Source organism: Paenibacillus tuaregi, assembly GCF_900086655.1.
Lineage (GTDB): Bacteria > Bacillota > Bacilli > Paenibacillales > Paenibacillaceae > Fontibacillus > Fontibacillus tuaregi.
This window is the reverse complement of sequence record NZ_LT575476.1, coordinates 4,535,619-4,593,289: the sequence shown is the minus strand read 5'-3', so window position 1 is coordinate 4,593,289 and position 57,671 is coordinate 4,535,619. Positions and strand designations below refer to the sequence as shown.

Annotated in this window: 54 protein-coding genes, 17 tRNA genes and 1 other annotated feature (2 of these 72 cut by a window edge); of the genes, 63 read left to right on the top strand and 8 right to left on the bottom strand. The window is 49.4% G+C overall.

Annotation, left to right across the window (positions count from 1 at the left end):
• From BN6628_RS20625 to BN6628_RS20595, 6 genes are all read left to right on the top strand, one after another.
• Positions 1-298 carry the end of an alpha/beta fold hydrolase gene (locus BN6628_RS20625; RefSeq protein WP_068620193.1) on the top strand. It extends 488 nt beyond the left edge of the window, so the window shows 298 of its 786 coding nt (coding positions 489-786); its start codon lies off the left edge, out of view; the stop codon is at positions 296-298.
• 274 nt (positions 299-572) lie between these two features.
• Complete coding sequence (locus BN6628_RS26210) at positions 573-728, top strand: hypothetical protein (protein ID WP_157692495.1); 156 nt, start codon at positions 573-575, stop codon at positions 726-728.
• The gene (locus tag BN6628_RS20615; protein WP_068620192.1) at positions 725-940 is read left to right on the top strand and encodes a bacteriocin immunity protein; all 216 of its coding nucleotides are present in this window, start codon (positions 725-727) and stop codon (positions 938-940) included. The genes BN6628_RS26210 and BN6628_RS20615 overlap by 4 nt, the downstream gene beginning before the upstream one ends.
• Positions 941-1,085: 145 nt before the next feature.
• On the top strand, positions 1,086-1,736 hold the full coding sequence (locus BN6628_RS20610; RefSeq protein ID WP_068620191.1) for a DUF6483 family protein: 651 nt from the start codon (positions 1,086-1,088) through the stop codon (positions 1,734-1,736).
• Positions 1,737-1,782: 46 nt separating this feature from the next.
• A complete protein-coding gene (locus BN6628_RS20605) occupies positions 1,783-2,961 on the top strand; it encodes a class I SAM-dependent methyltransferase (RefSeq protein ID WP_068620190.1) in 1,179 nt (392 codons plus the stop codon).
• A gap of 938 nt (positions 2,962-3,899) precedes the next feature.
• Positions 3,900-5,594 (top strand): O-antigen ligase family protein, encoded by a 1,695-nt coding sequence (locus BN6628_RS20595; protein ID WP_157692492.1) that lies wholly within the window; start codon positions 3,900-3,902, stop codon positions 5,592-5,594.
• Positions 5,595-5,979: 385 nt separating this feature from the next.
• Here the strand turns inward: BN6628_RS20595 and BN6628_RS20590 are convergent, their stop codons facing one another.
• Positions 5,980-6,318 (bottom strand): dehydrogenase, encoded by a 339-nt coding sequence (locus tag BN6628_RS20590; RefSeq protein WP_392397650.1) that lies wholly within the window; start codon positions 6,316-6,318, stop codon positions 5,980-5,982.
• Between the two features lie 110 nt (positions 6,319-6,428).
• Here BN6628_RS20590 and BN6628_RS20585 point away from each other — a divergent pair, with 110 nt between their 5' ends.
• The 12 genes from BN6628_RS20585 to BN6628_RS20530 all read left to right on the top strand — a co-directional run bounded on the left by BN6628_RS20585 (position 6,429) and on the right by BN6628_RS20530 (position 17,482).
• Positions 6,429-7,046 carry an undecaprenyl phosphate transporter UptA gene (locus BN6628_RS20585; RefSeq protein WP_068620186.1) on the top strand — a complete coding sequence of 206 codons (618 nt, stop codon included), beginning with the start codon at positions 6,429-6,431 and terminating at the stop codon, positions 7,044-7,046.
• Complete coding sequence (locus BN6628_RS20580) at positions 7,043-7,615, top strand: thioredoxin family protein (RefSeq protein WP_068620185.1); 573 nt, start codon at positions 7,043-7,045, stop codon at positions 7,613-7,615. Before BN6628_RS20585 ends, BN6628_RS20580 begins: the two co-directional genes overlap by 4 nt.
• A gap of 3 nt (positions 7,616-7,618) precedes the next feature.
• A complete protein-coding gene (locus tag BN6628_RS20575) occupies positions 7,619-8,245 on the top strand; it encodes an MBL fold metallo-hydrolase (RefSeq protein ID WP_068620184.1) in 627 nt (208 codons plus the stop codon).
• Between the two features lie 200 nt (positions 8,246-8,445).
• Positions 8,446-8,640, top strand: a complete 195-nt coding sequence (locus BN6628_RS26200) for a hypothetical protein (RefSeq protein WP_148449299.1) — start codon at positions 8,446-8,448, stop codon at positions 8,638-8,640.
• Positions 8,641-8,753: 113 nt separating this feature from the next.
• The gene (locus tag BN6628_RS20565) at positions 8,754-9,137 is read left to right on the top strand and encodes an ATPase (RefSeq protein WP_068620182.1); all 384 of its coding nucleotides are present in this window, start codon (positions 8,754-8,756) and stop codon (positions 9,135-9,137) included.
• A 313-nt stretch (positions 9,138-9,450) separates the two neighbouring features.
• On the top strand, positions 9,451-9,738 hold the full coding sequence (gene gatC / locus BN6628_RS20560; RefSeq protein WP_068620181.1) for an Asp-tRNA(Asn)/Glu-tRNA(Gln) amidotransferase subunit GatC: 288 nt from the start codon (positions 9,451-9,453) through the stop codon (positions 9,736-9,738).
• 25 nt (positions 9,739-9,763) lie between these two features.
• A complete protein-coding gene (gene gatA, locus BN6628_RS20555; RefSeq protein ID WP_068620180.1) occupies positions 9,764-11,218 on the top strand; it encodes an Asp-tRNA(Asn)/Glu-tRNA(Gln) amidotransferase subunit GatA in 1,455 nt (484 codons plus the stop codon).
• Positions 11,219-11,242: 24 nt separating this feature from the next.
• On the top strand, positions 11,243-12,682 hold the full coding sequence (gene gatB, locus BN6628_RS20550; protein WP_068620179.1) for an Asp-tRNA(Asn)/Glu-tRNA(Gln) amidotransferase subunit GatB: 1,440 nt from the start codon (positions 11,243-11,245) through the stop codon (positions 12,680-12,682).
• A 67-nt stretch (positions 12,683-12,749) separates the two neighbouring features.
• A complete protein-coding gene (locus tag BN6628_RS20545) occupies positions 12,750-13,145 on the top strand; it encodes a GNAT family N-acetyltransferase (protein WP_316245813.1) in 396 nt (131 codons plus the stop codon).
• Between the two features lie 162 nt (positions 13,146-13,307).
• Positions 13,308-15,119, top strand: coding sequence for a DUF4097 family beta strand repeat-containing protein (locus BN6628_RS20540; protein ID WP_235847676.1), 1,812 nt, complete (start codon positions 13,308-13,310; stop codon positions 15,117-15,119).
• 120 nt (positions 15,120-15,239) lie between these two features.
• Positions 15,240-15,665, top strand: a complete 426-nt coding sequence (gene perR / locus BN6628_RS20535) for a peroxide-responsive transcriptional repressor PerR (protein ID WP_068620177.1) — start codon at positions 15,240-15,242, stop codon at positions 15,663-15,665.
• Between the two features lie 95 nt (positions 15,666-15,760).
• Positions 15,761-17,482, top strand: coding sequence for a glycosyl hydrolase family 18 protein (locus BN6628_RS20530; RefSeq protein ID WP_316245812.1), 1,722 nt, complete (start codon positions 15,761-15,763; stop codon positions 17,480-17,482).
• A gap of 117 nt (positions 17,483-17,599) precedes the next feature.
• Here BN6628_RS20530 and BN6628_RS20525 read toward each other — a convergent pair whose 3' ends face one another.
• Positions 17,600-17,980, bottom strand: coding sequence for a DUF2614 family zinc ribbon-containing protein (locus BN6628_RS20525; RefSeq protein WP_068620176.1), 381 nt, complete (start codon positions 17,978-17,980; stop codon positions 17,600-17,602).
• A gap of 122 nt (positions 17,981-18,102) precedes the next feature.
• On the opposite strand from BN6628_RS20525, the gene BN6628_RS20520 reads away from it, so the two are divergent.
• The 20 genes from BN6628_RS20520 to BN6628_RS20425 all read left to right on the top strand — a co-directional run bounded on the left by BN6628_RS20520 (position 18,103) and on the right by BN6628_RS20425 (position 24,451).
• Complete coding sequence (locus tag BN6628_RS20520; RefSeq protein WP_068620175.1) at positions 18,103-18,981, top strand: nucleotidyltransferase-like protein; 879 nt, start codon at positions 18,103-18,105, stop codon at positions 18,979-18,981.
• A gap of 255 nt (positions 18,982-19,236) precedes the next feature.
• Positions 19,237-20,097, top strand: a sequence feature (23S ribosomal RNA rRNA prediction is too short).
• Positions 20,098-20,196: 99 nt separating this feature from the next.
• Positions 20,197-20,272 (top strand) — tRNA-Asn (locus BN6628_RS20515).
• 3 nt (positions 20,273-20,275) lie between these two features.
• Positions 20,276-20,367 (top strand) — tRNA-Ser (locus BN6628_RS20510).
• A 13-nt stretch (positions 20,368-20,380) separates the two neighbouring features.
• A tRNA-Glu gene (locus BN6628_RS20505) sits at positions 20,381-20,452 on the top strand.
• A 195-nt stretch (positions 20,453-20,647) separates the two neighbouring features.
• Positions 20,648-20,723: transfer RNA gene (locus BN6628_RS20500), tRNA-Val, on the top strand.
• A gap of 17 nt (positions 20,724-20,740) precedes the next feature.
• Positions 20,741-20,814, top strand: a tRNA-Met gene (locus BN6628_RS20495).
• Between the two features lie 15 nt (positions 20,815-20,829).
• Positions 20,830-20,906 (top strand) — tRNA-Asp (locus BN6628_RS20490).
• A 70-nt stretch (positions 20,907-20,976) separates the two neighbouring features.
• Positions 20,977-21,052, top strand: a tRNA-Phe gene (locus BN6628_RS20485).
• Positions 21,053-21,068: 16 nt separating this feature from the next.
• Positions 21,069-21,144, top strand: a tRNA-Thr gene (locus BN6628_RS20480).
• A 7-nt stretch (positions 21,145-21,151) separates the two neighbouring features.
• Positions 21,152-21,236, top strand: a tRNA-Tyr gene (locus BN6628_RS20475).
• 5 nt (positions 21,237-21,241) lie between these two features.
• Positions 21,242-21,315 (top strand) — tRNA-Trp (locus BN6628_RS20470).
• 25 nt (positions 21,316-21,340) lie between these two features.
• Positions 21,341-21,416 (top strand) — tRNA-His (locus tag BN6628_RS20465).
• An 11-nt stretch (positions 21,417-21,427) separates the two neighbouring features.
• Positions 21,428-21,502, top strand: a tRNA-Gln gene (locus tag BN6628_RS20460).
• A 10-nt stretch (positions 21,503-21,512) separates the two neighbouring features.
• Positions 21,513-21,587: transfer RNA gene (locus BN6628_RS20455), tRNA-Gly, on the top strand.
• Positions 21,588-21,593: 6 nt separating this feature from the next.
• A tRNA-Cys gene (locus BN6628_RS20450) sits at positions 21,594-21,667 on the top strand.
• A 35-nt stretch (positions 21,668-21,702) separates the two neighbouring features.
• Positions 21,703-21,779: transfer RNA gene (locus BN6628_RS20445), tRNA-Arg, on the top strand.
• A 28-nt stretch (positions 21,780-21,807) separates the two neighbouring features.
• Positions 21,808-21,887 (top strand) — tRNA-Leu (locus BN6628_RS20440).
• A 608-nt stretch (positions 21,888-22,495) separates the two neighbouring features.
• A tRNA-Lys gene (locus BN6628_RS20435) sits at positions 22,496-22,568 on the top strand.
• A 258-nt stretch (positions 22,569-22,826) separates the two neighbouring features.
• Positions 22,827-23,630 carry a DeoR/GlpR family DNA-binding transcription regulator gene (locus tag BN6628_RS20430; protein WP_082926998.1) on the top strand — a complete coding sequence of 268 codons (804 nt, stop codon included), beginning with the start codon at positions 22,827-22,829 and terminating at the stop codon, positions 23,628-23,630.
• Positions 23,627-24,451: a Cof-type HAD-IIB family hydrolase gene (locus tag BN6628_RS20425; RefSeq protein WP_068620174.1), complete on the top strand. Its 825-nt coding sequence runs from the start codon at positions 23,627-23,629 to the stop codon at positions 24,449-24,451. The genes BN6628_RS20430 and BN6628_RS20425 overlap by 4 nt, the downstream gene beginning before the upstream one ends.
• Positions 24,452-24,549: 98 nt before the next feature.
• Here BN6628_RS20425 and rpoN read toward each other — a convergent pair whose 3' ends face one another.
• On the bottom strand, positions 24,550-25,869 hold the full coding sequence (gene rpoN, locus BN6628_RS20420; protein WP_068620173.1) for an RNA polymerase factor sigma-54: 1,320 nt from the start codon (positions 25,867-25,869) through the stop codon (positions 24,550-24,552).
• Between the two features lie 256 nt (positions 25,870-26,125).
• Here rpoN and BN6628_RS20415 point away from each other — a divergent pair, with 256 nt between their 5' ends.
• The 16 genes from BN6628_RS20415 (at position 26,126) to BN6628_RS20340 (ending at position 44,252) form a co-directional block, all read left to right on the top strand.
• The gene (locus tag BN6628_RS20415; protein WP_068620172.1) at positions 26,126-28,912 is read left to right on the top strand and encodes a sigma-54-dependent transcriptional regulator; all 2,787 of its coding nucleotides are present in this window, start codon (positions 26,126-26,128) and stop codon (positions 28,910-28,912) included.
• 195 nt (positions 28,913-29,107) lie between these two features.
• Positions 29,108-29,527, top strand: a complete 420-nt coding sequence (locus BN6628_RS20410) for a PTS sugar transporter subunit IIA (protein WP_068620171.1) — start codon at positions 29,108-29,110, stop codon at positions 29,525-29,527.
• 1 nt (position 29,528) lies between these two features.
• The gene (locus tag BN6628_RS20405; protein ID WP_068620170.1) at positions 29,529-30,011 is read left to right on the top strand and encodes a mannose/fructose/sorbose PTS transporter subunit IIB; all 483 of its coding nucleotides are present in this window, start codon (positions 29,529-29,531) and stop codon (positions 30,009-30,011) included.
• 26 nt (positions 30,012-30,037) lie between these two features.
• A complete protein-coding gene (locus tag BN6628_RS20400; protein ID WP_068620169.1) occupies positions 30,038-30,808 on the top strand; it encodes a PTS mannose/fructose/sorbose transporter subunit IIC in 771 nt (256 codons plus the stop codon).
• A gap of 30 nt (positions 30,809-30,838) precedes the next feature.
• Entirely contained in the window at positions 30,839-31,663 is an 825-nt protein-coding gene (manZ, locus tag BN6628_RS20395; RefSeq protein ID WP_068620168.1) for a PTS mannose transporter subunit IID, read from the top strand.
• Positions 31,664-32,238: 575 nt separating this feature from the next.
• Positions 32,239-34,650, top strand: a complete 2,412-nt coding sequence (locus BN6628_RS20390) for a YcdB/YcdC domain-containing protein (protein ID WP_068620167.1) — start codon at positions 32,239-32,241, stop codon at positions 34,648-34,650.
• 340 nt (positions 34,651-34,990) lie between these two features.
• Positions 34,991-35,287, top strand: a complete 297-nt coding sequence (locus BN6628_RS20385; RefSeq protein ID WP_068620166.1) for a LiaF transmembrane domain-containing protein — start codon at positions 34,991-34,993, stop codon at positions 35,285-35,287.
• A 38-nt stretch (positions 35,288-35,325) separates the two neighbouring features.
• Positions 35,326-36,000 carry a PspA/IM30 family protein gene (locus BN6628_RS20380; RefSeq protein WP_068620165.1) on the top strand — a complete coding sequence of 225 codons (675 nt, stop codon included), beginning with the start codon at positions 35,326-35,328 and terminating at the stop codon, positions 35,998-36,000.
• 5 nt (positions 36,001-36,005) lie between these two features.
• Positions 36,006-36,533 carry a PspC domain-containing protein gene (locus BN6628_RS20375; protein WP_068620164.1) on the top strand — a complete coding sequence of 176 codons (528 nt, stop codon included), beginning with the start codon at positions 36,006-36,008 and terminating at the stop codon, positions 36,531-36,533.
• A 1-nt stretch (position 36,534) separates the two neighbouring features.
• Positions 36,535-37,242: a PspA/IM30 family protein gene (locus tag BN6628_RS20370; RefSeq protein ID WP_068620163.1), complete on the top strand. Its 708-nt coding sequence runs from the start codon at positions 36,535-36,537 to the stop codon at positions 37,240-37,242.
• Positions 37,243-37,393: 151 nt separating this feature from the next.
• Positions 37,394-38,044: a cell wall-active antibiotics response protein LiaF gene (gene liaF / locus BN6628_RS20365; RefSeq protein WP_068620162.1), complete on the top strand. Its 651-nt coding sequence runs from the start codon at positions 37,394-37,396 to the stop codon at positions 38,042-38,044.
• An 18-nt stretch (positions 38,045-38,062) separates the two neighbouring features.
• Positions 38,063-39,142 (top strand): sensor histidine kinase, encoded by a 1,080-nt coding sequence (locus BN6628_RS20360; RefSeq protein WP_068620161.1) that lies wholly within the window; start codon positions 38,063-38,065, stop codon positions 39,140-39,142.
• Entirely contained in the window at positions 39,120-39,770 is a 651-nt protein-coding gene (locus tag BN6628_RS20355) for a response regulator (RefSeq protein ID WP_068620160.1), read from the top strand. The genes BN6628_RS20360 and BN6628_RS20355 overlap by 23 nt, the downstream gene beginning before the upstream one ends.
• 187 nt (positions 39,771-39,957) lie before the next feature.
• Complete coding sequence (locus tag BN6628_RS20350; RefSeq protein WP_204249265.1) at positions 39,958-40,707, top strand: YwmB family TATA-box binding protein; 750 nt, start codon at positions 39,958-39,960, stop codon at positions 40,705-40,707.
• Positions 40,708-40,890: 183 nt separating this feature from the next.
• Entirely contained in the window at positions 40,891-42,441 is a 1,551-nt protein-coding gene (gene zwf / locus BN6628_RS20345; protein WP_068620158.1) for a glucose-6-phosphate dehydrogenase, read from the top strand.
• A 227-nt stretch (positions 42,442-42,668) separates the two neighbouring features.
• Entirely contained in the window at positions 42,669-44,252 is a 1,584-nt protein-coding gene (locus BN6628_RS20340) for a peptide chain release factor 3 (protein WP_068620157.1), read from the top strand.
• Positions 44,253-44,361: 109 nt separating this feature from the next.
• On the opposite strand, the gene sspI is transcribed toward BN6628_RS20340, so the two are convergent.
• On the bottom strand, positions 44,362-44,595 hold the full coding sequence (gene sspI / locus BN6628_RS20335) for a small acid-soluble spore protein SspI (protein WP_082926996.1): 234 nt from the start codon (positions 44,593-44,595) through the stop codon (positions 44,362-44,364).
• A gap of 137 nt (positions 44,596-44,732) precedes the next feature.
• Here sspI and BN6628_RS20330 point away from each other — a divergent pair, with 137 nt between their 5' ends.
• Together BN6628_RS20330 and BN6628_RS20325 are read left to right on the top strand one after the other, a co-directional pair.
• Positions 44,733-45,398, top strand: coding sequence for a potassium channel family protein (locus tag BN6628_RS20330; RefSeq protein ID WP_068620156.1), 666 nt, complete (start codon positions 44,733-44,735; stop codon positions 45,396-45,398).
• A 19-nt stretch (positions 45,399-45,417) separates the two neighbouring features.
• Positions 45,418-46,212 (top strand): TrmH family RNA methyltransferase, encoded by a 795-nt coding sequence (locus BN6628_RS20325; RefSeq protein ID WP_068620155.1) that lies wholly within the window; start codon positions 45,418-45,420, stop codon positions 46,210-46,212.
• Between the two features lie 209 nt (positions 46,213-46,421).
• On the opposite strand, the gene BN6628_RS20320 is transcribed toward BN6628_RS20325, so the two are convergent.
• Positions 46,422-46,976, bottom strand: coding sequence for a helix-turn-helix domain-containing protein (locus BN6628_RS20320; protein WP_068620154.1), 555 nt, complete (start codon positions 46,974-46,976; stop codon positions 46,422-46,424).
• A 228-nt stretch (positions 46,977-47,204) separates the two neighbouring features.
• Between BN6628_RS20320 and tdh the strand changes: the two genes are divergently transcribed.
• The 5 genes from tdh (at position 47,205) to yunB (ending at position 52,245) form a co-directional block, all read left to right on the top strand.
• Positions 47,205-48,251, top strand: coding sequence for an L-threonine 3-dehydrogenase (gene tdh, locus BN6628_RS20315; protein WP_068620153.1), 1,047 nt, complete (start codon positions 47,205-47,207; stop codon positions 48,249-48,251).
• Between the two features lie 35 nt (positions 48,252-48,286).
• Positions 48,287-49,462: a glycine C-acetyltransferase gene (locus BN6628_RS20310; RefSeq protein WP_068620152.1), complete on the top strand. Its 1,176-nt coding sequence runs from the start codon at positions 48,287-48,289 to the stop codon at positions 49,460-49,462.
• 343 nt (positions 49,463-49,805) lie between these two features.
• On the top strand, positions 49,806-50,486 hold the full coding sequence (gene sdaAB / locus BN6628_RS20305) for an L-serine ammonia-lyase, iron-sulfur-dependent subunit beta (protein ID WP_068620151.1): 681 nt from the start codon (positions 49,806-49,808) through the stop codon (positions 50,484-50,486).
• 23 nt (positions 50,487-50,509) lie between these two features.
• Complete coding sequence (gene sdaAA, locus BN6628_RS20300) at positions 50,510-51,388, top strand: L-serine ammonia-lyase, iron-sulfur-dependent, subunit alpha (RefSeq protein WP_068620150.1); 879 nt, start codon at positions 50,510-50,512, stop codon at positions 51,386-51,388.
• Positions 51,389-51,495: 107 nt separating this feature from the next.
• Complete coding sequence (gene yunB / locus BN6628_RS20295; RefSeq protein ID WP_068620149.1) at positions 51,496-52,245, top strand: sporulation protein YunB; 750 nt, start codon at positions 51,496-51,498, stop codon at positions 52,243-52,245.
• A 34-nt stretch (positions 52,246-52,279) separates the two neighbouring features.
• Here the strand turns inward: yunB and BN6628_RS20290 are convergent, their stop codons facing one another.
• A complete protein-coding gene (locus BN6628_RS20290) occupies positions 52,280-53,344 on the bottom strand; it encodes a M23 family metallopeptidase (protein WP_068620148.1) in 1,065 nt (354 codons plus the stop codon).
• Positions 53,345-53,605: 261 nt separating this feature from the next.
• Between BN6628_RS20290 and lipA the strand changes: the two genes are divergently transcribed.
• Together lipA and BN6628_RS25755 are read left to right on the top strand one after the other, a co-directional pair.
• Positions 53,606-54,505, top strand: a complete 900-nt coding sequence (lipA, locus tag BN6628_RS20285) for a lipoyl synthase (protein ID WP_068620147.1) — start codon at positions 53,606-53,608, stop codon at positions 54,503-54,505.
• A gap of 23 nt (positions 54,506-54,528) precedes the next feature.
• Positions 54,529-55,041 (top strand): YutD family protein, encoded by a 513-nt coding sequence (locus BN6628_RS25755; RefSeq protein WP_082926995.1) that lies wholly within the window; start codon positions 54,529-54,531, stop codon positions 55,039-55,041.
• Between the two features lie 186 nt (positions 55,042-55,227).
• On the opposite strand, the gene BN6628_RS20275 is transcribed toward BN6628_RS25755, so the two are convergent.
• Positions 55,228-56,685 carry a S41 family peptidase gene (locus BN6628_RS20275; RefSeq protein WP_068620146.1) on the bottom strand — a complete coding sequence of 486 codons (1,458 nt, stop codon included), beginning with the start codon at positions 56,683-56,685 and terminating at the stop codon, positions 55,228-55,230.
• A 3-nt stretch (positions 56,686-56,688) separates the two neighbouring features.
• On the bottom strand, positions 56,689-57,671 hold the 3' portion of the coding sequence (locus BN6628_RS20270; protein WP_068620145.1) for a copper amine oxidase N-terminal domain-containing protein. It continues 214 nt past the right edge of the window; only the last 983 of its 1,197 coding nucleotides appear in the window; its start codon lies beyond the right edge, outside the window; the stop codon is at positions 56,689-56,691.

Genomic DNA, 57,671 nt, shown 5'->3' with positions numbered 1-57,671 from the left:
TGCTTCTGAAGTGACGAGAGTGAAGGAGATCGGGTACCGGACACCTCCGCAAGGAGCCGCGGGAGTGGCAATGGCTATGCGTGAGCGGCCGGACCGCACGGATGTGATGTCCGCAGCAGCTTTGCCGTTGCTGTTGATTGCAGGCGAGAATGATGCCGTCATTCCGGCTGAGAAGACATTTACCGCTAAAGGCAGCCATGTGACAGAGGCGGTTATTCCGGGGGCAGGGCACATGAGCATGTATGAGGCTCCAGAGAAGCTTACCGAAGTGATTACTGCCTTCATGAAGCAGCTTTAATTGCTGACCATAGACGCTTGATACGCTTAGCATTTGGGACTGCGTATTGGAACATGTCTCCATCGAACCCGACTTTGAAAATATTATGATTGACGTGGCGATCGTTCGTGTCCATCAGCATGGAGCGGGTGCAAAAGGGGAGACCTTAAGCAAGCCATTGGGCGATCCAGAGGGGGGTAACAACCAAAATTCATGCGGTTGCTGACGCCCTCGGCAACCCGCTTCGTTTTGTGCTGAACGGAGGTCAAAGCCACGACTTGGCAGCCGGATACGAATGGTTAAAAGTCAGTTGGACGTAACCCAAAAGCAAGTGCTGGCCGACCGGCCCTACGACATCAACTGGATACGTCAATTAGAGGAACAAGCTGCAATTTCCGCCATTCCAAGTAAGAAAAACCGCCGAGAAATTCATTTTAGAGGTAAAGAATGAACAAACAATTAAGTAGAGATGAATTGATTATTCTCGTAAGAAAAATTATGAATTGTGAAGGAACAGAGCACGAAATAGATGAGATGATGAATTTGCTTGTCAGAAATGTTCCGGATCCAAATGTCTCAAATTTAATATTCTGGAGTGATATAGAATATAGTCCAGAAGAGATAGTTGATAAAGCAATGAGCTACAAACCTATTATTTTGTAAAGAGAATTGCCGGGGGTCCCAGGGCCCCTGGCTTTATTTATGTCATGAACCCGGCGAGTAAACTGGCAATCTTCATGAAAATCACTTACAATTTCAATCATAAATCGCCAGGGGGGCGTGCACCGGGAATAGAGGAGGGATGCGGATGTTAAGGAAAGATTATCTGCTTCGAATGGTCGAGGAGATGTTGGAGGCTGTAGCCACCGTGCTGGGAGCAAGACAGCAGAAGAAGCATACGGAGGCGCTGTGGCAGTTGGATGAACAGTTTAAGCGGCACTTCCGGCTCAGCAGTGATATGCTGAATACGCTGTCCACCCGTGATCTTATCGAGCTGTTCCGCACCGGCGGCGTGGTTGAAGTGGACAAGCTTCAGAGTGCAGCGAGACTCATGAAGGAAGAAGGTCTCATATATCTGGATAACCGGCAGGAAGAAGCGGGAATTATCCGTTCCATCAAATCTCTCCATTTGTTCCTGTATGCCGCTTTGAATGGAGCAGACCGTTCACTGTGGGATCTGGATACGCAGGTCCGGGAGCTTCAGACAATGTTGAAGGGCTATGTGCTTCCATTAGAAACGGAGTCTCTGCTGTTTGAATATGAAGAGAACCAGGGACGTTATGATTTGGCCGAGAATTCGTTATACCGGCTGCTTGAACAGAGAGCCATAACCCCAGCCCAAGCCGAACAATTCTATGATCGTCTGCTCGCGTTAAACCCACAGCAGCTTGAAGAGGGCGGACTGCCGGCAACTGAGATCGAGGAAGGCAGGGCAGGGTTGAGACGGTATCAGGTTTGAGCAGCTGAAGACATAAATGATTACGGAAAGAGAGCTGTCAATACAAATGGATGCTTTACGCAAACTAATACATCAAATCGCTGAGAATGCTTCATTAATTACCGCAACGCTTAGCCAGCGGCGCAAAGCCGGGGAAGTGGCCTATACCAAGGTGGTCATCAAGCCGGTTGAACTGAAGAAGGCCCTACACTACCAACTCGCATTCTATTATGAGAACAAGGTGACCCACGAGAACATCCCGGCTGTAGAACTTGAGGAGCGGGTTATGGACATGTTCGGGGAGACCTTTCGTCAGGGACTGATCTGTACGGAAGAGGCAGATTACCAGGTGCTGATCAGCAAGAAATTTAAGGTGTCCATTCTGACCAAGTCTCCGACGAAGAAGAGCACTTCACTGACGCATAACCGGAAGAAGCAGTATATTCTGGAGGAAGGCCAGCCTGTACCTTTTCTGGTCGAGCTTGGGATTATGAATGACGAAGGAAAGGTTCTTGCGAGAAAGTACGACAAGTTCAAGCAGATTAACCGCTTCCTAGAGATGGTTCAGGATGTCACCGCCCATCTGCCGGAAGACCGGCCGCTCACGATCGTGGATTTTGGATGCGGCAAATCATATCTGACTTTTGCTCTTTACCATTACCTGTCCATCGAGCGGCGCAGAACCTTAAATGTGGTTGGACTTGATCTTAAAGCGGATGTGATTGCACACTGCAGTGCGCTTGCGACCCGTCTGGGTTATTCGAACCTGCGCTTCCTGGTTGGCGATATCGCCGAATACGATGAGTTGTCCCAGGTGGACATGGTGGTCACGCTGCATGCCTGTGATACCGCTACGGATGCGGCCTTGGAAAAGGCGGTCCGCTGGAATGCCTCCGTAATTCTATCCGTTCCATGCTGCCAGCATGAGCTGTTCGCCCAAGTGGATGCACCCGTAATGAACCCGCTGTTGTCCCACGGAATCTTGAAGGAACGCTTCTCGGCGTTAGCTACGGACGCGATCCGGGCGAAGCTTCTGGATATTATGGGATACAAGACGCAGCTGCTGGAGTTTATTGATATGGAGCATACGCCCAAAAATATTTTAATCCGCGCGGTGAAGGGTTCCTCCGGCAGCTTGCCGAAGCTGTGGGCTGAATATACCGCTTTCCGGGATTTCCTTCACGCGGAGCCATACCTGGAGAACGCCTGCCGTGACCTGCTTCCGGCAGAGGCAGGAGAGGCTTAAGCGAGCTTAAGGCATTTAGTCCGGTTGCTGGTGGGAACGAATTTGCATTTTAGAAATCTTATAAAAACAAGCTTGTGCAAACAAGTGAAGTAAGACAATGCTGTGTAAGAAGTTTGGGATGTCTGATCGTTAAAAGCTGGTCTTTTCCTGTGGGGCAGAAAGGCGTTTTCACCTCACGGGAGCTGGTCTGCTTTGAATTACCGGCAGCATCCGTAAGTTTATTAAGCAGCGTTTCATCTAGTAAATGATAGGGCGAGATATCGTTTTCTAAAGCGATTGCCCTCGCCTTTAAGTTTGCGGGAGTTATAGAAAGTCAACACTGGGAACAGGGTTGGCTTTTTTTGTTGCTCATTAATAAGGCATGAAGCCATGTCTAATAAGCTTAACGGTGTTCAGACTATTTTTAGGTGGAGGATGTACCATGGAAGATAGAGCGAGCAGGCTTGCTGCCTGGCTTGCCGTATTGCTTACAGTATCCTGCTTTTTCACCGGATTCTATGAGGGGAGGGGCATGTATCCGTTCATGGCTGGGGGGTTCGCAGCAGCCGCGGCGGCGGTCATCTGGAGGGTGCTGAGAACCTGGAGGTCCGGCAGGAAGACAAGGCAATCAGTTGGTGATCTTGATGCATCGGATCAAAAGAACCTGCTGGACTCCCGGCTTCTGCATGCCAGCGGGCCGTCACTGTCCGCGGAATATCTTGCGCATTGGACTGGCAGGAAGACAGAGCAATCAGCTGGCGAACTTGATGCATCAGATCAAAAGAACCTGCTGCGCTCACCGTTTCTGTATGCCATCCCGGCGTTTGTCCTGTCCGCCTTGTATCTCGCGCATCTCCCGGCTTCGCCGCTGTCCATGCAGGACACGCTGGACCAGGCGCTGCGCTGGGCCTTCTGCGGTGTGGTCACCGCAGCGCTTGCCGCCGCNCGCAGGTGGGGCCGTGCTGCTTGCGCTGGCCGGCGGCACAGCCCGGCGGCAGCTGCTGCTTCAGACCGCCGCCATCCTGGCCGGCGGTCTGTGGCTGTACCGCCAGCTGGCCGAAGCGGATCTGGCCCCGGAGCCGGGGTCAGGGCTGCTGCAGCTGGCGGGCACTGGCGCGGCCGTGCTGGGCCTGTCCAGCATGGCCTTCCGTGCCGGGGCGCCGGAGGGACGGCGCCTGCACCGCTGCGCGGTGGCCTTGGCCTGCGCAGGCTGGGCGGCGTGGGCTGTGCTGCCGTCTCAGATTATGACGGCCGGGTCGGGTGAGCTTGTCCTTCGTACGGGGACAAGCACGGTATCGGCGCGTCTGTTGATGTACCGCGACGCGCTGTGGCAGATTGGAACGAACCCCTGGTGGGGCGGGGGAGGCGGGGTATGGAGATCTGTGTACAGGAGCATACAGACAGAGCCTTATGTAGGTGCGCAGGTACACAGCGGTTACCTGGATATGCTGCTTAACCTGGGAATTCCGGGACTGCTTGTTTTGGTCCTGTGGTTTACCATAGTGGGATTCCTCCTGCTGAAACGGAGAAGCCTTTTGCTTGCCCCATACTTGGTGCTCGTTCTCCATGCGGGAGTGGACTTTGACATGAGCTACGGCCTGATTTGGCTTCTTCTCCTGTGGCTTGGAGTGCTCGGGCTGGCGGAGATGGGCGCTGTGCAGGGGCGTCCTTGGAAAACAGCAGGAAAAGAGAGGACGATCCGCCTGACGAACTTCTCTAAGCTCAGGAAGGCAGTTGTATCTAACCAGGGATACAATAAGTCTCTTCGGCATTTTTCCTGGTTTAGACGAAACAACCAATCAGGGAGCGGAAGCCAGGCGGATCTTGAACGTTTTTTTCCCAGTTTGCCGCCTACCCGTTTAGCACTTGCCCTTGGGACATACATGTCTTCCCAGCCATGTCCAGCCTTGCGTTCAATATGGAACACCTGGATTAAGCGGGTGTTCGGTGGGTCAGTGCCAGCTGCGAAAGCTGCCCGCAGGGGGGGAGGGAGCAGCAGGGACATACATGGCCTGTTCCGGGGAATAACAGCCCTGACCATAGCAGGTGTTCTTGCTTTTATGAGCCTGGTCAGCCTGCGCATGCTGGCCGGTGATCGGCTGGCTGCGGAAGCAGCGGTGCTTTTGTCCAGGGGAAAGGCTCAGCAGGCAAGGGTGCTCTTCGAGAAGGCCCTTGATCTGAATCCCTACCGGACAGGGCCAAGAATTGCTCTTGCGGCTGAACTGCCTCCTCTGTCAGCAGAGCATATTCTTCGGCGCGGGATACGCTTTAGCCCGCAGATGAGTGAGCTCTGGTGGGAACTGGCCAAGGCCCAGTTCAAGCTGGGCAGGCCCGAGGCGGCGAAGGCTGCCGAGTTAGCGGTCAGACTGGACCGCTATCACAGCCGCCGGATCACAGCCGCTCTCCACGAGCTCGGCAGGCTTGGCCTGCGTTTAAGCCAGGCCGGAAGAATGAAAGAGTCCCGCACCGCCGTGCTGACGGGACTCCGGCTGTATGACGGCTTCCGCAAGGCGGCGGAATGGGCAGCCGGGAAGGGAATTCGCAATGACCGTAAATTTACGGTCACAGACGAGGCCCGGCGTGAGGCTGAACGCCTTTGGGGTTTGCTGGGCTTCCCCTTCCCGCCATACGTAGCTTTCAGCGGACGGAGCTAGCTATCACATAATTTATATAGATGCACATGCAGCTCAATTGGCAGCCCAGCTGGCCCCGTACATTTGCGGCATTTACCAAGGCAGCGTTTGGGGAAACGCTCTAACGATTTCCCTCGGGGTAATGTTCTGGGCCGGATACCCCTGTTCTTTTCGAATGAAGGGTTACAGGATTACCTCAGATACGGGGGAATGGAACTTGCCGTGCAGGAGGGTGTCGTATTCAGATCTTATATGGGGGGGGATTACCGGATCTGCGGGTACGTTAAAAGTCAGGAGATATTTTCCTCCCCAAGATGTTAGACTTTTTCCAGGGTTTGCGAGCACCTGCATTGTCTTTCAGCTCTTGCTGCCTCGGAGAGCCCTTGGCTGCTTCGGACAGCAAGCTCTAACCTCCGAAGGCATCCCTGAATGCCTCTGAGAGCTTAGCGCGGTCAACTTCCCAGAGCTCTGCAAGCTCTCCGCTGACCGCCTCATCCCACCAGTCCGAGAGGACTTTGCGGTTGCTGCTGTTCTCATGGATCCAGAGGAGGTTGCCGATGACCTTCCGGTAATAGAGGTCTTCGCCCTCCTTAACTTTGCCTTCGGGTATATAAACTTTCATCCGTTTTACCGTGCGGTACAGTTCTTTGCTGCAGCCGCGCCGGATCCTCCGCGGGGAAGGCAGAGAGGATTTGTGTTTGTCCTGGAATGCGGGCATCATACCAACTCCTTTTCCAATCAGCATATGCGCCCGGAATTCCCGTGGATACTTCAGCCATTCATAAAGTAGAATGCATGTACCACGCTATGATAGAATAGACTTCAAATAGAAATTATGGAGAGAGTGGGTCGAGAGTGGAAATCCTATCTAATGTAATTGGGCAATTATTTGAATTGATCCGGGGCCTTGGTTATTTCGGAATTGTGCTGGGATTGGCTTTAGAAGTTATCCCCAGCGAGATTGTTCTGGCCTACGGCGGTTTTTTAGTCTACAAAGGTGATCTTAACTTCTATTGGGCCGTATTCTTCGGTACGGTCGGGGCACTGGTCCAGCAGTGGATTCTGTATGCGATCGGCCGCTTCGGCGGGCGTCCCTTCCTTGACAAATTCGGTAAATACATCAAGATTAAACCACATCATATGGATATAGCGGAGAACTGGTTCAACAAGTATGGGTCGGGAATTGTCTTTACTGCCCGGTTTGTCCCAGTGATGCGGCAGGTCATCTCCATTCCTGCGGGAATTGCGAAGATGTCGCTGCTCCGCTTCTCCCTGTTGACGGTGCTTGCATCTATTCCGTGGTCTTTTCTGTTCGTATATTTGGGCAGAGCTCTCGGCAATCAATGGGAGCACATTCATGAGAAGGCCGCTCCGTACGTCACGCCATTCCTGCTCGTGGCTCTTGCCATTCTCATTGTATATGTCCTTTATAAATGGTACAGTTCGAAGAAAAAGAAAGGGGCATCCGTATGAGCACGAAGACAAATGTAAGCTACAAATTTCGTACAGGCTTAACCCCGAAACAGTTCATGGACAGCATGACACGCAACCAGGAAGCTTTCCAATCTGGGTATGAGCAGTTTCAGTGGGCAAGCGATGAGGATCGTGAGTTTTTTGAAAGTCTGAACCATCGGGATGATATTCGGGTACTGATTCTGGCTGCGGACTGGTGCGGCGACGTGGTTCGCAATATTCCTGTTGTATTCCGGGCTCTTGAAGTATCCGGGTTCCCGGTTGAGGTGCTGATCCTGGAAGACAATCTGGATTTGATGGATCAATTCCTGACGATGGGCGGCCGATCTGTTCCGATCGTCATCTTCGCGGATACAGGTGGCCATGTGCTTGGCCAGTGGGGCCCCCGTCCTAAGCATGTGCAGGAGGTTATGGTGCGCTTCAAGCAGGAGAATCCGGACCGGGAGGCTCCAGACTATGAAGAGAAGCTGGCTGAGACCCGCAAGCTGTTGATTGAGAAATACGGAGAAGGGAACGAGGTGCACGCCGTGATTATTTCCGAGCTGCGTGACCTGATTTCAGGACTGTAAACCATGCTGAAAATTGAAACTTTTGCACTTGGACCGCTTCAGACCAATGCCTACCTGATTCGGGGGGATGAGGAAGGCAAGGCGATTATTATTGATCCCGGAATGAATCCTGCTGCCTTGATCCGGCGGATCGAGCATCTTGAGATCGAAGCCATTCTGCTTACTCATGCCCATTTTGATCACATTGGCGGGGTTGACGAAATCCGCAAAATGAAAAAATGCCCCGTGTACGTGCATCCTTTGGAGGCAGAATGGCTGACAAGTCCCAAGCTTAACGGCTCACTGCTCTGGACTGAGGTGAGCGGGCCTTATGCCACCGATCCGGCTGAGTACGACTTGGCCGAAGGGCAGAAGCTGCAATTTGTGGGACATGAATTTACTGTGTACCACACTCCCGGCCATTCTCCGGGCAGTGTGAGTTTCCTGTGTGGTCAGGACTTGTTCTCAGGAGATGTCTTGTTCAAAATGAGTGTAGGGCGCACTGACCTGCCTGGCGGACGGGAGCGTGATCTGTACGATTCGATCCGAAGCAAATTGTTCCGTATGCCGGACGAAGTGAAGGTGTACCCAGGTCATGGTCCCAAAACGTCCATTGGATATGAGAAAGCAAACAACCCGTACGTTTCCTAGTTTTCATAGGGAGAGATGACAAGAAACGCTTTCATTTGTCAAATTTGGGTAAAAACTATGGACAAACTGAACACTCTTTGTTAGAATGTATATTAATTGAATGTTATTACTTACGCGAAGCACGCAAGCTGTGGATTATCCCGGTTTGCGTTCTTTTTTTTGTCCTTTTTTAGATGAGATCAATAATGGGGGATTCTGGCATGGAATTTTTGAGATCGCGTTCATTGGATTCTGGCAGGGGGAACAAGGTTGTACGGAAGGATCGCGGCTTGGAGGAACGAGAAGAGTCCTCCGATAGTCTCTTTCCTGGATGGAGGCACATTAAGCGGAATGGGGCTGGAGTTCATGAGCCTTGGCACAAGAAACTTGAGCAGCACCGGAACTCCACCAGCTGATACATCAGGTTTCATAAAATTGTCCGACAACTTTCTCCCTTTTTCGTGGACATTCCTATTGATTTTTAGTAGGATATTAGAATAGCACGAACAACATATGGGGGAGGTAGACGATGCTGCGTTTAGGAGAGAGAATTGTTATCGTCGCGGACGCCTTTGAGCAGAATCTTCCTATTGGAGGATACGGCTACATTATTGCTTACGATCGTAACCCGGACAATGCTTTTGATTATGTCGTCCGTTCTCCGAAGACTAACCGGAACTATTTTGTTCCGTCAAGTGATATCGAATCTGAAGAAGTCCTGATTCAGCAGGAAGTGGATCGCGTTGAACGCGAAGCGCTGATCGATTTTGCTCTAAGCACACATAATGAGCAGCTCTTTTTTCAGGTGATGAACGGAGAGTCGGAACAGTCGAAAGAAGATGAGGGAGCAGTACAGGAAGCTATGTCTCAGGCGGAATTTATCAAGCAAGTGAATTTACGTGCCTGGATTTAATTAGGAAGGGTCGGCGGATGCCGGCTCTTTTTTTGTTGTGAAAAGAAAGAGGCTGTCCCAATGAAACCAAGAGAGTCTGGAGAAAGGACATCTTTGGGAAACTTCTAGTCTGCCGGACACCCCATTTTAGGCTGCAGGTTCGGGCGGGTATCCTCTAAGCGGGCAAGAAACAGGATTATGGACTGGATCTTTGGCTGCCCAATTGAATTATGGGCTTATCTACAATATAATTATACGGATTATAGGAATAGGCGAAGATCCGCCCTACTGGGCTTAAGCTGATCATAAATCATTTTAGGAGGGAACGACCGAAATGAGTATTACGACCAAAGACGTGGAACATGTGGCCAGGCTGGCAAGATTGAATCTGACTCCAGAGGAGAAAGAGACTTTTACGGATCAGCTCAGCGCTATTTTACAATATGCGGAGAAATTGAATGAACTGGACACGGATGGCGTGGAGCCTACCACTCACGTTCTGCATTTGAGCAATGTGATGCGGGATGATGTTGTGAAAGAGAGCCTGCCTGCGGAGAAGGTATTCCTAAATGCGCCGGATGAGGAAGATGGGCAGTTCAAAGTGCCGGCTGTGCTTGAATAAGACGAATTGAAGGGAGGAAGCTAGAGTGTCATTATTTGATTTGCGTTTACAAGAGATACATAACAAGCTTCATGCCAAGGAGTTGTCAGTATCTGATCTTGTGGGAGAGGCTTTTGAGGCGATCCGTCAGAAGGACGAGCGTATTCAGGCGTATCTGACTCTGGATGAGGCGGGAGCACGCGCTGCGGCTGCACGCCTTGACAACAAGCTGGTGTCAGGTGAGGAGAAGGGACTTCTGTTCGGTCTTCCTGTGGGCATCAAGGATAATATGGTGACTGAAGGGCTTCGCACCACGTGCGCCAGCCAGTTCCTGTCCAATTATAATCCGATTTATGACGGTACCGCGGTGACCAAGCTTAAGCAGGCTGATTCGGTTACCATCGGCAAGCTGAACATGGACGAGTTCGCTATGGGCGGCTCCAATGAGAACTCGAGCTACCATCCTACCCGCAACCCGTGGGACCTCAGCCGTGTGCCTGGAGGCTCCAGCGGGGGTTCGGCGGCAGCGGTTGCCGCAGGCGAGGCTTATTTTACTCTGGGCTCTGATACCGGAGGTTCTATCCGCCAGCCAGCTTCCTACTGCGGTGTTGTTGGTCTGAAGCCAACTTACGGGCGTGTGTCCCGGTATGGATTGGTTGCTTTTGCTTCCTCACTGGATCAGATTGGTCCTGTAACTAAGAACGTGGAGGACGCGGCATATGTGCTGCAGGCTATAGCAGGTTATGACGCCAAAGATTCTACTTCGGCCAACGTAGAGGTCGATGATTATGTCAGCGCTCTGACTGGGGACATCAAGGGCCTTCGCATTGCTGTTCCGAAGGAATATCTTGAAGGTATTGATCCGAAGGTGAAGGAAGCGGTGCTTGAAGCGCTTCGTGTGCTGGAGAGTCTTGGAGCCGTATGGGAAGAGGTTTCTCTCCCTCATACTGAATATGCTGTTGCGGCGTACTATCTCCTGGCTTCCTCCGAGGCCTCTTCCAACCTGTCCAGATTTGACGGGGTAAGATATGGGGTGCGTGCGGATCATGGCGGCGGCCTGCTTGACCTCTATCATGAATCTAGAAGCCAAGGCTTTGGCCCGGAAGTGAAGCGCCGGATCATGCTGGGTACCTATGCGCTTAGCTCCGGTTACTATGATGCGTATTATTTGAAAGCACAGAAAGTGCGCACATTGATCAAGCGGGATTTTGACCAGACCTTTGAGAAATATGATGTCATTATCGGACCGACGGCTCCTACCACGGCGTTCCAGTTGGGATCTCAGGTGGATGATCCGCTCACGATGTACTTGAACGACATTCTGACCATACCTGTCAGCCTTGCAGGGGTTCCGGCATTAAGCGTTCCATGCGGTTTCGCGGATGGGCTGCCGGTCGGACTGCAGATTATCGGCAAGGCTTTTGATGAGAGCACCATTCTCCGCACAGCTCATGCTTATGAAGTACACACCGAGCATCACAAGCAACGCCCGGTTCTATAATAGAGAAGTATTAGGAGGTATCCCATGTCAACATCGAAATATGAAACGGTGATCGGACTGGAGGTGCACGTGGAGCTGCATACGAAGTCCAAAATATTCTGCGGCTGCTCCACCGAATTCGGTGCGCCCCCTAACTCCCACACTTGTCCTGTGTGCCTCGGCCACCCAGGCGTGCTGCCTGTACTCAACCGCCAGGCGGTGGAATATGCCATCAAAGCGGCGATGGCGCTGAATTGCGAAATCGGCGATGTCAGCAAGTTCGACCGGAAGAACTATTTCTACCCGGACTCTCCGAAGGCTTATCAGATCTCCCAATATGACCAGCCAATCGGTCTGAACGGTTATATTGATATCGAAGTGAACGGGACCACGAAACGCATCGGTATCAACCGTCTTCATCTTGAGGAAGATGCCGGTAAGCTGACACATATCGACGGAGGGTATGCTTCCCTGGTTGACTTCAACCGTGTAGGCACTCCGCTGATTGAGATCGTCTCCGAGCCTGAGATTTCTTCCCCTGAGGAAGCCCGGGCTTACCTGGAGAAGATGCGTGCCATTATGCAGTACTGTGATGTATCGGATGTCAAAATGGAAGAGGGCTCGCTCCGCTGTGACGCCAACATCAGCCTTCGCCCGCACGGGCAGAAGGAGCTTGGCACCAAGGCCGAGCTGAAGAATATGAACTCCTTCCGCGGTGTACAGCGCGGACTTGAATATGAGCAGTACCGACAAGCTGAGCTGTTGGATGAGGGAGAGAAAATTATTCAAGAGACCCGCCGCTGGGACGAGGCTCAAGGCAAGACGCTGTCCATGCGTGGCAAGGAGCAGGCTCACGATTACCGCTACTTCCCGGACCCAGATCTCGTAACAGTGCATATTGACCAGGAATGGAAGGACCGCATCCGCGCGACGATTCCAGAGCTGCCGGATGCCCGCAAAGCCCGCTATACGTCGGAACTGGGATTGCCGAGCTATGATGCTGAGGTCATTACCTCATCCAAACCTGTTGCGGACTTGTTTGAAGAGAGCTTGAAGTATACCTCGGATGCGAAGTCTGTATCCAACTGGATTATGGGCGATCTGCTGGGACACTTGAACAGCACCGGGCAGGAGCTTTCAGAAGTGAAGCTTACCGGGCAGGGACTGGGCGAAATGATCGGTCTGATTGAGAAAGGCACGATCAGCTCGAAGATCGCCAAGACAGTATTTAAAGAAATGCTCAGCAGCGGCAAGCTTCCTCAGGCCATTGTCGAGGAGCAGGGATTGGTCCAAATCAGCGATGAAGGGGCTATCCTGGCTATTGTTAACGAAGTGATTGCAGAGAATCCGGCTTCGGTTGAGGATTATAAGGCTGGTAAGGACAAAGCAATAGGCTTCCTGGTTGGACAAGTCATGAAGCGCAGCAAGGGCAAAGCGAACCCTGGACTTGTCAATAAACTGTTGGTCGATGTTTTGAAGCAATAAAGCGATGATTGGGCAGCTTTCACTGCAGGACCCGGATATTGTCCAGCAAATCTGGAGGCTCCAGCATATGGCTTTCCGCCTGGAGGCCAGCATGCTTGGGCTTCGTCATACCCCTGTTCTCCCGGAGACCTTTGACTCGTTGTCTGCTTCCTCTGAAGCTTTCTACGGCGAAATTTCAGAGGATGGCGATCTGCTTGGAGCTATTGCTGTAACTGAGGAACAGCCTGGGAATATGATGATTACAAGATTAATGGTTGAGCTCTCTCATCTCAGGCAGGGCATCGGGTCCCGTCTCTTGGAGCATGTGCTGATACACAATCCGCATATTCAAAGGTTCAGCGTATACGCAGGTACACTAAACACACCCGCCGTGGAGTTGTATCGGAAATTCGGCTTCATTCCTGTTGGAGCCCGGACGGTTGATTATGGAGTAGAGCTCACTTTGATGCAGCGGGAGATGTGACCGATAGTCTCTGCCTAATGGTTCAGAAGCTGATCCCCCCATTCATAGTTATGGGGGGATTTTTGCTTTCCACCCACTACCAAGTTACGCTATAGGAGCGGATCGGGTATGATCTAAATGAGAAGTGCATAGAGAATTAAAGACCGGAGAGGAGTCACGGGAATGTCCTTGAATCTTCCACCTGAGTCTGGGGGAGAAGCCGAGGTTCCGGCTGCCAAGCGTGGCGCGGGATTTAAGCCGAGACGGCGAAAACGCAAGTTTATTGCGGGTTTGCTGGCTGCACTGTTCCCTGGATTAGGCCATTTATATTTACGTTTGTTTCGCAAAGGAATATTTCTAATTTATCTGATCGTGCTGGATGTGTCCGCCATTCTTTATTTTTCCTCCGCCAAACTGGGGGTTAATGTTCCCTGGCTTATTCTGCTTGGCCTGCTGATTCCGATCGTCTACTTCTACAGTGTCTATGATGTCCTGCAAAATACAGATACGCTGAATGGAAGAAGGCTGAGCGGGGAAATAGATGCCTCACGAGCAGGTGTATTTAGTCAGGTGGGTTACGGACTGCTGTTAATCGCTGGCGGCGTGCTGGTGTTCTTGTTCCATGTGAAGCCGCCTTGGCTGGCCTGGGTCATTCAATATGGCGCGGGTTACATTGCAGCGGCTGTCCTTATAGCATGCGGCATAGGGATGGCCGTTCATGAGGCGCGGCGCAGACTTGTAAGGACAGGACGCTTTACAGCTTCAGCGGTAATGGCCGTGCTTGGAGTTCTGATTCTGCTTGATCAATGGGCGAAGCAGGACTACATTATTTTTCTGCTGAACTGGTGGCCGGTTATTCTAATTTTGCTGGGGATTGAATATATCATTCTCTTTTTGTGGAAGAGGTGGAAGCGTTCCAAGCTGGAGCGGAGATTCCGGCTGGATATCAAAGGATTGATAGTCTCTGCATTTATAGGGTTTTCCGTATTTGCGGTTACGCAGCAGGACCACTATCTTCATTTATGGAATCGGGTAAGCTTGGACCTCACCGCAGCAGGGACGGAATTCAGTGATGAGAAGGGCTATAGTGAAACACGCGAACCTATAAAGGTGCCGGTGGATCTGAAGACGTCAGAAGTGATGATAGACGGAATCAATGGCAAAATCGAGGTGGAGCGGGGCGCGGTTGAGGAGATCGTTGTGAAGTCCAAGGTGTGGATTGACGGCGTTGAAGCATCGGAGGCTGAGAAGATTGCTAAAGATCTCAGTGTCCAGGTAACCGAAGGCGCCCGTGTGGGAATATCGGTAAAGGATCGGACGTATGGGACATCTGGCAGCCGGCACCCGAGGGTGAACTTAACCATCATCGTTCCGGAGAACCGGAAGTTCGATTTTAATATCAGTACCACAAGCGGCGGAATTTCGCTGGCGAATTTGCAGGCGGTCACAGATATTTCACTTCAGACGGGCAGAGGAAATATATATATGAGCAACGTGACTGGGGATGTGACGGCCAAGACACTCAGCGGCCGGGTGGAACTGCACAACGTTATAGGTAAGGTGGATGCGGAATCCCTGGGGGGCAAGATGATTGGGATGGATATTTTCGGTCCTCTAAAATTGAATACGATGATCGGAGATATAACTGTTATCCGCGCTGATGATGATATAACCGCCAATACCCGCAATGGCAACGTATCGGTGGATGGAGTGTATTATAAGCTGCAGGCGGAATCGCTCAATGGACAAATCTCAGTCCGGTCGTCCGTTATCGGCGGAGACTGGTCGGTGTACAGCGCCGTCGGGGAGATTGATCTCCAAATTCCGGAGCTGGGAGACTACGCCTTAAACGGATCAAGCGGTTATGGTGAGATTAAGACCAACCTGCCTTTTGAAATTGATAACAAAACGATCAAGGGTACTCTCTTAACTGGAAAATATAAAATTAATGTGGAGGGCAACAGTGATCTAATTGTCAGAAGATATTCTAATTAGGATTCCAAAAGCCCCGGTGTGCCATGCTCCGTTGACAAACGAATTCTTGTAAACGTACAATAATGTTATCAATGTTAAAGCTGTGTAAGTGAGAGCAGCGAACTAAAGGCGGTGGACCTATTGACTACGCGCGTACAGAATGCGTTAGACCAACTGAAAACTAACGGTGTCCGCATCACGCCGCAGCGTCACGCCATTTTGACTTATTTGATGGAGTCCATGGGGCATCCGACCGCGGATGAGATATACCGGGCACTTGAGCCACGGTTTCCAAGCATGAGTGTGGCTACCGTATATAATAACTTAAAGATGTTTTTGGAGGCCGGTATGGTCCGGGAACTCACCTACGGGGACAATTCCAGCCGCTTTGATGCGGATGTGTCGGATCATTACCATGTCATCTGCCAATCCTGCGGTAAGATCAGAGATTTTAATTATGAACCCTTGACAGAAGTAGAACGTAAGGCGGAGCAAAGCACCGGTTTTCGGGTGTTCGGACACCGGATGGAGTTCTATGGCGTTTGTAACGATTGCCGAGGCCACTAAGGGCTGGAGAGCCAATATTACGTGCGGAATTCCGACTGGAATTCTTCACGTTTTTTTATTTTTCTAGCCGAAGTAAATCATGGAGGTACAGGATATTGAGAAATTCGAAGCACCGGCAGGGATATCGGATGGGGAAAAAGAAATCCACGGGCAAAGTATGGTTGACCCTGATCCTGTTAGCTGCAGCCGCTCTGGGAGCGGTATATTTGTGGCTGCCGAATTGGCAGCACGTGGATCCTGAGTGGAAGTCGATGAAGAAACCGATCTTTGTGGAGGGCAAGGCGATGAAGTACTCAGCCTCCGGTACAGGGGACAGCCTGAAGCTGCCGCTTCCCGTGATCCGGGAGATGATTGATCCTAACATCCGTTACGAGAAGGAAACGGAATCGGTCATTATTACAACTCCCAAAGAACTTGTTCATCTTAAGATCGATCATAAGGATGCGAAGATGAATAACAGACCGCTCAAGCTGCTGTTCGCTCCTACAACGGTAAAGGGAGTTCAATATCTGCCTGTCTCGCTGCTTAAGAAGCTCTATGGGTTGGAGTTCAAAGAGGACAAAACCACAGGAGCGGTTGTGCTGATGAAGGCGGGGGAAAAAGTCCAGTCCGCCAAGATCATCAGCAGCTCCTCGGATACGGTGCCTTTAAGGAGAGAAGACAGCATTCATGCGCCCATCCTTTACGATATTCCGCCGGGAGCCCCTGTCAGGCTGATCCGGAATGCGGGCGATTGGGCATTCGTTCAAATGGACAGCGGTTATGCTGGCTATGTAAAGCGGAAAGACGTTGCTTTGAAGGAGCTAAGAACTGTTCCAGAAGTTCAGGAGCTCCCGAATACTGCTCAGCAAAAATGGAATTCTAAGAAGGTCAACCTTACTTGGGAGGCGGTGTATCAGAAGCCTGCAGACCCTAAGGTGATCGGTACGCTGCCCGGAGTAAATGTGGTTAGTCCAACCTGGTTTCAAATCATGGATGACAGCGGGAATGTTCAGAGCAAGGCCGATGACGTTTATGTGACCTGGGCGCATAACAACAAGATGCAGGTATGGGCCCTTTTCAGCAACGCTTTCGACGCGGACAGAACAACGAAGGCCTTATCCAGCTTTGAGAACCGTCTCCGTTCGATAGTTCAAATTCTCCATTATGCCAAGCTGTATCGGCTGGACGGAATCAATATTGATTTTGAGAATGTACGGACAGAGGACGGAGAGAATGTAACCCAGTTTGTGCGCGAGCTCATGCCGCTAGCTAAGGAACAGGGACTTGTGATTTCGGTTGACGTTACCCCCAAGTCTAACAGTGAGATGTGGTCCAAGTTTCTCGACAGAGAGTCCCTTGGCGGACTGGTTGATTATATCATGCTAATGGCCTACGATGAGCACTGGGCGGCAAGTCCTGTTGCAGGCTCGGTAGCCTCCCTGCCTTGGACGAAGGCAGCTGTGAATCGTCTCTTGGAGGAGGATCGTGTTCCTTCGGACAAGCTGATTCTGAGTGTGCCGTTGTATACCAGGGTCTGGAGTGAGGAAATCAAGAATGGAAAGACGAAGGTCAGTTCCAAAGCGATCGGTATGAAGAAGGCTCAGGATATTATAAAGAGTTTTAAGTTGACCCCTACAGTTGATGAGAATGCAGGACAGCATTATGTGGAGTATGAGGAGAATGGGATCAAGAAAAAAATATGGCTTGAGGATGCCTACTCCATCAGACAGCGTGTAGAGCTTGCCGAAGAGCTTAATTTGGCTGGAGTCGCCTCATGGACCCGTGGGTTTGCTTCCCCGGAGGCTTGGCAGGAATTGAAGGCAATCGCCGAATAATATATAGAACTCATTTATTTTTAGATATAAAAAGAGGGTCTGCGTCTTTGGGTTGCAGGCCCTCTTGTAGTATCCAGCTACTTAAGGCTGGGAAGCCGAACTATATTCATACGTTGTTTATTTTGACTCTGCCCCGGAAATGGCCTGCTGCTTCTCAAGCTCATCTGCTGTAATGTTGGCTTTTTCGGGATCGAGGGTGAGTATGGTTTTGCAGAACATGCACCGGTCTGTCTTGCCCAGCATTTTGGTCAGCTTATGGCATTCTGGGCATTCTAATTGAACGGCCGTTGTGGACAACATCCCCGCCCAGAAGTAGATACCAAGGCTGCCCATCATGCTGATAAGGCCGATAACCAGCCCGATCGCCGCAATGATTTTTCCCGATTGACCCCAGAATACAATGCCTGCCGTACCAAGAACCATTAGCCCCATTCCCAGCATCGTAAGGAGCAGTCCCCATAGCCGGAACTCATTAATTTTACTGGATTTAAACAACATAGATTATACCCTCAATTCTGAATAGATTAGGATTGACTACAGATTAGAAGAAGGAAACTTGAATGCTGTGTAGAACTATATTATATCGAATCGGCGAGAACTCGCCAAGGTTGGAGGTTGCTGTGGAATCTACTCTTTTTTCTTTGGTGAATGATCACACGGTAGAACACCATGCGGTAGGCGCCATCGGTTACCGGCATTCCGGCGGAGGATTTCATGGCTCGCTTCTGCATGATTTTGAGCTTCTGGTCTTAATCATTTGCGACAATTGTGATTTGAGTCTGCAGATCGAACACTGTGTTAAAGGAAACTTGCAGTATCAGGTTTTATATGTCTCCCAACAGGATATGATTCAGTGGACACTCTCTGGGGAGCATAGGGAGATCATGCATTGTTTTATGAAAGGCGAAATTATATGGGAAACTCAAGGGAGAGTGGTTGATCTGCGTTCTCAGATTATGGAGTTGGAACAGACATTGAAGGAGCAAAGCCTGTTCAGAGAGTTCTCCAGATTTCTTCGCAGATATCTAGAAGCAAAGAGATACAGTGAAGACAGATATTTCATGGATGCTTATCACAGCGTTCTTGAAGCACTTCATCACTATGCCCGATTAGAATTATTGGAGCAGGGAATACAGCCTGGCGGATGTGTATGGGAGCAAATCAGCCACAGGGGATCTGTAGTGTTCAAGCTGTATGAGGAAATTACGGAGAGCAGCGAGACGCTTGAACAGCGGATACAGCTTGTTTTGCTGGCTTGTGAGTTCTCGGTAATGTCCAAAATGGCTCATTGCTGCAAATTCCTGCTGAATATATTAAGCAGCAGACACGAGCCTTGGAGTATACAGGAGTTATGTATGCATCCGGATTTGGTGCCGGTACGCGAGGAACTGCCCATGCTTCTGCGGAAACTGGTATACCGTTCTCTCGTTAGAGAGACGTCATTGGGGCATCAGGGAGGCGGTCCGACCTCACGTCACATCCGTTATTGGGCTAATTAGAAGGTCTGGGGGAAATAGGAATTCCAGATGGGTTGACGCATCTGGTAGATGTATGATAAATTATAACTCGCTGCTAAAAAGGTTGTAGAACTTTCGCGAAATTGAATCAAATAATTTTTCAAAAAAAGTTCTTGACTATTAGATGGCGAACNATAACGGTCCTAAGGTAGCGAAATTCCTTGTCAGGTAAATTCTGACCCGCACGAATGGCGTAACGACTTGGGCGCTGTCTCAACGAGAGATCCGGTGAAATTTTAATACCTGTGAAGATGCAGGTTACCCGCGACAAGACGGAAAGACCCCATGGAGCTTTACTGCAGCTTGATATTGGACTTTGATACGATTTGTACAGGATAGGTGGGAGCCTAGGAAGCCGGAGCGCCAGCTTCGGTGGAGGCACCGTTGGGATACCACCCTGATCGTATCGGAGTTCTAACCTAGTACCGTGACCCGGTACGGGGACCGTGTCAGGTGGGCAGTTTGACTGGGGCGGTCGCCTCCTAAAGAGTAACGGAGGCGCCCCAAGGTTCCCTCAGAATGGTTGGAAATCATTCGAAGAGTGCAAAGGCATAAGGGAGCTTGACTGCGAGACTGACAAGTCGAGCAGGGACGAAAGTCGGGCTTAGTGATCCGGTGGTACCGCATGGAAGGGCCATCGCTCAACGGATAAAAGCTACCCTGGGGATAACAGGCTTATCTCCCCCAAGAGTCCACATCGACGGGGAGGTTTGGCACCTCGATGTCGGCTCATCGCATCCTGGGGCTGAAGTAGGTCCCAAGGGTTGGGCTGTTCGCCCATTAAAGCGGTACGCGAGCTGGGTTCAGAACGTCGTGAGACAGTTCGGTCCCTATCTGTCGTGGGCGTAGGAAATTTGAGAGGAGCTGTCCTTAGTACGAGAGGACCGGGATGGACGCACCGCTGGTGCACCAGTTGTTCCGCCAGGAGCACAGCTGGGTAGCTAAGTGCGGAAGGGATAAGCGCTGAAAGCATCTAAGCGTGAAGCCCCCCTCAAGATGAGATTTCCCAGTATGTAAGACCCCTTGAAGACGACGAGGTAGATAGGCTGGGGGTGGAAGTGCAGTAATGCATGGAGCTGACCAGTACTAATCGGTCGAGGGCTTATCCAAAAATACCCGAAGGACGCAGTTCCTAGAAGGGTGCGCAAGTTCGTTTCGTATCTAGTTTTCAGGTGATCAAGCCTGAAATAATGATATTCCCTGATAGCTCAGTTGGTAGAGCACTCGACTGTTAATCGAGTTGTCACAGGTTCGAGTCCTGTTCGGGGAGCCATATGGAGAGGTGTCCGAGTTGGCCGAAGGAGCACGATTGGAAATCGTGTAGGCGTCACAAGCGTCTCGAGGGTTCGAATCCCTCTCTCTCCGCCATAATATTTTGTAAGGCCCGTTGGTCAAGGGGTTAAGACACCTCCCTTTCACGGAGGTAACAGGGGTTCGAATCCCCTACGGGTCATCACTTTCTTTAACAGCTTCAAGTGGGGATGAGAACCCATCAGGGTTCGTCGGAGCATAAACTTCGTTAGCATCCACTTCGTAGTCTCATTCGAAGAATGAGTATCCCCTACGGGTTATCACTTTCATTAAAAGTGATTTTACACTTGATTTACAGAAGGTTCATCTGGTAACATAAAGATTATGTTCAACCTATGGAGGCTTAGCTCAGCTGGGAGAGCATCTGCCTTACAAGCAGAGGGTCGGGGGTTCGATCCCCTCAGCCTCCACCATAATATACTTTTACTGACGCGGGGTGGAGCAGCCCGGTAGCTCGTCGGGCTCATAACCCGAAGGCCGCAGGTTCAAATCCTGCCCCCGCAATTGTTTTACTAGTGTGGAGCCGTGGTGTAGAGGCCTAACATGCCTGCCTGTCACGCAGGAGACCGCGGGTTCGAATCCCGTCGGCTCCGCCATTAACATCCTTGTGTATCGGGATGAGAATCTACTACGATTCACTGAGATACAATCAAATATTAAAATTATGGCTCGGTAGCTCAGTCGGTAGAGCAGAGGACTGAAAATCCTCGTGTCGGCGGTTCGATTCCGTCCCGAGCCACCATAATTCTTTACACCGTGCCGGTGTAGCTCAACTGGTAGAGCAACTGACTTGTAATCAGTAGGTTGGGGGTTCAAGTCCTCTCGCCGGCACCATTTATATGGAGGCTTAGTGAAGTGGCTAAACACGGCAGACTGTAAATCTGCTCTCTACGAGTTCGGTGGTTCGAATCCATCAGCCTCCACCATTTATAGGGGCATAGTTTAAAGGTAGAACAACGGTCTCCAAAACCGTTGGTGTGGGTTCAATTCCTGCTGCCCCTGCCATTTCTTATTTCAACTGAATCTTATGGCGGTCGTGGCGAAGGGGTTAACGCACCGGATTGTGGCTCCGGCATTCGTGGGTTCAAGTCCCATCGATCGCCCCATTTAATTTTAATGGGGATTAGCCAAGCGGTAAGGCAACGGACTTTGACTCCGTCATGCATAGGTTCGAATCCTATATCCCCAGCCATTTTAAATATGCGGACGTGGCTCAGCGGTAGAGCATCGCCTTGCCAAGGCGAGGGTCGCGGGTTCGATTCCCGTCGTCCGCTCCATTACATGGCGCCATAGCCAAGTGGTAAGGCACAGCTCTGCAAAAGCTTTATCCCCAGTTCAAATCTGGGTGGCGCCTCCATTTTATTTTATCTGGTATAACAACATCATGAGCATGCGCCCTTAGCTCAGCTGGATAGAGCGTTTGACTACGAATCAAAAGGTCAGGAGTTCGAATCTCTTAGGGCGCGCCATTTTCTCTAAATGAGAAATCTATGATGTGCCGGTGTGGCGGAATTGGCAGACGCGCGCGACTCAAAATCGTGAGGGAAACCGTGGGGGTTCGAGTCCCTTCACCGGCATCTCTAAAACAGACTTATAAAATTGCTTTAGGCAATTTTATAAGTCTGTTTTTATATTTTTAAGCAACTGCTCATGGCTTTACCATCCAACAAAGCGGCAGTCACTGTATGGCGGATTGTGATGGATTTGTTAAATTCATAAAGAATTCAAATGAGAATTATTCTCGATTAATTAGGTGAAATGATGAAAGCCGTTAGAGCAGATTTGTATGCTATTGAAAGCCTGCATCCTAGACACAGCACCCTTGTGGAAAGTCTAAACGGTTTGTACCGTCCAGAGTCGGCCGACTCTAATAGGCTGCAGGTACCAGAACAGTTCAGGCAGGATTCTGGGAAAGGTTCAAAGTAAGCTCTGCAGTAGAAATTGCGGTGTGTGATATGTGCTTTCATGCGAATATCGAGATGCGCAGTTACGAGCAGAACGGTTCTATCAAGTGGGGATATTGTCTAGGCGCTCCTATTGAATGGAAAGTCAACATGACGAAGCGGTCATACCGGCTTAAATCTGGGGGGATGTGGTATTATCAGGCTGAAACAGGGGAGAGTGCATCGCTGGCAGCGATGAGGCCAGGGGTGTGATCCCCCTTGGCTCCACCAAACATCAATATGGACTCTTAGCATAGTTGGTAGAGCAGTTGACTCTTAATCAATGGGTCCGGGGTTCGAGTCGCTGAGAGTTCATCACAGAAGAAACGTCAGAGATGCCGTTTTTTTGTTGTTTGCGTATCCAGATAAGCACGCATTTTCTAGCCAGTGAAAGCCCGGTCGATGTTGCAGGGTTTAATGATGCAATGGTCTCCAAAGGAAGAGCGAGTAAAGATACTGGTGAATGAGTTATACCAAAGATATCCGCAGGATCTAAAAGTTAAGCTGGTCATAGACAAGTCCAACGAAAAAAACACTTAAAAACGCTTAACAAAACGTGCGTAATCACTTATAATGGTAGAAGCGAGGGAGGGAATTCTTATTTATCAGGAGGAACGCTTAGTCAAGATCCTGGAATACCTTAAAAGTTATGATAAGGCTTCAAATCAGGAAATTTCCAAATTGTTAAATATTTCCAGAGATACAGTGCGAAGAGATTTCATCAAGCTGGTTGAAGAAGGGACTGCTATACGGACTCATGGAGGAATTGCCCTGCCTCATTTCAAAGTAGCCATAAAAGCGTACAAAGAACGGCTGAATACAGCTTCGAAGCAGAAGTTTATGGTGGGAAGAGCAGCCTCGAAATACATCGTTGACGGAGACCTTTGTTTTATAGATGTCTCAACGACCAATAAATTTTTATGTGAGCAAATCAAGAAGAATATCACCGTGTATACCCATTCGCTGGACAATGCAGTGGTCTTGTCAACTCAAAAAGAAATAGAGGTACACTTACTCGGGGGCAAGTTTAATCATGAGAATCGTTTCTTTTATGATCTTGCTCTTGCCTCCCAGTTAAATGATGTCTATTTTGATAAAGCGTTTTTCGGTGCCGCAGCCATTTTGGAGGACGGGATATACTTCGCAAACCAAGAAGATGCTTATATGAAGCAAATGGTAGCAAAGCGCGCTAAACAAGTATATCTTTTAACGGATTCCCATAAATTCAATCTGGTCAGTTCATATAAGGGACTTTCTTTCCAGGACATTCATATCTTGATAACCAATGAAGAACCCCCGGATAAATATATGAGGATTCTAAAAGAGTATAGAATAAAGATTGAAATTGCTCAGGAAGAAGGAGATGAACTGACTTGACGGTAAAAGCGGTTTTTAGTGACGTAGACGGAACATTATTAAATTCTGACCATCAAATTACTCCTCAGACAAAGCAAACGATACAAAAGACAGTAAAAAGTGGGGTCCCTTTTGTGCTTGTTACTGCAAGAATGCCTGGAGGAGTAGTTTCCCTTCAAGAGGAATTGGCCATCCATTCTCCTATTATTTGTTATAGCGGGGCACTTGTTTTAGAGGAAAACAGCGAAGGGAACATGGCACCTATTCACAGTACAAGTTTATCACGGGAAGAAACCAGAAAAATTCTCGAAATTGCAAAAGACAGATACCCGACCATTAGTATCAGTCTATATAGCTATAATGAGTGGTTGGTTAGTGATACCCAGAATTATTGGGTGACTCAAGAACAAGAAATCATCCATACCGACCCCAAGAAGGCGGATTTCGCCGCTTATCTAGAGAACAATCAGGAAACGCATAAAATTTTATGCATGGGAAATTCTCGGGAAATTAACGATCTTGAAAAAACATTAAAGAATGAAACCACAGGTGTTTCAATCTATAAGTCAAAGGAAACCTATTTAGAAATCATGGATAGCTCTGCATCCAAATCACAAGCCATTCAAATCATTCTGCAAAGGCTAGGCTTATCAAGAGAAGAAATCATGACGATTGGTGATAATTTCAACGATATCGATATGTTATCATTTGCCGGATTAGGAATCGCTATGGCTAATGCGCCTGATGAGGTCAAACGCTATGCGGATGATGTAACACTAAGCAATGACAAAGATGGGCTGAAGTATAGCTTGGAAAAGTACGTGATTGCATCGGAACAGTAGCAAGTATCGGTTGAATTTTTATCGAAAGCAGGAAGCGTCTGACGCGAAAAAGGCCCTATTACGCGTCGTGACTGCTTCCGGGCTTGGTATTATGAAATTCAAAACCGCTTTCTTTTGGCAGAAGAGAGATACCGCATTTCCTCTCGGTATTTGGCTACGGTTCTCCGGGAAATTTCTAGCCCTTCCTTGGCCAGCATTTCCGCAATCGTTTGATCGGCCAGCGGTTTACGCTTATCCTCTTCATCGATTACCTGCCGAATGCGTTTTTTGGCGCTCTCCGAGGAAGAGGTTTCGCCGTTCGCCGTTGCAAGAGCGGAAGTGAAGAAGTATTTCAACTCGAACAAACCACGGGGCGTCTGCATGTATTTGTTGTTGACCGCCCGGCTAATCGTGGATTCATGCAGCCCGGTGCTTTCCGCAATCTCTTTTTGGGTGAGCGGTTTCAGTCCGTGAATGCCGCCGTCAAAAAAATCATGCTGCATCGCAACGATAGCCTCGGCGACACGTGTCAAAGTCTGCCTGCGTTGCTCCAGACTTTTAATTAGCCAGCAAGCGTTGCTGTACTTGGCATGAATAAATTGCCGGGCTTCCTCCTGCTTGGGAAGAGCCTGAAGCATCTGCCGGTAATACGGATTGACCGAGACCTGCGGCGAACCGATATCGCTCAGCCGCACCCGATACTCGCCGCTGCTGGATCGCTCCACCGTAATATCCGCGATAATGTATCGGTACTCGTCCTGGGTAAACGCAGCGCCCGGAAACGGATTCAGCCTGCGTATCCGGTCGGATATCTGCTGAACCTCAGATATGTCGGCTCCGAGCGCATCCGCGATTCTCTGCAGCCGGTTGGCCGCCAGATCCGCCAGATGACGTTGCGCCATTGCAATAGCAAGCTCATCGACCGTGCCGGAGCGCTGGAGCTGTAAAAGAATGCATTCCTCCAGGTTGCGGGCAGCAATGCCTGCCGGTTCGAAGCTCTGCACCAGGGCAAGCATAGCCAGAACCTCTGCCAGATTGACGCCTATCAGTCCGGCAACCTCCAGGGGGTCCGTCGCTAAATAGCCTTTTTCATCCAGGTTGCCGATCAGATATAACGCCGTCTTCCGCTGTATGCATGTTAGACCGCAGACCAGTCCAAGCTGTGACTTCAGATGCTCATAGAGGGTATTGGACGGTTTGGCAACCCAGTCTAGCATTTCCTTCGTGTTCGCCCTTTTGGGTTTCAAATTCCCCCAGCTCTCTCCGTCGATATATATATAATATTCCTGCAGATCGATAACCGGATTCTCATTCGTCTGTTCCCGCAGATAGGATATCAGTTCTTCCGAAGAATACTGCAGGATTTGGATAGCCTGCCGTAATTCGGGCGTCATGGTCAGTTTCAATTTCTGTTCTTGCTTCAAACTGAATTGGTTCATGGATTTTCAGCACTCCTTTCGGGTAACCCGACGGCAGCAATTCATCCGTATCAGATATTTATAGAAGAGCATTTCGTGAAGTATGACCAACTCTCCTGCTCAAATGAAGAGTTTTTTGTGCATTTTTTTGTTACCATTTGCATATTGAGTTTGTTATATTTAGCTTGAGGAATTTCAACATGATTATATTGAACTGCAATAGTAGTTCAGGAAGGAAACGCTTACTTCAAAGAGAACTCAGGCTGGAGGAATGCAGTTGAAGAGAATCGACAGGATTTTGGAATACATTGCAGAGCAGACGGGCAGCATGGCCGAAGAAGATTTGCGGCACGGTGGCGGGATTACCGCGGCGGAGATTGCCGATCATGAGAATATGCTGAGAAATAATGTGAGCAAAGAGCTGAATGAGCTGTTGCGAGCAGACCATATTATCAAAATTAAGGGAAGACCCGTCAAGTTTCTGCACAAGGAAACCGTCGAGCACATTCTTCGGACTAAGCTTAAAGAGAAGCAGATTGAGGTTGGGAGCCTGGATGAGATTCTGCATCCAGTTGAACAGGTTGACCCTTTTCGCTCCTTGATCGGTTTCAAGGATAGTATGCGTAACCAGGTGGAGCAGGGGAAGGCTGCGATTCTTTACCCGCCAAGAGGATTGCATACACTGATTGTAGGGCAGACCGGAGTAGGTAAAACGCTGTTTGCCAAGCTGATGTACAACTACGGCAAACATATGAAGCGGTTCTCCGACGATTCGCCCTTTATCGTGTTCAACTGCGCGGATTATTACAACAATCCCCAGTTGCTGCTTTCACATATCTTCGGACATGTCAAAGGCGCATTTACCGGGGCCGATTCGGAAAAAAAGGGGCTTGTGGAGAAAGCGGACGGGGGCATCTTGTTTCTGGACGAAATTCACCGCCTGCCGCCGGAAGGCCAGGAAATGATTTTTTATTTCATGGATACCCATACTTACAACAAATTAGGTGAATCGGAGCGGGGTCGCAGTGCGAATGTGCTACTCGTTGCGGCCACCACGGAAGATCCCGCCTCTTCTATGCTCAAGACCTTTATCCGGCGTATTCCGATTACAATCAATATTCCCCCCTTTCAGGAGCGAACGCCTGGGGAGCAGCTTCAGATTCTCAAGCATTTGCTGGAGAGTGAAGGCCTTCGCGTCAACAAACCGATCAAAGTCGAGCTGGAGGTTGTCAAAGCGCTTATCGGCAGTGTCACTTATGGAAATATCGGGCAGCTCAAATCGAATATCCAACTCGTTTGCGCTAAAGGGTTCTTGAACAGCATTCGCGAGAATAGGGAGGAGATTATACTCGATTTCAAACTACTTCCGGGTAATATCAGGGAAGGGTTGTTCAATCTTGGAAAGAACCGCAGGGAGATTGAAGAATTCGGTGCAATTGTATCCCCACTATATATTACACCCGAAGGAAGCCATTTGCTGGAGGAGGATGTTCTTGAGCCTCCATTCAACCTATATAAGCTGATTGAGGACAAAATAAGCCTGCTTAAGGATGAAGGGTTTGACGACAGTTACATCAACAGATTTATAACTACGGACGTCAATATCCATATTAAAAGCTTTTATAACCGTTTCAATAACCTGAAAGGAAGCAGAGAACGAATTCTCAAAATTGTGGATAATGAAATTCTCGAATTTTCTGATGAGGTTAAAGAACTGGTTGAGCGGGAGCTTAATCGGAATTACAGTGAGCGTTTCGTCTATGCCTTCAGTCTTCATTTGAGCGCCTTTCTCAAGCGGATCAGAGAGAAGAAATACGGTGGCAAACTGGTCTATGATCCCGTCGACGAACATGATGAAGAATACAGAGTGGCTTTGACCATTAAGGACATGATAGAGTATCGGTTCGGGATTGACGTGCCGGGGGCTGAAATAACGTACATGGCAATCCTGCTCAAATCGGTGGAGGAGGAGCGGCAGGGCAAGGTCGGGATTATTGTGGCCACGCACGGTAACAGCACCGCAAGCAGCATTGTCGGTGTTGTTAACAGTCTCCTCGGCAGCTCCAATATTTGCGCGGTTGACATGCCGCTCGATGTCAGTCCGAGAGAAATTTTAGAAATTATTGTTGACAAGGTTAAGAGCATTGACTGTGGCAGAGGCGTACTGATGCTGGTGGATATGGGGTCCCTGATCAGTTTTGAAGCGATCATTATGGAACGGGTCGGGGTCAAGGTCAAGACAATCGACATGGTTTCCACACCGCTTACGCTTGAGGCTGTCCGTAAGGCCAGCATTCTCGATATGGAGCTTGAGGACATCCACCGGTCGCTCATGGATTTCAGAGGCTACAACAACATGGAAGCTTCGTTAACAGCGACATTGGACAACAAGGTGATCATCACAGTCTGCTCCTCAGGCAAAGGCGCCGCGGTCAAGGTAAAGGAATTCGTCGAGAAAATCGTTTACGATCTGACGGAAAAGAAAATTACCGTTATTCCGGCAAAAATCAGGGAGCTTGACAAGGTGGTTAAAAAGTTTCAAGTCAAACAAAGCGTTCTCGCCGTAATAGGCGTAAAACGGCCGAGCGACCACAGTGTTCCGTTCATTCCTTTGGAACTGCTGATTGACGCAAGAGGTCAGGAACTGCTAAGAGAACTGCTGATGCATCATGAGCTGCCCGTTACACAGGCCAATCAAAACGTGGTCATTAAGGGTTTGTGTGAAGACAGCTTAAAGGAATTTTTGACGTATCTGAATCCTCACAAAATACTGGGAACCCTGATGAAATTTGTCGAGGAGCTTGAACGGGAGCTGCGGACAGATTTCGAATATGCCACGAAGGTCCAGATTGCTATTCATACTGCTCACGCCCTGGAGCGGATGGTCATACACGATGGGCTGGTTTACCGCGGAGAGACGGGCATTCTGGATTCACATGTTCTGAATGCGGTAAACCAGGCTTGTGGTATATTTGCCGATGGTATAAATTTGACCCTCACGGAAGATGAGAAATATTATATTTGCGAAATTCTGTGTGATGTATATAAAACGACCCCATTATAGTAACAAAGAGTATGAAGCGTTTATATTTGTGTATGAAAGATGTAATTTAGAACAAAAAAGAGCGTTTTCTCACGAACGAAAATCCCTGTAGCAGCGGGGATTTTTTGGTTTCAAGGAAAATTTATGGATGATACAGGAGTTTGGCATGGATATTGCATATCTAAGGGCATAGAGAGCTAAGGGGGTGAAAATAAAATGATTGGAGTCATTGTGGGTACCCATGGAAGATTTTCCGAAGAACTGCTGAGGTCTTCGTCGATGATTTATGGTCAATTGGAGAACGTGGTGGGAGTTACGTTTGAACCGGGTGAAAGCGTTAACGGACTTGTAGATAAATTCAAAATAGCACTTGGTACGATTGATTGGAGCGACGGTGTTATATTTCTAGTTGATTTGTTCGGCGGCAGCCCGTACAACGCAGCCAGCCGGATCGCATCTGGTAATGAGAATATGGATATTGTATCTGGAGTTAACCTCCCCATGGTCGTTGACGTTCTGGTCAACAGATCGACGGAGCAATTGGGAGATCTGGTAAAGCTGGCGATTCGTGCAGGGCAGGATTCGATGAAATCGTTCCGCACCGTTAGAGAAATTCAAACAGAGGAGGAATTATAGTATGGAAATTTCATTTGTTCGTATTGATGACAGACTAATTCACGGCCAAGTAGCAACGGTATGGGTGAAAGAAACAAAATGCAACAAGATTATCGCCGTGAGCGATGAAGTGGCAGCGGATACATTGCGGAAAACCTTGCTGCTCCAAGTATCTCCGCCAGGAATCAATGCTTACGTCGTTTCTATTGATAAAGCGATTGAGGCGTATAACAATCCGAAATACGCTGATTTCAAAACGTTGTTTCTGTTTACCAATCCATCGGATGTGCTTCGCGTAGTGGAAGGTGGAGTCCCGATCAAGTCGGTGAATGTCGGCGGCATGTGCTACAAGGAAGGCAAGAAACAGATTACGGGAGCAGTATCCGTCGACAAACAGGATGTTGAGGCTTTCCGCAAGCTCCATGAAAAGGGCATCGAGTTGGAAATCAGAAAAGTTGCCAGCGATCCGAAGGTGAATCTGATTTCCAAAATTCAAGGTTTATAGTCAAGGTAATAAGAGGGGGTTATTACATGAGTACTTTTGAAATAGTGATGGTAGCGATAGTTGCAGCCATTTGCGGCATGGGCAGCGTGCTGGACGAAGGGCAGACGCATCGGCCGCTGATTGCCTGTACGCTGATCGGTCTGGTCCTTGGCGATGTCAAGACGGGGATTATTCTTGGCGGTACGTTGGAACTGATGGCGCTTGGCTGGATGAACGTCGGCGCATCCATGGCTCCCGACGCGGCGCTTGCCAGTGTAGTATCAACTATTCTTGTTATTGTAGGGCATCAGTCAATAGGTGCGGGAATTGCCGTCGCCATACCGATTGCTGCCGCGGGTCAGGTACTTACGATTTTTGTCCGGACGATCACTGTTTTCTTCCAGCATCTGGCAGACAAATATGCGGAATCGTCAAATTTCAAGGGAATTGAGCTATGTCACTTTATTGCGCTGCTGTTGCAAGGTCTGCGTGTTGCTCTGCCGGCTGTTTTGGTAGCGATAGCCGCCGAGACGGGATTGGTCACGGATCTGCTGAATGCGATTCCGGATGTCGTAACGAGAGGACTGCAAATCGCGGGCGGATTTATCGTCGTCGTCGGTTATGCGATGGTTATCAACATGATGTCCGCCAAGTATCTGATGCCTTTCTTCTTCCTTGGCTTCGTCGTTGCCGCCTTTACGGGTATTAACCTTGTAGGTTTTGGTATTGTGGGCGCGGTGCTGGCCATTCTGTACATCCAGTTGAATCCGAAATATAACGCGAAGAGTGTGGCGGTAGAAGAAATTGATGAACTGTAGCAAGTTTCCAAAGAAAGAGGGGATTATAAAATGGAAGATAAGAAATTAACGAAAAGAGATTTGAACAGCATGTTTTTCCGGTCCTGGTTCCTGCTCGGGTCCTTCAACTTCGAACGGATGCAGTCGATCGGCTTCTGCGTCACTTTGATCCCGGCGATCAAACGGCTATACAGCAAGAAAGAAGATCAAAGAGAAGCTTTAAAGAGGCATCTCGAGTTCTTCAATACACAGCCCTTTATCTCGGCCCCGATTATGGGTGTCACTGCCGCCATGGAAGAGCAGAAGGCTAACGGACAACCTATTGATGACGCTACCATCAGCGGGGTCAAAGTCGGCTTGATGGGTCCGCTCGCCGGGGTAGGGGACCCGATTTACTGGGGAACCTTGCGTCCGGTTCTTGCAGCGCTCGGTGCTTCCATTGCTCTGACCGGCAGTATTGTTGGACCACTGCTGTTCTTCATTCTCTTCAACGTCTGCCGGCTGGCGACCAAGTGGTACGGTCTGAAATACGGGTATGAAAAAGGAACGGAGATCGTGTCCGACATGTCAGGCAATCGGTTGCGTAAGCTTACGGAATCGGCTTCCATATTAGGACTATTCGTCATGGGCGCGCTCGTATCCAAATGGACCAGCATCAATGTGCCGCTCGTCGTGTCCAAATATACGGGAACGGACGGTAAAGAGGTAATCACAACGGTCCAAATGATTCTGGACCAGTTGCTGCCGGGACTGCTGCCTCTGCTTCTAACATTCCTCTGCATGAAACTGCTCAAAAAGAAAGTGAATGCCATTGCTCTCATCTTTGCTTTATTCGCGGTAGGCATTATCGGATACGCGCTGGGCGTACTGGCATAGGGGGCAAGCAGGGTTTCCGCTTGGGCTCTATGACTTCCAGGATATAATCAATGATTCCACTTCTTCGGGGTCCACAGGTCCGGCAAGCTGTGTCGGGGAAGACGGAGTTTGCGCAAAGGCGGTTCCCCTCATAGTGAAGACAAACAGGACTACCGCAGTCAGTGCCAGTTTACACATTACATTTAAGCGAATAGCTTTCAAGCTTTTTCTTCTTCCTTGGTATAAAGAAATATTAAGTCAAGTTCACTATACTTGAAGCCTGACCGCAAGAAGCCCAACCTGATCATAGTTTTTTTCATACAAATAACTCGACTTTAGTCGGGGAAAAGAGGCTTCACGCAGCGAAACGAGCAGCCCCAGCTCGAATCCTTCGCGACAGCGAATCTGCGTCTTGACCATTGAACATGGCATTTTATATCAAGTAAACCATGAACTAAAGTTCATGGTTTTTTTATTTGTTTTCACAATATTCTGATCTTATATGAAGTGATTTTACATTTCGTACAACTTTTTACCTGATTGTGCTGTTCTTAATAAGACAGTACATATTTCAGCCGGTGAAAGGGGAAGACGTTATGAACGAAGGACAGCATCAATTTTCAAAAAGAAAAGGCAGAAGGCTTAGCCATAGTCATAAAGCACTGTCTATTGCGGCGGGAACGTTAACGCTTGTACTATTACTGACTCCAGCCGCTGTATGGGCGGATTCAAGTTTTACAACCAAGATAGATAGCGCAAGCAGCGCATCAGGCAGCACAACTGTAAGGGGGTCAGCATCAGGCAGCACAGCTAATTCACCGTCTGTTGTCAGTGACAAGGTTCCCGCTGGAGCGAAGATTTCCTCTGCTCAGGCCGAAAAGCTGGTTCTAGAGATGTTCCCGCTCTTGTCCAAAGCAAAGCTAACCTCAGTTTCTTTTGGCGATACGAACAGATACCCTGTCGATTATGATAAGAAGTGGAATTTGGAGTACAGCTATCAGTATGGCAACGGGAGCAGTGGTTTCGATGCTCGGGTTGACGGGGTGACTGGGGAAGTTCTTTCTGTCAATCTTCCAGAGCGTCTTATTCAAACGTACAGTAGGCCGGATGCGACGAAGGTGGATGAGGCCGCTGCTAAGAAAATAGCGTTGGAATGGATCGCCAAGAAGGTTAAAGGTCTGGATACCACAAAGTTGAAGGAAGATGCTCCATTTTACATGGGGAATAACTCTCTGTTTGGATCACAAAGCTATTATTTTTCTTTTGATGTGCCTGTAAATGGCATAATTTCTAATTATGAGAAACTTCAGGTCACTGTGAATTACAACGGTGAAGTAACCGGTTATTATAGAAATAAATCTTTTTCTGCATATCCACCATCTAAACCGGCTATTTCCTTGGAAGCAGCGGAGAAAACTTTCAGAGAAGGACTGGAGATTGAACTTGCATATGTTCCAGATCAAATGTTCAGTAGACAACCAGCCAAATATTTCTTAGGGTATGTTCCTTCCCAGAATTCAGCTAACAGCATTGATGCACATACAGGAAAGAAAACGGTATTTCCGCCTACGGATCAACAAGAGCCTGAGTTTAAGCCAGAATCAATTCCGGTTGGTAAAGGTGCTGTCTATGCACCCTCAAAAACGCCTATTCTAGACGATGATGCAGCTGCAGAGCGGCTTCATGCTTTGGTGGAAGTCCCTAAGAGCTATGCGATAGTGAATAAGCAGCTTTCTAAATCGGGAAGAGACAACCAGAAAGTCTGGAATTTATCATTAAATCAAAAGCAAGATAATAACGGTTTCACCAATGATAGTATTTTTGCTACGATTGATGCGGAGAATGGACGACTGGTTTCGTTTCATTACAATGACTACGGTCCAAAGCGGAAGGAGTATAAACCTTCAGGTAAAATTATTACCCCAGCAGAGGCCAAGGCCAGAGCACTTGAGATTGTGCAGAAGCTGGTTCCAAATGCGAGTGCTGAGTTCAAGCTGACAAGTGTAACCAACCGGGATCCGAAGGACCCTTCAAGCACTTATGTATACAGTTTCAAGCGTTATCTTAACGGAATTTTGGTGTTCAATGATTTCGTGAATTTGAGTCTCAGCTCAGATGGGGCTGTTCGGGACTTCTCCACATCAATTAATGCGGATACTTCATCCCTGCCTGCTTCAAAGCCAGCCATCTCCAAAGAAGAAGCCAAAAAACGTTATCTGGATGATACAAAGCTGGAGTTAAGATACGAGTCTACTGGCGGATCATATCAATTGAATGGAAACGTAATTCCTGAAAGCAATAAACTGGTGTACGCCCCGATCCCTGTTAACGGGGAGGACACTTACTATTCCTTTGCTCCTATTAACGCAACTACAGGCGCAAGACAGGAGATATACTCATCTACCGGGGAAACCAAGCTGAAGGAAGCCAAGGACATTCAAGGTCATCCTTTGGAAAAGGCATTGACTGAACTGGTGAAGTATCGGGTTCTTGTTCCAGATCAGGATGGCAAGGTTAAGCCAAATGAACCGATTGCTCAAGGAGACTGGATGATCATGGCTTCTAGAGCGTACTATCCTGATTTGGAGAACTACTATGGAAGCGAGGACGGGCAGCCTATAGGCGGAATTGAGTTTGGAACGGAATATTACAAGGCAATCCAAACATATATAAGTAATAATTGGATCACCATTAATCCGGATATTCCCCTGAACCTGACTAACAAGTTAACCCGTGAGCGGTTGGCTGAATATTTGGTGGAGATGCTTCATTATAAGAAGCTGGCCGGTTTCTACAGTCAGCCATCAGATCTTGCAGGTGTCTCCGATGCGGCAAGTATCTCCAATAAGGGAGCTGTCTCTATAGCTTTGAGGCTCAAGCTCCTGGATGTGAAGGATGGCAAGTTCGAGCCGGATCGTATTGTCACACGGGCGGAGGCAGCCGATGTATTAATCCGGTTAAAAGCTCTAATCGGAAAAACCGACAGCTTCCTGGAGCAGTTCAGATAAGAGAACAAGCGTGATTATAACTGAAGATTAATGATCAGCCAGCTCCGGTAATCTTAGGATTCCGGGGCTGGTTGTGTTTATAGGAGCGATGGGATAGTTATAGGTGGTGAACTTTAGGGGACTTGTGATTCTAATGTTCATCAAGCGACTGGACACGCCGAAATGTATAGAGCGCTTGGCGCTCGGGGATAAACCAGGCCAGGGAGCTCTCTATCTAAGGCCCCGGGGTATACTCGACCTTAGTCCAGTATAAAAAACCGTCCTCGGTCCGTTTTGGAAAAATACGATAAGGCCTAGAATAAAGACATAAGGTTGATATAAAAGAGAGGCGGTGAATGAAATGAGAACTAACAAACCAAACGGATTTGCTATCGTACTTATTGCACTCGGGGTGCTGATTCTGTTAGGAAAGCTAACGCCTTTCTTCGGTAACTTGTTCGGCATTCTGATTGCTGTTGTAATGATCGGACTGGGTTACTACGGAATCCGCAGAGGCAACGCATTCTTCGGCTGGATTGTTCTTGTCATCGGTGTGTTCTCCCTGATCGCAAAGCTGGCTTGGATTATCGTGCCGGTTCTTGGTATCGGTTTGATTGTATACGGTATTTCCTCGCTCAGTAATAAACGGAGTTACTAATACACAGGACAATAAGGTTAGGAGGGAATAGAACGATCATGAGTGTGTTTAGACGTGTAAGAGATATAACTGTTGCGACATTGAATGAACGTTTGGAGCAATCACAAGATCCGGTTCAACTTATCGATCAGTTTCTGGTCGAGACCCGGCATGAAATAGCTGAAGCTGAGAAGCTGCATCATCAATATTCGGGTCATACCCGGCAGTTGAAGCAGCAGGTCGATCATGCGTCCTCTATGCTTAGCAAGAGAGAAGAGCAGGCGCTGCTGGCACTGAAAGCTGGCGAAGAGCATCTGGCCAAGCTGGCGCTGCAAGAGAAGCTGTTGTATGAGGAGAAGCTCGAGCAGTACTCCGAGCTCTATACTCAAAGCCTAGAAGCGCTGCAGCAGCTGGAAGCCCAGTTGAATGAGCTTAAAACAGAGTACCAGGCTGTTTATAACAAACGTCAATATTATTACGCGAGAATGGAAACACTTCGACTTCAGCAGAGAATGAATCAACGTATGGGCAGCTATGGAACACAGGATGTGCCTAAGATGTTCAACCGCCTCGAAGATCGGGTATCTGATATGGAATGGGAAGCCCGGAGCCTGCGTGACCTGCGCAAGGCCGGACAGGATCTCTTCAATCAGGCTGGAAGCGCGATTCAATCTACTCTGGAACAGGAGCTGTCGCGTCTTAAACAGAAGCTGAACAAGCGAGGAGAGGAGTAGTTAACATGGGCACTTTATACCGTTCCCGGCGGGACCGGTGGATTACCGGTCTATGTGGGGGGCTTGCAGAGTCCTTTGGTGTCAATGTCGGCGTGCTTCGGCTGCTGACGGCCATAAGTATTCCTTTTTCTGGCGGGACTACGATCTTGATTTACCTCATCGCCTCACTGGTGATTTCCAAAGAGCCATATGTTCCATATGATCCTTACCAGCATGGTGGATGGCAGGGCGGAGGTTATGGTCCAGGACCAGGACCAGGAGGTTATGATCCAAGAGATCCGCGGTACAACCAGCGGCCTCCTTATGGAAACAATCCGTTTGGCGGGAATTCTTATAACGGCAACCCGTTTGGTGGGAATCCGTTCCAAGGAGGGCCAACAAGTGGTGCCAGACCGGCGGGATCATCTTTTAGAAGTCAGGAAGAGGCCTCTAATTTGGACTCCATGATGGAAGACATTGAGAAGAAAGCCATGAAAAAAGAATTGGATGAGCTTCGCCGTAAGCTGTCCAAATATGAGAAGGGAGATTTATAAAATGGGAGTATTTAAAAGAATCAAAGATATCACGAAAGCGTCGGTAAACGAGCTGCTCGATAAGGTTGAAGATCCAATTGTAATGCTGAACCAGTATCTTCGTGATATGGAAGCCGAAATCCGGGATGCGGAAGTTACCGTAGCCAAACAAATTGCCAACGAGCGCCGCATGAAACAACGCCTGGAGGAAGCATACCGTGTATCCTCACAGCGTGAGGCTCAAGCCGAAGCCGCACTGAAGAACGGCCAAGAAGAAATTGCACGCCGTCTGCTTGAAGAGAAAATTCATTTTGATCAAAAACAAACGGAATTTAGAGATCTTCATGCTCAAGCGGAGATTCATGCCGCTGACCTGCAGCAGCAGCTCCATGACATGAAGGACGAATTCTACAAGCTGCGCAATAAACGTAATGAGCTGGTGGCCCGTGCTCAAATGGCCAAAGCTAAGAAGCAGCTGGCTCAAGCTAGCCCGCTCAGTACAATTGAAAGCGGCGGAGCAGCTCTTGGATTCAGCCGAATGGAGGAGAAGATTCTTCAGATGGAAGCTGAAGCCGATGTGCTTGGAACTCCATACCGCCCTAGTGCGGCAGCAGGCTCTTATATCAGCCCTGCTGACGCTGAAAAGCAGCTTCGGGTCGAAGAGCAGCTGAATGCGCTCAAGTCCAAGCTGAACCCTACGGCGACAAAGGAAACTGCGACTAAAGAATAACTATCCGTTTTTAAGGGGAATATGGTATTCTAATTGAGGTGAAGCCATACGGTACATAATACCGTTATGGCTTTTCCGAGCTTTATGGATTAATGGGATCAGGCCTATTCTTATGAGTGGCAATCTTTTATACTAAGACAGGGGGTGCAGCATGGATAAGAGGAAATCATTTTTGGCCATCTTGCTAATTGGCTTCGGGATACTACTGTTCTTTGGTCAAGGTATAAACTTCCTTACCCTTGTAGCCCTTCTGTTTCTTATACTCGGTGTCTATAAAATCCGTCAGGGTGAGGATACGCGTACCGGATATGTGCTGCTTGTGGTAGGCAGTGGGCTGATCCTGCTTGAGCATCTGATGCTCGTTGTGGCGATCGTTCTGATCTCGCTTGGTCTGTTCTATGCCAAGGTGAAGAAGATGCTTCCGCGGGGGGATCATGTCCAGAAGCAGAACTTCATTGCCGGAGTACATTGGGACAGGGATCCTTGGAACCTTCGCAGTATCAGCATGTGGCATGTGTTTGGGGAGCACGATATTGACCTGTCCCTGGCAATCGCTGAAGAGCGGGAGAACATTATTATGTTCCAAGGTGTAGTAGGGGATATAGATTTGGTTATTTCGGACGACTATGGTGTGGAGATCGAGGCATTTGTCATGTTCGGGCAGATTGAGTTCGGTCCTGACAAGGAAACAGGCATGGTAAACAGATTATACTGGCGTTCTCCCAATTATGAGGCCCAGGATAAAAAAGTGAAAATTATGATCTCCTACCTGGTAGGCGATATTGATATAAGGTTATCCTAGAGAGGAGGGGAGTCCCTGATGAGAAGAAGAAAACCGGTAAATATGATATCACGCAGCATGCGTGACGGGATTCTCCTGTCCTTCTTTTTGTTCGGTGCCATTATTTATTTGCTGGATACATACGGATATTTAAGTCCCACAGCCAAATGGACAAAAGTGGTTCAGGCTTCCATAACGGCAGGCCTGCTCTTGATTGGTGTTGGAGCAGTTTACGGGTTCTATCAGGCCTATAATATAAAACGGAGGATGGACTTGTTAAGAGATTCGCTTCTGCAATGGGAGAAGGGAAATCTGGCAGGCTCCGTGCCCGAGCTTGGCGAGGATGAGTTCGGAAGATTGGGTGAACAGCTGGATCGTATCAGCAAAAGGTGGGAGGAGCAGGTAAGCTCTCTGCAGCGTCTCTCCACCAATAATGCCCAGCTCGCTGAACAGGCCCGTATTTCCGCGATTGTAGAGGAGCGGCAGAGGCTTGCCCGTGAGCTGCACGATGCGGTCTCCCAGCAATTGTTTGCCATATCGATGACTGCTACCGCGGTGGGCCGGACGCTGGAGAAGGACTTCGATAAGGCTCAGAGACAGGTGGAGCTGATTGAGGAAATGTCATCGGTCGCCCAGTCTGAAATGCGTGCCCTTCTGCTCCATCTGCGGCCCGTCTATCTGGAGGGCAAGGCGCTCTCGGAAGGTGTGGCAGAGCTTATCAGGGAGCTTAAGAGCAAGGTGCCCATGGATATTACACTGGAGATGGACAGCGATATCAAGCTTGTAAAGGGAATTGAGAATCACTTGTTCCGGATTATCCAAGAAGCCTTGTCCAACACACTCCGCCATTCCAAAGCGGATAAGATGGAAATTAGGATTCAGCAGCGTCCAGAGGCTGTCCGTGTGATTCTGCGGGATAACGGAGTGGGCTTCCAGATGGATGAGAAGAAGCAGACCTCTTACGGTCTGTCCAACATGCAGGAACGGGTGCATGAAATTGGGGGCTCCATTCAATTTATTACAGCTCCCGGAAATGGAACTAGAATCGAGATTACAGTGCCCATTATGAACGAGGAAGGCGGGGGAGATGAGAACGATGGAGACGGAAATTCCAATTAAAGTATTGCTTGTGGATGACCACGAAATGGTACGCATTGGTCTTGCCGCTGTACTTGGAACAGAGGATGGCATTGAAGTAGTAGGCGAAGCTAGCAGCGGCCAAGAAGGAATCAGGCTAGCACAGGAGTATAAGCCTGATGTGGTCTTAATGGACCTGGTTATGGATGGGATGGACGGGATCGAGACGACACGACAGCTGCTCAAGCTATACCCTGAATGTAAGGTTATTGTACTGACCAGTTACTTGGATGATGAGAAAATGTATCCGGTTATCGAAGCCGGTGCATTCAGCTATCTTCTGAAGACTTCAAGGGCTTCCGAGGTTGCTGAAGCGATCCGGGCAGCGGCAAGAGGACAATCTGTTCTCGAATCCCAGGTTGCTTCGAAGATGATGAACAGATTTAGGCAGCCTAAAGCCGAGGCTCCTGCCCATGAGGAACTGACCGAGCGCGAGATGGATGTCCTGCGCCTGCTGGCCCAAGGGAAATCGAATCAGGATATCGCAGATGACTTGATTATTGGAGTGAAGACGGTTAAGTTCCATGTCACCAACATACTCGCTAAGCTGCATGTGGAGGACCGGACTCAAGCCGCGATCTACGCATATAAGAACGGACTGGCTGAATAAAACAGCCGTTATGATAAGGTGTAAGCCGGAGACTAAGGTCTCCGGTTTTTTTTCGATAGGCGGCAGGTTATAAGGTATAACGGCTTCTCCTTCAGGACATCCTGTTTCATAGAATGCTAGATTCGGATGAGAGGGTGCGAAGCAAATGACGGAGCGGTTCAGTACTAGATGGGTGGGTATAATATTGGTGATCGCATTACTAATGACGGGGGTTCTCGGATTTGTGAATTTGGAACCAAAGTCGGGACCTGCTGCTGAAGCTGTGGCCAATGCTGGCAAGCAATTGGATGCGCTGCTGGCTGTCGGGCATAAGGTCAGCCAGGAACCTCTTGATGTCATCATAAAATGGCAGGGCACATGGAATACTGACCGTAAGCCGGAGGAGGCTGCTGCCCTGATTGCAGAGTATTTGGGCTTAGGTCGTCCATATCATACAATGGTTCAGGATCATCTTGTATACCGGGCTGAAGGGCTGAACGCAGGGGCCAGAGTGCAGATCTCGGTAACTCGGGGAAGCACGCAGGAGCTGTATGTGGTGGCCCAAATCAAAGGGCTGAGTGAATCCAATTCGTCTCGGCTTAAGGAAGCCCAGACCCAGGCAGGTGAGAAATTGATTTCACTTGGCATGGATGTAAAGTGGAATGCCGCGGTTCAAGGCAGTGGGGACAAGCTGACAGAAACCCTGAATACGAAGGAGAACGTCACGGTTATGCTGGAGAAGCTGGAAAGACATGCGGGAGCTTTCTTCGAACTCCGGCGGGTTGAAGGGTTCCAAGACGGACGAACGGTATCGGAATCCTATGAAGTCCCGAATTTCCCTATATCAGTGCAAAGCGGGGGAAATAGCATTGCTCTTCAGATGGCTGTGCATGATAATACGGTAACCGGGCAAAAAGAGTTTTCATTGGGCTCTCCAGTACTCACGGTGGAATACTAAAATGAACTTCGTCTGAATATCCCATGAAAATTGCAGTTTTCTGACTGCTTTTGTAGTAAATAGGATAGCATCCTTGGCATGAATATGCTAAAATTAATGGCACAAATGAAATAATTGGATGAGAATAAATGTTTTAATTTGTATAAATATACAACTATACTACATAGAAAGAAATGAGGAGCCATGGCTGAACAACAAAATCTAAATGCACTGAAAACCCCTGGAGCTGTATTTTTTATTTTTGGAGCAACTGGAGACCTGGCACGGCGTAAATTGTTTCCTGCGATCTATTCTTTGTACCGCGAAGGTAAGCTGGCTGAAGACTTCGCTGTGATCGGTGTGGCAAGACGCCCACGCACACAGGATGAGTTCAGACAGGATTTATACAATTCAATTCAGGAATTCTGCCGGTATAAAGTGCTGGATACCGCACACTGGACAAGATTCGCTGAGCATTTTGAATACAAGTCCCTGGATATTAACAACATCGATGGATACCATGAGCTTAAGGAGCAAACGGAGAGCTTGGAGCAGCGGTACAGCATTCCGGGCAATCGTCTGTTCTATTTGGCGCTTGCACCGGAGTTGTTCGGAAATGTGTCCCTCAATCTTAAGAAGGGCGGCATGCTTAGCAGCAGTGGATGGCACCGTCTCGTGATCGAGAAGCCGTTCGGCTACGATCTTCTGTCAGCCCAGAAGCTGAATGAGGAGCTCAGCCAGGTGTTCAAGGAAGAAGAAATTTACCGGATCGACCATTATCTTGGTAAAGAGATGGTTCAGAACATCGAGGTGATCCGCTTCGGAAATGCGTTCTTCGAACCGCTCTGGAACAATAAACATATTGCCAACGTTCAGATTACGCTGAGCGAAACCGTGGGTGTGGAAGAACGCGGAGGTTATTATGACCACGCGGGAGCACTGCGCGATATGGGGCAGAATCATATGCTTCAAATGCTGACCATGATTGCTATGGAGCCGCCAAGCCGTCTGCTTCCCGAAGATATCCGCGACGAGAAGGTGAAGGTTCTCCGTTCCCTTCGTCCATACGCTTCGGCAGCTGAGGTAGAGGAGAATGTGGTGCGCGCCCAGTATACGCAAGGGGAAAGTGGCGGACAGAAGCTTCCAGGTTACCGCGAAGAGGACAAGGTTGATCCTAACTCCAACACGGAAACTTACTTCTCAGCCAAAGTGTTCGTGGATAACTTCCGCTGGGCGGGGGTTCCCTTCTATATCCGCACAGGCAAACGCCTGCCGGTAAAGACCACTGAAGTGGTGGTGGAATTCAAGAATATGCCTACGAACGTTTACCTGGGGCAGAAGCATAAACTGGAACCAAACCTGCTGGTTATCCGGGTTAACCCGATGGAAGGCATCTATATCAAAATTAATGCCAAGAAGCCAGGCACCGAATCCCAGATTGAGCCCCTCGCTATGGAATTCTGCCAAAGCTGCCAAGTAGGCATTAACTCGCCGGAAGCCTATGAGCGTCTGATTCATGATGCGGCTGAGGGAGATTCCACTTATTTCACCCGGTGGGATGAAGTGGCGACCGCCTGGTCCTTCATCGACCGGATTGCTCAGGCCTGGAAGCAGAATCCGGGCGATATCAAGCATTATCCGGCGGGATCATGGGGTCCGCAGGAAGCCCATGACTTGCTGGCTAAAGACGGATTCCACTGGTGGCCGGTCAATGGCCAAGAGGAAGACAATGTAATTTGGATTAAGCAGGGATAAGGATATTCCGAAGAGAGGGTGTATGGCTTGCTTACAAGATGTGCTTACAGCAGCTTGATTGCCGTATTCCGCTTATGCCCTTAATATCCGTTCCAGACTATAACAATCTAACTGTTTGAAGCATCTCGTCCTCATGCATCTTTATGCATGGGGCGATTTGCGTACAGGCACAAGAAATATGGTACAATAGAACACATGACTTTGTGGAACGAAGGGATAAGTGAGAAATGAGCAAAGCATTGGACGAAGTGCTGCGGCAGGAAGTCGACAAACGCAGAACGTTTGCGATTATTTCCCATCCGGATGCCGGGAAGACAACACTAACGGAGAAGCTGCTGCTCTTCGGGGGAGCGATCCGTGAGGCGGGTTCGGTTAAGGCCCGTAAAGCCAGCAAGCACGCAACAAGTGACTGGATGGAAATTGAGAAGCAGCGGGGAATTTCCGTAACTTCTTCTGTCATGCAGTTCGATTATAAGGGACACCGAATCAATATATTGGATACTCCAGGTCACCAGGATTTCAGTGAGGACACCTATCGTACACTTACTGCAGCGGATAGTGCAGTCATGCTGATTGACGTGGCCAAAGGGGTGGAGGCGCAGACGGTGAAGCTGTTCCAGGTCTGTGCCAAACGCGGAATTCCAATCTTCACTTTCATTAACAAGCTTGACCGGGAAGGACGCAACCCGTTTGAACTTATGGAAGAAATCGAGTCTGTGCTCGGCATCCGCTCGGTTCCAATGAACTGGCCGATCGGCTCGGGACGTGAGCTCTGCGGAGTATATGACCGAATGAAGAATCAGGTGGAGCTGTTCCAAGGAGACGACCATTCCCACATTGAAGTGAAGAAGGTATCGGATTACAACGATCCGGCGATCCGGGAGATGGCTGGGGAGTATCTGCATGATCAACTGTGTCAGGATGTTGAGCTGCTCGATGTGGCGGGTGATCCGTTCGACTATGAGAAAGTAAGACGCGGGGAACTGACCCCTGTATTCTTCGGCAGTGCGGTGAACAACTTTGGGGTGCAGACCTTCCTGGAGAACTTCCTGGAGCTCGCTCCGAAGCCGGAGCCGCGTCAAAGCACAGCCGGTCTGGTCGAGCCGACCAATGAGAAATTCAGTGGTTATATCTTCAAAATTCAAGCGAATATGAATCCGGCCCACCGCGACCGGATTGCGTTCCTGCGCGTATGTTCTGGCAAATTCGAGCGGGGCATGGCGGTTAAGCATGTGCGGGTAGGGAAGGAGATTAAGCTTTCCCAGCCACAGCAGTTCCTTGCACAGGACCGGGACATTGTGGCTGAAGCCTATCCTGGCGATATTATCGGTCTTTTCGACCCGGGAATCTTCCGTATCGGAGATTCGCTGAGCCAGGGAAGCGAAATTGTGTTCGATGAGCTGCCTACGTTCTCCCCGGAGATTTTTGCCAAGGTTACCGTGAAGAATGCACTTAAGCATAAGCAGTACCAGAAGGGAATCGATCAGCTCACCGAAGAAGGAACCATTCAGGTCTTCAACACGGTAAGCTTTGATGATACGATTCTCGGTGTGGTTGGACAGCTTCAATTTGAAGTGTTCGAATACCGGATGAAGGGCGAGTATGGTGTTGACGTGCAGCTGCAGCGGGTTCCGTACCAGTTTGCGCGTTGGATTATCGATGACAAGATTGATCCGTCCAAGTTCCGGATTAACTCTCTCTTGGTGAAAGACAAGAAGGATAACTACGTCGTCTTGTTTGAGAATGAGTACGCGATGAGAACAGCTATGGAGAAGAATCCTACGGCTAAATTTTTGGAGACGGCTCCTTAAACCGGTTATAGCAATAAGAAGGAAATCCCTCCTCGTGCCGCGCACGAGTGAGGGATTTTTGTACGTTAATAGCATCCTTGCGTGCAGTAGAGCAAACTGCAGGAGGATTTTAACGCAGCGGTTTGAGTTCGGTGTTTTTAATCTGCTGGCTAATCACGTGGACCAGTTCGTCCTGCTGCTGGTGGCCGATATTTTTCCAGACCATTTCAAACATCACACCTAGTCCAGGCAAAGCGGCTTCTTTTCCATCCACAGAGCCCTCGATCATATCCCGAAGCCCATTCTCATCGGCTCCATGGATTTTATGCATGACTGCTTGTCTAAGATCCAGCATGATTCCCACACGAATTCCTCCTTAATGTGTATTTACATTGCAAGGTCCGCATCTTACTGTTCCCGATTAGGGGGCGTCAAATTCAAGTTAATTGTGGAGTGTGATATACTAGATCATTATACATACCGGACAGGTGGAGATATGACGTGGGTAAGAAACAGTTTGCAGTAATCGGCATGGGCCGGTTCGGGTTCAGTGTAGCTAATTCCCTGAGCAGTATGGGATTTGATGTACTTGCTATTGATTCGGACGAGCAGCGGACTCAGGCAGTCTCCCATATTGTTACGCATGCCGTCACTGCGGACTCGACCGAGGAGGAAGCGCTGCGTGCGCTAGGGGTAAGGAATTTTGATGTTGTCGTGGTGGCTATCGGGGAGAATATTCAAGCCAGCATTCTGACCACATTAATACTGAAAGACCTGGGCGGGCCTGTTATCGTGGTAAAAGCCAAAAATGAGCTTCACGGTAAGGTGCTTCAGAAGATTGGAGCGGACAAGGTCATTTATCCGGAAAGGGATATGGGGCAGCGGGTCGCCCATCATCTGGTATCCCCGAATATTCTTGACTATATTGAGCTGTCGGATGACTACAGCATTCTCGAGATTAAAGTGAGCTCGGCTATGCGCGGCAAAAATCTAATTGAACTCAACCTTCGCGCCCGGTTCGGGTGCAACGTGATGGCAATCAAGAACGGGACGAAAATGAATATTTCTCCAGACGCTTCTTACCGTCTGCATGACGATGATATTCTTGTCATTGTCGGTGAGAAGGGGGATCTAACCAAGCTGGAGCTGGCTTACTCTCAAATTTAAAACTTAGGATGAAGAACATATGGAAATTATCTCACCGCAAAATGTGCGGGTTAAAGAATGGGCCCAACTGCTCGAGAAAAAGCACAGGGATAAGCAGCAGCGGTATATCGTGGAGGGCATTCATCTTGTACTTGAGGCGTTGAAGTCCCGGGCTGAAATTGAATTTATCGCCTATTCGCTGGATCACGGGATACCTGCCGAGCTTGCACAAGCTTCGGCAGACAATGATGCCTCAGAATGGATTGGCGTCTCGGATGCAGTCATTGCCAAATGTACAGAGACCAAATCGCCTCAGCCCGTGTTTGCGGTGCTTCGCAAGCCGCGCAGCCGGATTGAGGATCTGCTGGAGCTGGGGAATGGACTGGTTGTTGTCCTGGATGGTGTGCAGGACCCCGGGAATGTGGGAACGATCATTCGGACAGCGGATGCCGCGGGAGCGGGCGGGGTTATCGTAGGAGCTGGCTGTGCGGATATCTATAGTCCGAAAACCATTCGTTCCACGATGGGATCGCTGTTTCATCTTCCAATTGTGTCCGGTGATTTGGCGGAAGTGCTTCCTCAAGCCAAAGCCAAAGGCTTCAGGCTTGCAGGCACCAGCCTTCAAGCGGCAAAGGTCTGTTATGAGTACGACTTTACTGGTCCGACCTGGCTGCTCTTCGGGAGCGAGGCAAGTGGCCTGTCGGCTCCGGTTCAGGCTCTGTTGGACGACGCGCTAATTATACCGATGAAGGGGCAGTCGGAATCGCTGAATGTGGCCATGGCCGCATCAGTCCTGCTGTATGAGGCTTTGAGGCAGCGGGAGTACTCGAAGTAGGAGGACGTTTTAGCAAGTCTGTTTCATCTTAAAATTTAATTTGTATTTGGGAAGTCGGCAAAGACAAGGAGGCAGAGATACCCTTTACCAGGGTTCTCTGCCTTTTGTTTTATAAACCCTCTTGTGTTGGAGCTCAAAATTCCCATGGAGGGAGCCTGTAAATAAGATGCTACCTTTTAGGAGTCATATGCCTGTGATGGGCTTAGCTTTCAGCTCGGATAATGAATCAGAGTGATGTAAGTAATGATCTGGTTAGTGCTGTTCGAGTAAGTATGCGGCTGGTCAGCAGAGAAATGGATCGAGCTGCCGGCTTTAATCGTGTACACTTCTCCATTAATACTTATATCCAGCGAGCCGTTGGTCACTGTAATGTATTCCTCAACCCCATCATTATGGGGCTCGGATTCATGAATGCAGCCCGGGTCCATATGTACAGTATAGATCTCAAAGCCTTTGCGCTGGTCAAAAGGAAACATGGGATATACCCGGTAGGCCCCTTCTTGCTCCACGAATGGTTCGATTTCCTCGATGTTAATAATAGAAATTTTAGGCTCCTCATCTTCAATGAGAGAGGTAAAAGAGATCCGAAGCCCGTTCACAATCCTCCATAATACCGAAATGGTCGGATTGGAATCCCCACGTTCGATTTGCCCGATCATGGCTTTACTGACTCCGGTTAATTCGGCCACCTGATCCAGACTGAGTCCCCGCGATTTGCGGATGGCTTGTATGTTCTTGCCTACCTTTTTGTGTATATGTTCCATTGTGCCTCCTGGTTACTCTCCTTTTATTTCACTATTATACCAAACCAATGTATAAATAAGAGGGTTCAAAAAGTCGTGCAATAAATCATACATTTGTGTAAGATGACGTATATAGACACTTCTGACGATCGCTTTATTTGTAATTTTTAAATCGTTGTATTATATAACATACAAATATATAATATAACGTATAAATCGAATTTGAGTCATGTCAGAGGTGGGGATGAGATGGAGAAAAGGACGATGATGGGGCTGGTTAAGCAGGACCGGGCACCAGGAGCAGTGTATAAGGAAGTTCCCGTTCCGGTCATAGGAGCGAATGAAGTATTGGTTCGTGTGAAAGCGTCTTCAATTTGCGGGACCGACATGCATATCTACAATTGGGATGATTGGGCAGCGAGTGCGGTCCTTACCCCTAATGTGTTCGGACATGAATTTGCCGGGATTGTTGAAGAAGTCGGGGATCAGGTAAGGAATGTTAAGGTGGGAGATAGGGTATCCGGTGAAGGCCACATCGTCTGTGGAACCTGCCGGGCCTGCCGTACAGGAAATGCCCATGTATGTCCGAATACACGCAGCTTTGGGATTTCAGCACCGGGATGTTTTGCGGAGTATGCGGTCCTCCCGGCCAGTAATGTGATCCATAACCGTCCAGATATGCCGCCGGAGCTGGCCTGTCTCCAAGACCCGCTGGGCAACGCGGTTCAGACGGTTCTTTCCGGTGATATCGTGGGCAGATCGGTCGCCGTGATCGGGACCGGAGCGATTGGCCTTATGGCGATTGCGGTTGCCAAGGCCTGCGGTGCCGGCACCATCATTGCCGCAGACGTGAATCCCTACCGTCTGGATATGGCCCGGAAGATGGGTGCCGATGTACTGGTCAACAGCGCGGAGACTTCAATGCCTGAAGCGGTCCGCTCCTGTACGGATGGTGAAGGGGCTCAGGTAATTCTGGAGACGTCCGGCCATCCATCTGCTATCCGTGACGGATTCGAAGCGGCGGCGAACGCGGCGCGCGTCTCGCTGCTCGGGATACCGACAAGCGATGTGTCGCTGGACTTGGCGCACCATCTTATTTTCAAAGGAATACAGGTTCACGGGATTACCGGACGGCGCATGTATGAGACTTGGTACCAGGTGAAAGGACTGCTGGAATCAGGCAGACTGAATCTGGATGGACTTGTTACACACACCTTTGCATTGGACCGTTATGAGGAAGCCTTTGAGCTGATGCGAACAGGAAAGTGCGGCAAGATTGTATTTATACATGAGTAATCCGGGTCACAGATCCATCAGGAGGGAATGAGTATATGGCAAATTTTGATTATTTATCCCCAGAGCTGGAGCAGCTTAAGAAAGAAGGCAGATATCGCCCCTTAACCGTATGGGATAGCGGATCAGGACCTTGGATGATGTTGAATGGCAGGAAAATCCTGCAGATGTCCTCGAACAATTACCTAGGTCTTACCAATCATCCTGAATTGAAAAAGGCTGCCATTGAAGCGATTGAGACTTATGGCGCCGGAAGCGGCTCAGTACGGACGATAACCGGCACTTTGAGGATTCATGATGAGCTGGAGCAGGAGCTTGCCGCATTCAAAGGCACGGAGGCGACCCTGGTGTTCCAATCGGGGTTCACTACGAATCAAGGTATTCTCGGTTCGATTCTAGGACCGGATGATGTCGTCATTAGTGACGAGCTGAATCATGCCAGCATTATTGACGGGATCCGGTTGACGAAGGCACACAGGAAGGTGTACGCCCATAAGGATCTGGACCAGCTGGAGCAATGCCTGAAAGAGAGCGGCAATTTCCGCAGCCGGGTTGTCGTGACGGATGGCGTGTTCAGCATGGACGGGGATATTGCGCCGCTGCCGCAAATCGTCGAGCTGGCTGAGCGGTATGATGCGATTGTGTACGTGGATGATGCCCATGCGAGCGGTGTGCTGGGCCGCCATGGCAAAGGATCGACCGACCACTTCAATCTGCATGGGCGGGTGCATATTCAGGTAGGCACTCTATCCAAAGCGATAGGCGCGGTGGGAGGATATATGGCAGGCTCACAGCTGCTCAAGGATTATCTCATCCATAAAGCCCGCTCATTCCTGTTCAGCACGTCACAGCCCCCGGCTGTTGCCGCGATGGGTCTTGCTGCTATCCGGGTCTTGAAGAGCAGTCCGGAGCTGACGGAGCGCTTATGGAGCAATACGGATTATTTCAGAACCCGGCTGAACACCCTGGGCTTCGACACGGGAATGAGTGAAACGCCGATTATTCCGATTATCGTAGGGAATCCGGCTGCGGCGATGCAGTTCTCTGATGCATTGCTTGAAGAGGGACTGTTTGCCCAAGGTATTGTCTATCCAACGGTGGCGATGGACAAAGGCAGAGTCCGGTTGATTATAACGGCAAGTCATACAGAAGACGATCTGAATTTTGCTCTGGACCGGCTTGAGCGTGCTGGAAAACGATTGGGGCTTATATAGCCCCGATCGTCTTTTTTAATTTAAAGGCATCCAGCATTGCCAAATGCCGTGATATCCGGATGGTGGGGGAAGAACCTGGCGATCTGAGATCGGTTCGGTGAAGACCAGAAGAGTGATGTGGCGGTTATTCAAGCTTACAGATGCAAACAATAATTTCTCAGCCACATTGCTTCAGCCAAGCTGTTCTCTGGGCTTGAGCTGGTCTGGTCAGTCCGTGATCTGTTCTGGGATTAGGGCATGACATTGAGCCGGATTAACGCGTTAACATAGTTTATGGCATTTTCCAGATTTATCAGTACTATTTAATCATAGGAACAAGTTTATACTATGGGGGCTGCTTTAGATGCGTTTTAAAGATGTATTCTCAATCATTGGTCCCGCAATGGTCGGTCCCTCCAGCTCGCATACGGCTGGGGCGGCCAGAATCGGAAGAGTCGGCAGGCAGCTGTTCGGGCGTATGCCTAAGTCGGTTGAAGTCACGTTTTACGGTTCATTTGCGGCAACCTATCAGGGGCATGGAACCGATAGGGCGATTATTGGTGGCCTGCTTGATTTCACGACGGATGACCAAAGGCTCCCGCAATCCCTCAGCCTTGCTGCAGAAGTCGGGATGGAGGTAACTTTTCGTTCAGGGACGGGACTATTCCCTCATCCTAATACCGTCAAGCTGCGGCTTTACGGGGACGAGCCTGAAGAGAAGTTAACGCTAATAGGAGTTTCTATTGGCGGCGGGAATATTGAGATTGTGGATATTGACGGTTTCAGCGTCAAGCTGACCGGCACCTATCCCACCATACTAATACGCCACATGGATTGGCTAGGCGTGCTTGCGAATGTAACTGAAGTGATTCGAAAGTGGGAGGTAAACATTGGCCATATGTCGCTTGACCGCAAGCAGCGAAGCGGGGAGGCATTGACCGTTCTAGAGCTGGATGCTGCTGCCGAGCACCTGCTTCTTCATGACCTGGGAGATCTGCCTGCTGTTCACGCAGTGACCGAAATTAACCTGGACGCGGGGCCATAACATAAAGGGGAGCGAAATCAATCATGAATTTTCAGACATTAGGAGAACTTGCCAAGTTAGCCGAGGAACGGGGCATCGGTATTGGATCTTTGATGCTGGAGGAACAGAGCGCTGAATCGGGAAGGCCGAAGGAACTTGAATTTGCCAAAATGGCAGACTATTACGAGGTCATGAAAGACGCGGTAAGGCGGGGGTTAACAGACAATACGACTTCACCAAGTGGTCTCACGGGCTTGGATGCCCAAAGAGTGAAGTCATACAGTGAATCAGATGAGCCCTGTCTGGGCGGAGCCGCTTCGGAGGCGATGGCTTATGCCCTGGCCGTATCTGAGGTTAATGCTTCGATGGGGAGGATTATTGCCACACCAACGGCCGGTTCATGTGGAATTATTCCGGGAGTGTTCATCAGCTGCCAGGAGAGATTCGGCTGGGATGACCAGAAGATGGTGTATGGTCTGTTCACCGCAGGAGCAATCGGTTACGTGATTGCGAACAATTCTTTCGTGTCGGGAGCTGAAGGCGGCTGCCAGGCTGAGGTAGGATCGGCAATCGGTATGGCTGCGGCCGCGCTGACAGAGCTTAGGGGTGGTACTCCGGCGCAGGTAGTGCACGCCGTGGGACTGGCTCTGAAGAATACGCTGGGGCTTATCTGTGACCCGGTTGGAGGACTGGTGGAAATTCCTTGTATCGTCCGCAACGGATTCGGTGCAGTTACTGCACTTGCCGCGGCAGATATGGCTCTTGCCGGGGTCCGCAGTGTGATTCCTTCCGATGAGGTGATACAAGTCATGCTGGAGGTGGGCTCGGCGATGCCTGAGAAGCATCGTGAGACCGCAGGCGGCGGACTGGCTCAGACTCCAACAGGACGGCAAATTATGAATGATCTGAAGCGAAGCAAGTAAAATTTATTGACCAGTCCATTCTGATTTCTGAAGATGGACTTGGTCTTCTTTTTCCATGCTGACATGCATACCCTGTTATATAGAAACCTGGACTGCAGCAGGGGGGCATGGGAGTGTGGAGAAGAAGGAGATGGCACAGCCGGCGGCAGCGAAAGAAGGTAGGCAGACGGAGAATTTGGCTGTTCGGGGTCATCATAGCCGGTGTATGTCTTGTACAGTTTTTCCTGTATGTCGAAAGGCAGATGAGAGATCCGATCAGCAACCTGGCCAAGATCCGGGTCAAGCAAATTGCAACGGAATCGATCAATGAGGCCATTACAGCACAGGTTAAGGATCAGAAGCAGTTTGATGATTTGATTGAATGGAAGACGGATGAGACCGGGAAAATCAAGGGATTCGTCATTAACTACTCTGCGCATATGAAGATCACTTCAGACACTATCCATACGGTCCAATCAACGCTGGACCGGATTTCCAAGTTATCTGAGAATATCCCGCTGGGGCAGGCCCTCGGAAGTCCGATTCTGGCTTCCTTTGGCCCTAGAATTCCTTTTCGGCTTGAGCCCAAAAGCGAAGTGAAGGTGGACCTCAACACCCGCAGACAGGATGCGGGAATCAATATGATTCTTGTGGAGGTCTACTTACGGGTCAAGACAGAGGTTGCAGTGGTAGTTCCATTCGATATGGTACCCCAGTCGGTTGAGACGGAAATTCCGGTATCTTATCTTCTTGTGGTGGGGGATGTCCCAACCTACTACTATGACAATAACGGCAATCCGGTAGGGGAGAACAGCCCGAATGCGCCCAATATCACCCTGCCCACACATCCTTCACAAGAAGGAAAGCCGGCGTCTTAATTTAGTGTTTCCCAATAAAGAGAAGAAGACGCCCTTATTCTGAGGGCGTCTTCTTGGGCTTATGAAGCTGTGCCTTCTCACTTGATTCCCAACGCTTTAAAAGAGGGTAGGGGTCGAAGGCCCACTCGCTTCTTCCGTTATCCCTGTAAATGCCGTAATGGAGGTGAGGAGGAAATTTCCCCTGGGTTCCGGGCGGACCGTAGCCGCTGCTTCCCACCCATCCGATAACCTTTCCGGGGGTCATCATATCGCCAACGTTAATGTCTTTGGCATATCCGCTTAAGTGCGCATAGTAGTGATACCGGTTGCCCAAATCCCGGATTCCGATCCGCCAGCCTCCGAAAGGATTCCATCCCTTGGTCTCAACAATCCCATAACATACACTCCGCACGGGTACCCCATAGGGAGCGAACAGGTCGTTTCCCTCGTGAATACGGAATCCTCCCCAGCTTCTGGAACTGCCCCAGGTATCCTTGTAGCTGTACAGATTAGAGATCGGGAGCGGAAATGCGTTGTCGAACAGATCCAGGCGGTTAAAAACCTCATAGATCTTGGCGAACTGGCTGATCCGATGAATTGCCCGTTCATTCTGGTAATACTTCCAGAGGGCGATTTGGAAGTCATCCTCCGAATATCCGAATCCTGCGATATAACGCCCAATTGTATATAAAGCGTCCCTGTCGTCAGTGGGATCAGCGACACCGTCACCGTTAGCATCCTTACCGATTCCAGCAAATAGGGAGATGGATACAGGGTTGGTATCTTCAGGCTCGGGATTCAGCCATCCTGACCAAACGGGAGGAATGATGGATAACCGGGTTAACCGCCCGTCGGGCTTAGCCAGCTTGGAGCTGGGCGTCATTGTACGCTCATACTGGTCTACGGCTGCGAGCCGGTACCAGGGAATGTGGACAAGTGCGCCGATTTCTTCATAGAGATGGCGTCTGGCCAGAAAAGGGTCCTGTTTGGTTTCTTCCTGAGGCCGCATGGCATTGGTGGCCGAGGCGATTGGAGTCCTTGCGTTCCAGACCGTAGTAATAACCAACAGGCCAAGCAGAATGCTAACGATTTTGCCTAGCAGTGAGTCCCTGTTATGCATTTGTTGTCCTCCTCTCCCTCTAAAGCTTGTTTATTAGGCAAGTTATGATTCTATAATATGGAGCAAGGAAAGGGATTTTATTCTGCGGGTGTGAATGAAGTATTTCAATTCCATTCATGGTATAATAATGGGCAGTAAACACGAATGAACGGAGAATACATACTTGAAAGGCCGTATTATTATGAGCCTGGGAACGAGATGATGTATCTTCCTGTTCAATTGTCTAGTGCTTATTCTATCAGAGAAGGAAGGTCAGACCCGTTGTCTAAAAAAGTGAAAGAGCCAAAACCCGACTGGATTCGGATTAAGCTGACTACCGGAGAGAATTATCAGGACATCAAGAATATGATGCGCTCCAAAACACTGCATACTGTTTGCGAGGAAGCTCGCTGTCCAAATATATATGAATGTTGGGCCAACCGGACCGCTACATTCATGATTCTGGGAGATATCTGCACACGTGCCTGCCGCTTCTGCGCGGTGAATACCGGAATGCCAACCGAGCTTGATCTTCAAGAACCAGAACGTGTAGCTGAAGCGGCCGAGAATATGAACCTGAAGCACTGTGTCATCACCAGTGTTGCCCGGGATGATCTGAAGGACGGGGGGGCACAGATCTTTGCGGGCTCCATACATGCCATCCGCCGGCGTCTTCCTCTGTGCAGTGTTGAAGTGCTGATTCCAGACTTTCTGGGAGATACGGAGTCACTTAAGATTGTTATGGATGCGAAGCCAGACATTCTAAATCACAATATCGAGACGGTAGAACGCCTGTCCGACCGGGTTCGCGCCAAGGCCAAATACAGCCGCTCCCTGGAGCTGCTGAAGAAAGCCAAGGAAATGCAGCCGGACATTCCAACCAAGTCAAGCATTATGCTTGGCGTGGGAGAAGAGTGGGATGAAATTCTGCAGGCGATGGACGATCTGCGCGCAGTGGATGTAGATATCCTGACCATTGGCCAGTACTTGCAGCCGTCTCCGAAGCATCTGGACGTGGAGAAATATTACCGTCCTGAAGAGTTCGTTAAGCTGAAGGAAGAGGGACTGAAGCGCGGTTTCAGCCATGTAGAATCCGGTCCGCTTGTCCGCAGTTCCTATCATGCACACGAGCAGGTGAAATCAGCCAAGAGCTCGAAGGAAGGCGTTCATACGCCAGCTTAAGTGAAGTAAGGGGGAACGTTGTTGTGATCCAGGTGAACGGCAAAAGCTATGAATTGATTCAGGAGAACCGGAATGGCTGGGATCCGGAAGCTTTTAAACAGAGATACAGCGATGTGCTTGAGCGGTATGATTACGTGATTGGTGATTGGGGTTACAACCAGCTTCGCCTCAAGGGGTTTTACCGCGATAATCACCCTAAGGTGAGCAAGGATTCCTCCATTTCTGGAATCATGGACTATATTAATGAGTACTGCAATTTTGGCTGTCCTTACTTTGTTCTTCAAAGGGTGAAGGATGTTGCCCGCGAACCTGAAGGAGCCAAGGAATCCGTGGATGCCAAAGAGCTTAAAGAGACTAAAGAGCCCAAGGAGACCAAAGAGACCAAAGAGACCAAGGACAAGCTAAGCCCTGCACTCCAGTCCAAGCAGGCAACTGCCACGGTTGGGGTTGAAGGGTCAGCTCAAGGGAAGCAGCCGCTGTCGTCTGAGCAGCCCAAGACTGCCTCTGCGGGTCAGGCAACAACCCGGGAGGGGTAAGTAATTCCAAGGTAAGCCGTCTGCCCTGGCCTACGGTGCATGATGGGTAACATGAAAGTCCCTGATATGAATGGAGTTTTCTCCATTCGTATCAGGGACTTTTTTTGTTTTGGCAGAGTTACGGGGGAAATGCCGATCATTGAAGGCTCACCGTTTCCTTATTTAATACAGCACTTTGATTTTATTTTACTGCACACTAAGCGTGAGCTTGTTCTGGACGTAACTCCATTTCAGGGCCGGATACTTCTTCACAAACTGATGGATTTCGATATAGCTATCCCCATTCTGGAACACTACTTGTCCTGAGCTTACGGTGAAGCTGCTCTGGCGTCCGCCGGCACCCGTAATGATAATCTTCTTCTCCTTGGCATTCCAGCTTACTTCGCTTTGAAGCATGGCAGCGAATACCCGGGAAGGCACATAGATGGAGTTTCCTTTCTTAATACTGCCCAGTACGCCGTCAAAGCGCTGGCCGTTAAGAGTCAGGGAATGGTTGTCGCCCGTGATCTTCATGCTCTTCATTCCCGCAAGGGAGAAAGCGGTGACCAGCTGTGCCGTGCTGCCCCGGACTTCAAAATCCGGCTTAAGCCCGATTTTGTTAAAATCCAGCTTGTTCGGCGTCAGATACTTCTGGGTTGTCAGCTTAAGCGCATCCCCATTAGACAAGGGAATCACATTCTGAATGCGCGCTTTCCCGAAGGTAGTGGTACCCACTGTCGTTGCGAGACGATTGTCATGAAGCGCACCTGTCAGAATCTCGGAGGCGCTGGCACTGTTCTCGTTAGTTAGAACGATGATAGGCACCCCGATTTTCTCCCCGCCTGTAACGGTCTGAGGGACCAATTGGCCGCTCTGATCCTGGGTATACATGAGAATGCCCTTATCCATCAATTGCTTGGCGATATTGGTTGCGGTCTCGATATAACCGCCTCCGTCGTTGCGCAAATCAAGTACCAGCGACTTCATCCCTGCGCCCTTAAGCTTGCTCATGGCTGCGCTAAATTCTTCATCGGCTGTCTCCGAGAAGCTGGAGAGTTTAATGTAGCCAATTTTGCTGCTGCTGATGGAAGCCTCCACCGAAGGTATGTACACTTCCGCCCGGGTAATGGTGAAAGTTAAGCTTTTGCCTGCGCGCTGCACAGTGACCGTAACCTTGCTATTTGCATCCCCCGCTAAATCAGCTGCAGAGTCCGAACCTTTGACGGGCTGTCCATTGATGCGTGTAATGATGTCCCCTGCTTTAATTCCGCTAGTCTCAGCTGGAGAGCCGGGAATCACACTGTCTACCATCAGTTTGTTGTTCTCCACATATAAAGTAACACCAATTCCTACATAGTCCTGATTGATGGAGTCTTGGAACTGCTTCAGATCTTCAGCGGTGAAATACTCCGAATAGGGATCATCCAGTTCATAGACCATGCCTTCAATGGCACCCCGGATGAGCTGCTCCTTCGTGACGCCGGAGACATTGTATTGGTTAATGTAATCCAGCACCTCCTGAATCAGCTGCAGATCCGAGGTCTGCGACGTTTGCTCACCAGTGGTTTGTTGACTGTCAGCGGCCATTGCAGCAGACGGGGTCAGCAGTAGGGATACAGCAAGAGTTGATGTGATGATTGCATTACGGATAGAGATTTTGGTCATAGTCTAATTTTCTTCCCCTTTGAATTTCTTGGATACCCTGTAGCCTGCATTAATAAGCCATTTGCCTTCTGTCGATTTGTGCAGAACAAAGACATTCCCCAGGATTAAGTTGCTTTTGGTATCCGGATTTAAATAGTTCTCCTCAAAGTAAACGGCCGCTTCGCTCTCAGAGTAGTAAATCGTTCTTACATTGGAGATTTTCACGTCGCCTTCCCACATCTTTCTACTTGCAAAAACGGATTGAAGGTTAGCTTTAAATTCATCCGTGATGATACTCGGATCAGAAAGCGCAAGAATCCCATCCAAATTTTTGTCTGATAAATATTTATTGTATAAATTTATCACTTCATTAATTTTACTGTCCTCCGTGCTCGGCACATTCACGGTTTTGGTCAGCGCATCGGCAGGAAGCTTATACGTGATTTCCTTGATCTCAAAATCCTGAAGCTTCCAAAGGCCATCTTCCTTCACTACGGTGTACATCATCTGATTCAGCATATCAGGCATGTATAAACCGCCCGTTCTATGCGTGTCCTCCACCGTTTCAACAAAGGCTTCCCCGGTCCGTTGGTTCAGGGACACGAATTCGAAATCGGTAATTTTGCTAATCTGGCTGTTATTCTGAGACCATTCATTAAGCTCCTTCTCACTGTCTTGAAAAGGCGAATCAGCGGACAAATAAGGCTTTAGTCCGTTGTAATCACCTTTATCCAAGCAGCTCAGAACTTGAACAAGCAGCTTGCGAATTTTCTCCTGCTCCACTGCTGTGGATTTGGCCGTTTGAATGGTGATGTAGCCCGAGCCTTCGTTCCAATCTACCTTGGCATCGGCTGCCTCGCCGACAAAACGAAGGGGCACATAGGTTGTTCCCTTTACCGTGGCGGGGGGCACGGACAGCTTCTGGATTACCCCGTTAATGCTGGCCCGGTTGCTGCCCAGGGTGAGCTGGAGGGTCAGATCTTCTTTGCTGCCTGTTACGGTCTGCG

Coding starts and splice junctions, on each gene's coding strand:
- BN6628_RS20355 (WP_068620160.1), top strand. CDS start 39,120: ATGGAGACGGAAATTCCAATTAAAGTATTGCTTGTGGATGACCACGAA.
- BN6628_RS20375 (WP_068620164.1), top strand. CDS start 36,006: ATGGGCACTTTATACCGTTCCCGGCGGGACCGGTGGATTACCGGTCTA.
- gatC (WP_068620181.1), top strand. CDS start 9,451: ATGAGTATTACGACCAAAGACGTGGAACATGTGGCCAGGCTGGCAAGA.
- BN6628_RS26200 (WP_148449299.1), top strand. CDS start 8,446: ATGGAATTTTTGAGATCGCGTTCATTGGATTCTGGCAGGGGGAACAAG.
- BN6628_RS20380 (WP_068620165.1), top strand. CDS start 35,326: ATGAGTGTGTTTAGACGTGTAAGAGATATAACTGTTGCGACATTGAAT.
- BN6628_RS20610 (WP_068620191.1), top strand. CDS start 1,086: ATGTTAAGGAAAGATTATCTGCTTCGAATGGTCGAGGAGATGTTGGAG.
- BN6628_RS20405 (WP_068620170.1), top strand. CDS start 29,529: ATGGAAATTTCATTTGTTCGTATTGATGACAGACTAATTCACGGCCAA.
- BN6628_RS20390 (WP_068620167.1), top strand. CDS start 32,239: ATGAACGAAGGACAGCATCAATTTTCAAAAAGAAAAGGCAGAAGGCTT.
- BN6628_RS20615 (WP_068620192.1), top strand. CDS start 725: ATGAACAAACAATTAAGTAGAGATGAATTGATTATTCTCGTAAGAAAA.
- BN6628_RS20575 (WP_068620184.1), top strand. CDS start 7,619: ATGCTGAAAATTGAAACTTTTGCACTTGGACCGCTTCAGACCAATGCC.
- BN6628_RS20385 (WP_068620166.1), top strand. CDS start 34,991: ATGAGAACTAACAAACCAAACGGATTTGCTATCGTACTTATTGCACTC.
- BN6628_RS20430 (WP_082926998.1), top strand. CDS start 22,827: ATGGTAGAAGCGAGGGAGGGAATTCTTATTTATCAGGAGGAACGCTTA.
- zwf (WP_068620158.1), top strand. CDS start 40,891: ATGGCTGAACAACAAAATCTAAATGCACTGAAAACCCCTGGAGCTGTA.
- BN6628_RS20310 (WP_068620152.1), top strand. CDS start 48,287: ATGGCAAATTTTGATTATTTATCCCCAGAGCTGGAGCAGCTTAAGAAA.
- BN6628_RS20540 (WP_235847676.1), top strand. CDS start 13,308: ATGTCCTTGAATCTTCCACCTGAGTCTGGGGGAGAAGCCGAGGTTCCG.
- BN6628_RS20290 (WP_068620148.1), bottom strand. CDS start 53,344: ATGCATAACAGGGACTCACTGCTAGGCAAAATCGTTAGCATTCTGCTT.
- rpoN (WP_068620173.1), bottom strand. CDS start 25,869: ATGAACCAATTCAGTTTGAAGCAAGAACAGAAATTGAAACTGACCATG.
- BN6628_RS20545 (WP_316245813.1), top strand. CDS start 12,750: ATGGCTTTCCGCCTGGAGGCCAGCATGCTTGGGCTTCGTCATACCCCT.
- liaF (WP_068620162.1), top strand. CDS start 37,394: ATGGATAAGAGGAAATCATTTTTGGCCATCTTGCTAATTGGCTTCGGG.
- BN6628_RS20580 (WP_068620185.1), top strand. CDS start 7,043: ATGAGCACGAAGACAAATGTAAGCTACAAATTTCGTACAGGCTTAACC.
- yunB (WP_068620149.1), top strand. CDS start 51,496: ATGGGAGTGTGGAGAAGAAGGAGATGGCACAGCCGGCGGCAGCGAAAG.
- gatB (WP_068620179.1), top strand. CDS start 11,243: ATGTCAACATCGAAATATGAAACGGTGATCGGACTGGAGGTGCACGTG.
- BN6628_RS20360 (WP_068620161.1), top strand. CDS start 38,063: ATGAGAAGAAGAAAACCGGTAAATATGATATCACGCAGCATGCGTGAC.
- sdaAB (WP_068620151.1), top strand. CDS start 49,806: ATGCGTTTTAAAGATGTATTCTCAATCATTGGTCCCGCAATGGTCGGT.
- BN6628_RS20590 (WP_392397650.1), bottom strand. CDS start 6,318: ATGCTGATTGGAAAAGGAGTTGGTATGATGCCCGCATTCCAGGACAAA.
- manZ (WP_068620168.1), top strand. CDS start 30,839: ATGGAAGATAAGAAATTAACGAAAAGAGATTTGAACAGCATGTTTTTC.
- BN6628_RS20370 (WP_068620163.1), top strand. CDS start 36,535: ATGGGAGTATTTAAAAGAATCAAAGATATCACGAAAGCGTCGGTAAAC.
- BN6628_RS20605 (WP_068620190.1), top strand. CDS start 1,783: ATGGATGCTTTACGCAAACTAATACATCAAATCGCTGAGAATGCTTCA.
- BN6628_RS20320 (WP_068620154.1), bottom strand. CDS start 46,976: ATGGAACATATACACAAAAAGGTAGGCAAGAACATACAAGCCATCCGC.
- sdaAA (WP_068620150.1), top strand. CDS start 50,510: ATGAATTTTCAGACATTAGGAGAACTTGCCAAGTTAGCCGAGGAACGG.
- BN6628_RS20275 (WP_068620146.1), bottom strand. CDS start 56,685: ATGACCAAAATCTCTATCCGTAATGCAATCATCACATCAACTCTTGCT.
- BN6628_RS20400 (WP_068620169.1), top strand. CDS start 30,038: ATGAGTACTTTTGAAATAGTGATGGTAGCGATAGTTGCAGCCATTTGC.
- tdh (WP_068620153.1), top strand. CDS start 47,205: ATGGAGAAAAGGACGATGATGGGGCTGGTTAAGCAGGACCGGGCACCA.
- BN6628_RS20525 (WP_068620176.1), bottom strand. CDS start 17,980: ATGTTGTTTAAATCCAGTAAAATTAATGAGTTCCGGCTATGGGGACTG.
- BN6628_RS20325 (WP_068620155.1), top strand. CDS start 45,418: ATGGAAATTATCTCACCGCAAAATGTGCGGGTTAAAGAATGGGCCCAA.
- BN6628_RS26210 (WP_157692495.1), top strand. CDS start 573: ATGGTTAAAAGTCAGTTGGACGTAACCCAAAAGCAAGTGCTGGCCGAC.
- BN6628_RS20410 (WP_068620171.1), top strand. CDS start 29,108: ATGATTGGAGTCATTGTGGGTACCCATGGAAGATTTTCCGAAGAACTG.
- BN6628_RS20565 (WP_068620182.1), top strand. CDS start 8,754: ATGCTGCGTTTAGGAGAGAGAATTGTTATCGTCGCGGACGCCTTTGAG.
- BN6628_RS20340 (WP_068620157.1), top strand. CDS start 42,669: ATGAGCAAAGCATTGGACGAAGTGCTGCGGCAGGAAGTCGACAAACGC.